Annotated in this window: 54 protein-coding genes and 1 pseudogene; 21 read left to right on the top strand and 34 right to left on the bottom strand. The window is 70.5% G+C overall.

All coding sequences use genetic code 11. The features are described 5' to 3' along the window. Positions 1-164: 164 nt before the first annotated feature. The 5 genes from ACWDVB_RS34910 to ACWDVB_RS34890 all read right to left on the bottom strand — a co-directional run bounded on the left by ACWDVB_RS34910 (position 165) and on the right by ACWDVB_RS34890 (position 2,986). Positions 165-821 (bottom strand): TetR/AcrR family transcriptional regulator, encoded by a 657-nt coding sequence (locus tag ACWDVB_RS34910; protein WP_451512850.1) that lies wholly within the window; start codon positions 819-821, stop codon positions 165-167. Continuing rightward, positions 818-1,498: a DUF4166 domain-containing protein gene (locus tag ACWDVB_RS34905; RefSeq protein WP_451512849.1), complete on the bottom strand. Its 681-nt coding sequence runs from the start codon at positions 1,496-1,498 to the stop codon at positions 818-820. The genes ACWDVB_RS34910 and ACWDVB_RS34905 overlap by 4 nt, the downstream gene beginning before the upstream one ends. Next, positions 1,495-2,205, bottom strand: a complete 711-nt coding sequence (locus ACWDVB_RS34900; RefSeq protein WP_451512848.1) for a hypothetical protein — start codon at positions 2,203-2,205, stop codon at positions 1,495-1,497. The genes ACWDVB_RS34905 and ACWDVB_RS34900 overlap by 4 nt, the downstream gene beginning before the upstream one ends. 146 nt (positions 2,206-2,351) lie before the next feature. Further along, positions 2,352-2,645 carry an MTH1187 family thiamine-binding protein gene (locus ACWDVB_RS34895; protein ID WP_451512847.1) on the bottom strand — a complete coding sequence of 98 codons (294 nt, stop codon included), beginning with the start codon at positions 2,643-2,645 and terminating at the stop codon, positions 2,352-2,354. Continuing rightward, positions 2,642-2,986 (bottom strand): DUF3817 domain-containing protein, encoded by a 345-nt coding sequence (locus tag ACWDVB_RS34890; RefSeq protein ID WP_451512846.1) that lies wholly within the window; start codon positions 2,984-2,986, stop codon positions 2,642-2,644. The genes ACWDVB_RS34895 and ACWDVB_RS34890 overlap by 4 nt, the downstream gene beginning before the upstream one ends. Positions 2,987-3,164: 178 nt before the next feature. On the opposite strand from ACWDVB_RS34890, the gene ACWDVB_RS34885 reads away from it, so the two are divergent. From ACWDVB_RS34885 to ACWDVB_RS34870, 4 genes are all read left to right on the top strand, one after another. Beyond that, on the top strand, positions 3,165-3,803 hold the full coding sequence (locus tag ACWDVB_RS34885; RefSeq protein ID WP_451512845.1) for an AIM24 family protein: 639 nt from the start codon (positions 3,165-3,167) through the stop codon (positions 3,801-3,803). Position 3,804: 1 nt separating this feature from the next. After that, positions 3,805-4,455, top strand: a complete 651-nt coding sequence (locus ACWDVB_RS34880) for an AIM24 family protein (RefSeq protein ID WP_451512844.1) — start codon at positions 3,805-3,807, stop codon at positions 4,453-4,455. Beyond that, positions 4,452-5,267 carry an AIM24 family protein gene (locus ACWDVB_RS34875; protein WP_451512843.1) on the top strand — a complete coding sequence of 272 codons (816 nt, stop codon included), beginning with the start codon at positions 4,452-4,454 and terminating at the stop codon, positions 5,265-5,267. Before ACWDVB_RS34880 ends, ACWDVB_RS34875 begins: the two co-directional genes overlap by 4 nt. A gap of 119 nt (positions 5,268-5,386) precedes the next feature. After that, a complete protein-coding gene (locus ACWDVB_RS34870) occupies positions 5,387-5,863 on the top strand; it encodes a MarR family winged helix-turn-helix transcriptional regulator (RefSeq protein ID WP_451512842.1) in 477 nt (158 codons plus the stop codon). A gap of 30 nt (positions 5,864-5,893) precedes the next feature. Here the strand turns inward: ACWDVB_RS34870 and ACWDVB_RS34865 are convergent, their stop codons facing one another. Both ACWDVB_RS34865 and ACWDVB_RS34860 read right to left on the bottom strand, forming a co-directional pair. Next, on the bottom strand, positions 5,894-7,327 hold the full coding sequence (locus ACWDVB_RS34865) for an ATP-binding protein (RefSeq protein WP_451512841.1): 1,434 nt from the start codon (positions 7,325-7,327) through the stop codon (positions 5,894-5,896). Next, entirely contained in the window at positions 7,324-7,989 is a 666-nt protein-coding gene (locus ACWDVB_RS34860) for a response regulator transcription factor (protein ID WP_451512840.1), read from the bottom strand. The genes ACWDVB_RS34865 and ACWDVB_RS34860 overlap by 4 nt, the downstream gene beginning before the upstream one ends. 154 nt (positions 7,990-8,143) lie before the next feature. Between ACWDVB_RS34860 and ACWDVB_RS34855 the strand changes: the two genes are divergently transcribed. Continuing rightward, positions 8,144-8,863: a PepSY domain-containing protein gene (locus tag ACWDVB_RS34855; RefSeq protein WP_451512839.1), complete on the top strand. Its 720-nt coding sequence runs from the start codon at positions 8,144-8,146 to the stop codon at positions 8,861-8,863. An 82-nt stretch (positions 8,864-8,945) separates the two neighbouring features. On the opposite strand, the gene meaB is transcribed toward ACWDVB_RS34855, so the two are convergent. Together meaB and ACWDVB_RS34845 are read right to left on the bottom strand one after the other, a co-directional pair. Continuing rightward, on the bottom strand, positions 8,946-9,902 hold the full coding sequence (gene meaB / locus ACWDVB_RS34850; protein WP_451512838.1) for a methylmalonyl Co-A mutase-associated GTPase MeaB: 957 nt from the start codon (positions 9,900-9,902) through the stop codon (positions 8,946-8,948). A gap of 79 nt (positions 9,903-9,981) precedes the next feature. Then, positions 9,982-11,184: an acetyl-CoA C-acetyltransferase gene (locus ACWDVB_RS34845; protein ID WP_451512837.1), complete on the bottom strand. Its 1,203-nt coding sequence runs from the start codon at positions 11,182-11,184 to the stop codon at positions 9,982-9,984. A 136-nt stretch (positions 11,185-11,320) separates the two neighbouring features. Here ACWDVB_RS34845 and mce point away from each other — a divergent pair, with 136 nt between their 5' ends. The 8 genes from mce (at position 11,321) to ACWDVB_RS34805 (ending at position 22,279) form a co-directional block, all read left to right on the top strand. After that, the gene (mce, locus tag ACWDVB_RS34840) at positions 11,321-11,761 is read left to right on the top strand and encodes a methylmalonyl-CoA epimerase (protein ID WP_451512836.1); all 441 of its coding nucleotides are present in this window, start codon (positions 11,321-11,323) and stop codon (positions 11,759-11,761) included. Positions 11,762-12,032: 271 nt separating this feature from the next. Continuing rightward, complete coding sequence (gene scy, locus ACWDVB_RS34835; protein WP_451512835.1) at positions 12,033-16,235, top strand: polarized growth protein Scy; 4,203 nt, start codon at positions 12,033-12,035, stop codon at positions 16,233-16,235. Positions 16,236-16,417: 182 nt separating this feature from the next. Beyond that, on the top strand, positions 16,418-17,353 hold the full coding sequence (locus ACWDVB_RS34830) for a cellulose-binding protein (protein ID WP_451512834.1): 936 nt from the start codon (positions 16,418-16,420) through the stop codon (positions 17,351-17,353). Between the two features lie 73 nt (positions 17,354-17,426). Next, a complete protein-coding gene (locus ACWDVB_RS34825; protein WP_451512833.1) occupies positions 17,427-18,377 on the top strand; it encodes an ABC transporter ATP-binding protein in 951 nt (316 codons plus the stop codon). Further along, the gene (locus tag ACWDVB_RS34820) at positions 18,356-19,126 is read left to right on the top strand and encodes an ABC transporter permease (RefSeq protein WP_451512832.1); all 771 of its coding nucleotides are present in this window, start codon (positions 18,356-18,358) and stop codon (positions 19,124-19,126) included. Before ACWDVB_RS34825 ends, ACWDVB_RS34820 begins: the two co-directional genes overlap by 22 nt. A gap of 65 nt (positions 19,127-19,191) precedes the next feature. Then, positions 19,192-20,028, top strand: a complete 837-nt coding sequence (locus ACWDVB_RS34815; protein ID WP_451512831.1) for a hypothetical protein — start codon at positions 19,192-19,194, stop codon at positions 20,026-20,028. A 110-nt stretch (positions 20,029-20,138) separates the two neighbouring features. Beyond that, a complete protein-coding gene (locus tag ACWDVB_RS34810; RefSeq protein WP_451512830.1) occupies positions 20,139-21,311 on the top strand; it encodes an ABC transporter ATP-binding protein in 1,173 nt (390 codons plus the stop codon). A gap of 125 nt (positions 21,312-21,436) precedes the next feature. Further along, positions 21,437-22,279, top strand: a complete 843-nt coding sequence (locus ACWDVB_RS34805) for an ABC transporter permease (RefSeq protein WP_451512919.1) — start codon at positions 21,437-21,439, stop codon at positions 22,277-22,279. A 33-nt stretch (positions 22,280-22,312) separates the two neighbouring features. On the opposite strand, the gene ACWDVB_RS34800 is transcribed toward ACWDVB_RS34805, so the two are convergent. Beyond that, positions 22,313-22,645, bottom strand: a complete 333-nt coding sequence (locus ACWDVB_RS34800) for an ATP/GTP-binding protein (RefSeq protein ID WP_451512829.1) — start codon at positions 22,643-22,645, stop codon at positions 22,313-22,315. 208 nt (positions 22,646-22,853) lie between these two features. On the opposite strand from ACWDVB_RS34800, the gene ACWDVB_RS34795 reads away from it, so the two are divergent. Continuing rightward, positions 22,854-23,903, top strand: a complete 1,050-nt coding sequence (locus ACWDVB_RS34795) for an LLM class flavin-dependent oxidoreductase (RefSeq protein WP_451512828.1) — start codon at positions 22,854-22,856, stop codon at positions 23,901-23,903. Positions 23,904-23,990: 87 nt separating this feature from the next. Here ACWDVB_RS34795 and ACWDVB_RS34790 read toward each other — a convergent pair whose 3' ends face one another. Beyond that, positions 23,991-24,383: an SCO5389 family protein gene (locus ACWDVB_RS34790; protein ID WP_451512827.1), complete on the bottom strand. Its 393-nt coding sequence runs from the start codon at positions 24,381-24,383 to the stop codon at positions 23,991-23,993. A gap of 253 nt (positions 24,384-24,636) precedes the next feature. On the opposite strand from ACWDVB_RS34790, the gene nucS reads away from it, so the two are divergent. Further along, complete coding sequence (gene nucS / locus ACWDVB_RS34785; RefSeq protein ID WP_451512826.1) at positions 24,637-25,308, top strand: endonuclease NucS; 672 nt, start codon at positions 24,637-24,639, stop codon at positions 25,306-25,308. Positions 25,309-25,359: 51 nt separating this feature from the next. Here nucS and ACWDVB_RS34780 read toward each other — a convergent pair whose 3' ends face one another. The 4 genes from ACWDVB_RS34780 to ACWDVB_RS34765 all read right to left on the bottom strand — a co-directional run bounded on the left by ACWDVB_RS34780 (position 25,360) and on the right by ACWDVB_RS34765 (position 30,190). Continuing rightward, a complete protein-coding gene (locus ACWDVB_RS34780) occupies positions 25,360-27,825 on the bottom strand; it encodes an ATP-binding protein (RefSeq protein ID WP_451512825.1) in 2,466 nt (821 codons plus the stop codon). A 208-nt stretch (positions 27,826-28,033) separates the two neighbouring features. Continuing rightward, positions 28,034-28,357 carry an STAS domain-containing protein gene (locus ACWDVB_RS34775; RefSeq protein WP_030792181.1) on the bottom strand — a complete coding sequence of 108 codons (324 nt, stop codon included), beginning with the start codon at positions 28,355-28,357 and terminating at the stop codon, positions 28,034-28,036. A gap of 195 nt (positions 28,358-28,552) precedes the next feature. Continuing rightward, the gene (locus tag ACWDVB_RS34770; protein ID WP_451512824.1) at positions 28,553-29,401 is read right to left on the bottom strand and encodes a 3-hydroxyacyl-CoA dehydrogenase family protein; all 849 of its coding nucleotides are present in this window, start codon (positions 29,399-29,401) and stop codon (positions 28,553-28,555) included. Positions 29,402-29,548: 147 nt separating this feature from the next. Continuing rightward, positions 29,549-30,190 carry a TetR/AcrR family transcriptional regulator gene (locus ACWDVB_RS34765; protein WP_451512823.1) on the bottom strand — a complete coding sequence of 214 codons (642 nt, stop codon included), beginning with the start codon at positions 30,188-30,190 and terminating at the stop codon, positions 29,549-29,551. Positions 30,191-30,342: 152 nt separating this feature from the next. Here ACWDVB_RS34765 and ACWDVB_RS34760 point away from each other — a divergent pair. From ACWDVB_RS34760 to ACWDVB_RS34750, 3 genes and pseudogenes are all read left to right on the top strand, one after another. After that, a pseudogene (locus ACWDVB_RS34760) lies at positions 30,343-31,044 on the top strand (ATP-binding cassette domain-containing protein); the annotation flags it as partial. Between the two features lie 18 nt (positions 31,045-31,062). Further along, positions 31,063-31,818 (top strand): ABC transporter permease, encoded by a 756-nt coding sequence (locus ACWDVB_RS34755; RefSeq protein ID WP_451512821.1) that lies wholly within the window; start codon positions 31,063-31,065, stop codon positions 31,816-31,818. Between the two features lie 13 nt (positions 31,819-31,831). Beyond that, positions 31,832-32,404, top strand: coding sequence for a cob(I)yrinic acid a,c-diamide adenosyltransferase (locus ACWDVB_RS34750; protein ID WP_451512820.1), 573 nt, complete (start codon positions 31,832-31,834; stop codon positions 32,402-32,404). On the opposite strand, the gene ACWDVB_RS34745 is transcribed toward ACWDVB_RS34750, so the two are convergent. Continuing rightward, positions 32,401-32,955 (bottom strand): hypothetical protein, encoded by a 555-nt coding sequence (locus ACWDVB_RS34745; RefSeq protein WP_451512819.1) that lies wholly within the window; start codon positions 32,953-32,955, stop codon positions 32,401-32,403. The two genes, ACWDVB_RS34750 and ACWDVB_RS34745, sit on opposite strands and share 4 nt — an antisense overlap. 154 nt (positions 32,956-33,109) lie before the next feature. Here ACWDVB_RS34745 and ACWDVB_RS34740 point away from each other — a divergent pair, with 154 nt between their 5' ends. The 3 genes from ACWDVB_RS34740 to ACWDVB_RS34730 all read left to right on the top strand — a co-directional run bounded on the left by ACWDVB_RS34740 (position 33,110) and on the right by ACWDVB_RS34730 (position 37,005). Further along, entirely contained in the window at positions 33,110-34,300 is a 1,191-nt protein-coding gene (locus tag ACWDVB_RS34740; protein ID WP_451512818.1) for a sensor histidine kinase, read from the top strand. Beyond that, complete coding sequence (locus ACWDVB_RS34735; protein ID WP_451512817.1) at positions 34,297-34,947, top strand: response regulator; 651 nt, start codon at positions 34,297-34,299, stop codon at positions 34,945-34,947. The genes ACWDVB_RS34740 and ACWDVB_RS34735 overlap by 4 nt, the downstream gene beginning before the upstream one ends. Positions 34,948-35,211: 264 nt before the next feature. Further along, the gene (locus tag ACWDVB_RS34730; RefSeq protein WP_451512918.1) at positions 35,212-37,005 is read left to right on the top strand and encodes a glycosyl hydrolase family 18 protein; all 1,794 of its coding nucleotides are present in this window, start codon (positions 35,212-35,214) and stop codon (positions 37,003-37,005) included. Positions 37,006-37,137: 132 nt separating this feature from the next. Here ACWDVB_RS34730 and ACWDVB_RS34725 read toward each other — a convergent pair whose 3' ends face one another. From ACWDVB_RS34725 to ACWDVB_RS34640, 18 genes are all read right to left on the bottom strand, one after another. Further along, on the bottom strand, positions 37,138-37,587 hold the full coding sequence (locus ACWDVB_RS34725) for a DUF2550 domain-containing protein (RefSeq protein WP_451512816.1): 450 nt from the start codon (positions 37,585-37,587) through the stop codon (positions 37,138-37,140). Positions 37,588-37,731: 144 nt separating this feature from the next. Beyond that, a complete protein-coding gene (locus tag ACWDVB_RS34720; RefSeq protein ID WP_451512815.1) occupies positions 37,732-38,106 on the bottom strand; it encodes a F0F1 ATP synthase subunit epsilon in 375 nt (124 codons plus the stop codon). 133 nt (positions 38,107-38,239) lie between these two features. Further along, positions 38,240-39,682 carry a F0F1 ATP synthase subunit beta gene (atpD, locus tag ACWDVB_RS34715; RefSeq protein WP_451512814.1) on the bottom strand — a complete coding sequence of 481 codons (1,443 nt, stop codon included), beginning with the start codon at positions 39,680-39,682 and terminating at the stop codon, positions 38,240-38,242. Next, positions 39,682-40,599 (bottom strand): F0F1 ATP synthase subunit gamma, encoded by a 918-nt coding sequence (locus ACWDVB_RS34710; RefSeq protein ID WP_451512813.1) that lies wholly within the window; start codon positions 40,597-40,599, stop codon positions 39,682-39,684. The genes atpD and ACWDVB_RS34710 overlap by 1 nt, the downstream gene beginning before the upstream one ends. Before the next feature lie 21 nt (positions 40,600-40,620). Next, complete coding sequence (gene atpA / locus ACWDVB_RS34705) at positions 40,621-42,210, bottom strand: F0F1 ATP synthase subunit alpha (protein WP_451512812.1); 1,590 nt, start codon at positions 42,208-42,210, stop codon at positions 40,621-40,623. Positions 42,211-42,321: 111 nt separating this feature from the next. After that, a complete protein-coding gene (locus ACWDVB_RS34700; protein ID WP_451512811.1) occupies positions 42,322-43,146 on the bottom strand; it encodes a F0F1 ATP synthase subunit delta in 825 nt (274 codons plus the stop codon). After that, complete coding sequence (locus tag ACWDVB_RS34695; RefSeq protein WP_451512810.1) at positions 43,143-43,697, bottom strand: F0F1 ATP synthase subunit B; 555 nt, start codon at positions 43,695-43,697, stop codon at positions 43,143-43,145. Before ACWDVB_RS34695 ends, ACWDVB_RS34700 begins: the two co-directional genes overlap by 4 nt. A gap of 41 nt (positions 43,698-43,738) precedes the next feature. Then, positions 43,739-43,987: an ATP synthase F0 subunit C gene (atpE, locus tag ACWDVB_RS34690; protein WP_205036302.1), complete on the bottom strand. Its 249-nt coding sequence runs from the start codon at positions 43,985-43,987 to the stop codon at positions 43,739-43,741. A gap of 74 nt (positions 43,988-44,061) precedes the next feature. Further along, positions 44,062-44,871, bottom strand: a complete 810-nt coding sequence (gene atpB / locus ACWDVB_RS34685) for a F0F1 ATP synthase subunit A (RefSeq protein WP_451512917.1) — start codon at positions 44,869-44,871, stop codon at positions 44,062-44,064. Between the two features lie 222 nt (positions 44,872-45,093). Further along, positions 45,094-45,507, bottom strand: a complete 414-nt coding sequence (locus tag ACWDVB_RS34680) for a hypothetical protein (protein ID WP_451512809.1) — start codon at positions 45,505-45,507, stop codon at positions 45,094-45,096. Positions 45,508-45,699: 192 nt separating this feature from the next. Then, the gene (locus ACWDVB_RS34675) at positions 45,700-47,016 is read right to left on the bottom strand and encodes an MraY family glycosyltransferase (protein WP_451512808.1); all 1,317 of its coding nucleotides are present in this window, start codon (positions 47,014-47,016) and stop codon (positions 45,700-45,702) included. Positions 47,017-47,146: 130 nt separating this feature from the next. Next, entirely contained in the window at positions 47,147-48,409 is a 1,263-nt protein-coding gene (locus ACWDVB_RS34670) for a serine hydroxymethyltransferase (protein WP_451512807.1), read from the bottom strand. A gap of 76 nt (positions 48,410-48,485) precedes the next feature. Beyond that, positions 48,486-49,139 carry an arsenate reductase/protein-tyrosine-phosphatase family protein gene (locus ACWDVB_RS34665; protein WP_451512806.1) on the bottom strand — a complete coding sequence of 218 codons (654 nt, stop codon included), beginning with the start codon at positions 49,137-49,139 and terminating at the stop codon, positions 48,486-48,488. After that, positions 49,136-49,783, bottom strand: coding sequence for an L-threonylcarbamoyladenylate synthase (locus tag ACWDVB_RS34660; protein ID WP_451512805.1), 648 nt, complete (start codon positions 49,781-49,783; stop codon positions 49,136-49,138). Before ACWDVB_RS34660 ends, ACWDVB_RS34665 begins: the two co-directional genes overlap by 4 nt. A 46-nt stretch (positions 49,784-49,829) precedes the next feature. Beyond that, complete coding sequence (gene prmC, locus ACWDVB_RS34655) at positions 49,830-50,675, bottom strand: peptide chain release factor N(5)-glutamine methyltransferase (RefSeq protein ID WP_451512804.1); 846 nt, start codon at positions 50,673-50,675, stop codon at positions 49,830-49,832. Between the two features lie 51 nt (positions 50,676-50,726). Continuing rightward, positions 50,727-51,803 (bottom strand): peptide chain release factor 1, encoded by a 1,077-nt coding sequence (gene prfA / locus ACWDVB_RS34650; RefSeq protein WP_451512803.1) that lies wholly within the window; start codon positions 51,801-51,803, stop codon positions 50,727-50,729. Between the two features lie 134 nt (positions 51,804-51,937). Continuing rightward, complete coding sequence (gene rpmE, locus ACWDVB_RS34645) at positions 51,938-52,159, bottom strand: 50S ribosomal protein L31 (protein WP_098244794.1); 222 nt, start codon at positions 52,157-52,159, stop codon at positions 51,938-51,940. A 157-nt stretch (positions 52,160-52,316) separates the two neighbouring features. Further along, positions 52,317-53,429 (bottom strand): LCP family protein, encoded by a 1,113-nt coding sequence (locus ACWDVB_RS34640; RefSeq protein WP_451512802.1) that lies wholly within the window; start codon positions 53,427-53,429, stop codon positions 52,317-52,319. Positions 53,430-53,631: the final 202 nt, after the last annotated feature.

Below are 53,631 nucleotides of genomic sequence, written 5' to 3'. Positions count from 1 at the left end.
CCCCTCCGGTCTCGCCGGCGGCTGCGGACCGGCGGGGCGGGCGGGCTGCCCCTGCTCCTACGTCACCATGCCCATCGCCGGGCAAACGGGTGGGTGGGTGGGGAACATCCGCCGCGAAGCGGCGGGCTTGGAGCTTCTACGGAAGGGGCAGGCACCGCCGGTCATCAGGGGCGGGAAGACCGGCGGAGCCGGTGGCGGACGGCGCGTTGGGCTAGGGGGCCGAGGTCCTCGACGGCAGTCACCAGGAGGGACAACTGCTCCAGAGCAGTGAGGGCCCGCTCCGTACCCGCGGGGTCGACCCCTTCGTACAGCTCCATCCCGACGAAGGACGCCGCCACCGCCCGCGCAAGCCCCACCGCATCGGTGAACTCCCCCAGCGGCGAGTCGGAAAGAACCCGCACCAGGACCTTCTCGATCTCCTCGACCCAGAGCGCGAGCCCCGCCGCCGTGGCCACCGCCAGCCGAGGCTGCGTCTGCGCCCCCGCGAGCAACTGCCCAAGGACCGCGACGTGCCCGGCGGCACGCTCCTCCTCGTGCATCTCCCGCCCGAAGGCGAGCAGTTCGGAGAGGGAGCCGATCTCGGAGAGACGGTCCCGATACAGGGCCACCCGCTGCTCCGTCCCGTACCGGCACGCCGCCGCGAGAAGGTCGTCCACAGAGCCGAAGTGGTAGAAGACGAGCGCCTGGTTGACCCCGGCGGCCGCCGCGATGGTGCGCGCCGACGTCTTGGCGATGCCCTGCTCCGTGAGCGTCCGCAGCGCTCCTTCGAGGAGTTTGTCGCGGGTCTCCTGCCCCTTGGCGGGGTCCTTGGCCGCGCTCACGCCCGCGCCTCCTCGCGGACGGGCCGCAGCCCGGCCCGCACCCCGCGCGCACGGACATCCGTGTACGTCGCCGTGAAGGACCCCTCGTACCCGAAGAGCGGCCCGAAGCGCCGATTGACGACGCGGACCTGGATACGGAAGCGCCCGGCGGCCTCGTCGTAGGACTCCCGCACCTCGGCGTCGCCGCCGATCAGCGACGGAACGCGGCAGTCCACCGGCCCCTCCCGGAACCGGTGCTCTCCGGAGCGGATCACGAGCGAGCCGTCGGGCTCGGCCCGGAAGTGCAGGTCGCTGGCGAGGTGCTGATGCGTGCCGAGGTAGTCGAGCACGCGGTCGCCCTTGGGGCTCAGGACCATCTGGGCGTCGAAGCGGCGGGGCCCGCCGGGCAGGTCGAAGGTGCGCACGAAGCTCACCGTCTCACGGCCGTACGTGTCGACGTACGGCACGTTCTCGATCACGAAGGGGACGTCGCGGCCCTGGCGCGGGACGAGGATGTTGCGGGTGCCGCCGACGGCGAGGAACGGCTTCACGAAGCCCCGGCCGTGCCAGATCCGGTCCATGACGCCCCGCCCGGTGCATGCCTCGCCGCGCTCCAGGCCGACGGAGAAGCGGCGGCGCAGCTGCGGGTGGAGCCGGTGGAAGTCGGCGCCCAGCACGGTTTCGAAGATCGACGTCATGAGCGCGGTTCCTCGACGACGGCGAGGGTGGACAGGATGCGCGGGGCACGCGCGCGTACCGGTGGGGTACGCAGACAGCGGCGGGCCGCCGGGGTGGTCGGCAGCGGCGGCAGGATCACCGCGAGCGCGGCGGCCGCGAGGGCCGTCATGGGGGCGAGGACGACCGCCGCCGCCACACAGAGAACGCGGAGGACGACGTCGGCGACGGCGTTCAGGAGGGCGCGCTCGGGGGTGATGCCGCGCTCCAGCCAGAGCCTGAGCCGGTCGAAGGACCAAGCCGTCGCCCAGCCCATGAGGGGGCGGAAGCACACGCGGTCGGCGAGCGCGCCGAGGCGGCCCCAGCGCGGGCGGTAGTCGTACCCGGTGAGGAAGCGGACGCCGTCACCGTCCGGCGCCGGTACGTAGCGCCAGTAGCCGCTGCCTTCTTCGAGGAGGGAGAGCGGGTGCGGTGAGGCGAAGCGCAGGGCTGACGTCCGGGTGCCGTCGGGGCGCCGCTTCTCACCCGCGCTGACTCCGGTGCCGGCGATCGTGAGGAAGGGCAGTACGCGCGTGGCGTACCGGAAGGGCTGCGGCTCGCCCTCCTCGCACGGCAGGTAGGCGATCTCGGTGAAGCGCAGGTCCCAGCGCTGGTGGTGGGCGGGCTCCTGAGTGCGCGACCAGAGGTCGTCGAGATCGGCGCGTATCCGTGCCTCGATGTACAAGCTCACGGTAAACTCCCACGTCAGCGGCTTTTGAGCGACTGCTCAAATGGAAGGTACCGGTGTTTGAGCGGTCGCTCAAGTCGGTGGCGACAGAGAAGCCCCCGCCAGGAGGCGGGGGCTTCTCGAAGTCGCGGCGCGAAGGCCGGCGGGCGCTACTCGGAGAGGTGGCGCTCCACCGTCTCCACCTTGGAGGTGAGACCGTCCGTCACGCCGGGGCGGATGTCGGCCTTCATGACGACGGAGACGCGCGGCGCCCGCGCCTCCACCACGGCGACGGCCCGCTTGACGACGTCCATCACCTCGTCCCACTCGCCCTCGACGGAGGTGAACATGGCGTCGGTCTTGTTCGGCAGCCCCGACTCGCGCACGACACGGACGGCGTCGGCCACGTACTCGCCGACGTCCTCACCGACGCCGAGCGGGGTCACGGAGAAGGCGACGATCATGCGTTCACGATCCCTTCCTTGCAGGCGCGCGACGCGATCACCGCGGACTCGGCCTCCCGCTTGAGCTTGCGCTCGGCGAAGAACCCGCCGGTCGGCAGGACGGAGAGGACGAAGTACAGGACGCCGGTCTTCAGGTCCCACTTCGTGCGGTTCCAGGCGTCCAGCCAGAACAGCACGTACAGGACGAAGAGCAAGCCGTGGATCATACCCATCGCCGGCACGGCGTTGAACTCCGTGGTCCGCTTGAGTACCGAGCAGACGAGCAGCAGCAGGAAGGAGACGGCCTCGGGGGCCGAGACCAGGCGGAGGCGGCGGAGTGCGGAAGCGGTCTTGATGTCCACGGGTCACCTTCGGTGAGGGGCGGGGCAGGGCGGGGCGGGAAAGAGGCGCACGCTCGGCGGCGTCGATCTTGTGAACACACGCACAAGCGACCCCCATTGTGACATCGGGGTGGCCTCCGGGTTCGCTCAGGGCCCTTCACCCTGTTCTGGGTGGGTACGCGGCGGCTACCGTCGATTCGTGGCTACGTTCCGGCTCCAAGGGAGCAGAGTGCTCGCCGTCGACATGACCGGCGACGCCGTGAAGGCGAAGAACGGCTCGATGGTCGCCTATGACGGCCAGATGGCCTTCAAAAAGATGTCCGGTGGCGGCGAGGGCATCCGCGGCATGGTGACCCGCCGCGTCACCGGCGAGCAGATGACGGTGATGGAGGCGAAGGGGCACGGCACCTGCTGGTTCGCCGACCGCGCCACCGAGATCAACCTCGTGGAGCTGCGCGGCGAGAAGCTGTATGTGGAGGCGGGCAATCTGCTCTGCACCGACGCGGGGCTGCGCACCGGCACCAGCTTCACGGGGCTGCGCGGCGCGACGCAGGGGAACGGACTGTTCACGACGACCGTCGAGGGGACGGGACAGGCGGCGATCGTCTCCGACGGACCCGCGGTGGTGCTGCGCGTATCGCAGCAGTACCCCCTGACGGTCGACCCGGGGGCGTACATAGCCCATCAGGGGAACGTCCGCCAGAGCTTCCAGTCCGGCGTCACCTTCCGCACCTTCATGGGCGAGGGCGGCGGCGAGGCCTTCCAGATCCGCTTCGAGGGCGACGGCCTCGTCTACGTACAGCCCAGTGAGCGCACCACGATCGCGGGGGACGTCTGACATGCCCTTCCGGGAGATCAACTCGAAGATGGTCGAGGCGACGGTGGAGCCGGGCGCCAAGGTCTTCAGCCAGCGCGGCGCCATGCTCGCCTACAAGGGAGATGTCTCCTTCACGCCCAACCTCCAGGGCGGCCAGGGCGGACTGGCCTCCATGATCGGACGCCGGGTCGCGGGCGAGGCGACACCCCTGATGACCGTGGAGGGCAGCGGCACGGTCCTGTTCGGGCACGGCGGTCACCACATCCAGGTGATCGGCCTCTCCGGAGACACCCTGTACGTGGAGGCGGACCGGCTCCTCGCCTTCGACGGCACGCTCCAGCAGGGCACGATGTTCATGGGCTCCCAGGGCGGCGTCATGGGCATGGTGCGCGGGCAGGTCACCGGCCAGGGCCTGTTCACCACGACCCTGAAGGGACACGGCACGGTCGCCGTCATGGCGCACGGCGGCGTCATCGAGCTCCCGATCACTCCGCGGCGCCCGGTCCACGTCGACCCGCAGGCGTATGTCGCGCACCACGGCGACGTGCGCAACAGACTCTCCACGGCGCTCGGCTGGCGCGACATGGTGGGCCGCGGCTCCGGAGAGGCGTTCCAGCTGGAGCTGTCGGGAAGCGGCGCGGTGTATGTCCAGGCTTCGGAGGAGAAGCTGTGAATCCCAATGTCCCGACTGTCTCGACCCCGGCGGGCGCGCCCGCGGTCTTCGACCCCACGACGCTGCCGAGCGACGACAACGTCAACGCGTACACCTTCTGCGTGGAGCTCAAGGGAAGCCAGTGGTTCCTGCAGAAGGGCAAGATGATCGCCTACTACGGGCGGATCGACTTCAACGGCATCGGGCACGGCCGTCTCGACCGTCTGGTCCGGACCAGTTTTCATTCGCCGCTGCACGCAAGTGACTGGGTCGTGGCGGACGGCCAGGGCAAGATGCTCCTCGCCGACCGGGCCTTCGACGTCAATTCGTATGACCTGGATGAGGGCAACCTGACCATTCGCTCGGGCAACCTCCTCGCTTTTCAGCCAACTCTCGCGCTGAAGCAATCGATCGTTCCGGGCTTTCTGACGCTGATCGGAACCGGCAAGTTCGTGGCCGCGTCGAACGGCCCGGTGGTGTTCATGGAGCCGCCGATCCGGGTCGATCCACAGGCGCTCGTGGGCTGGGCCGACTGCCCTTCACCGTGTCATCACTACGACCACGGTTACCTCACGGGCGTGATCGGGGGCGTGCGGGCACTGACCGGCATCGGGGGCACCTCGGGAGAGGAGCACCAGTTCGAGTTCGTGGGCGCCGGCACGGTGCTGCTCCAGTCGACCGAGGCGCTCATATCCGAGCGGGCGGCGGGAGGGGTGCCGGACCAGGCCGGGGTGCCGGGCGGGCGGAGCGCTCCCACTCCACCAGGGCACCAGTCCGGCGCACCGCGTCTTCCCGGACAACTGGGGGACCTCCAGCGTCGCTTCGGGCTGTGAGCGGTAGTCTGCGGAGTGTGACGGCGAACGCCTGTGCCCCTCCCCGTGACCGGGGGATGCGAGGTGCGTCACATCCCACCATTCGTTCACCTTTCAACTTCTTAGGTAGAATCGATTCCATGGAGACCGAGACGGCCCCGCAGTGGCTGACCGACGAGGAACAGTGCGCTTGGCGCACCCACGTGGAGGTCAACAGGATGCTGACATATCAGCTCGAAAAGGACCTTCAGCCGTTCAACCTGACCATGAACGACTACGACATTCTCGTGCATCTCTCAGAATCGGAAGACTTGCGGATGCGCATGAGTGATCTCGCCGCCGCGACCCTCCAGTCCAAGAGCCGCCTGTCGCACCAGATCACCCGCATGGAGAACGCGGGCCTGGTACGCCGTGAGAACTGCGAGTCCGACCGGCGCGGCCTCTACACCGTCCTCACCGACGAGGGCATGGACACCATGCAGAAGGTCGCCCCGCACCACGTCGCCTCCGTGCGGCGGCACTTCGTCGACCTCGTCTCCCCCGAGGCGCTCGGCGAACTGCACAAGGCCCTGACCCCGATCGCGGAACATCTGCGCTCCCAGCGCGGCAAGCCCTGACCCGCTCCGCGTGACCGGCCGTGCCGTCCCTCAATCCGCCGACGACTGAGGGGTGGGCAGCCGGAGCTCGAAGAGCGCACCCCCGGACGGCGCCTCCCTGACCCCGAGCGTGCCGCCGTGCCGCGCCGCCACGTCCCGCGCGATCGCGAGGCCCAGACCGGCCCCGCCCTCGTCGCGGGTCCGCGCGTCGTCCAGCCGTACGAACCGCTCGAAGATCCGCTCCCGTTCGCTCGGGGGCACACCGCTTCCGTCATCGGCCACTTCAAGGACCGCCCACGCGCCATCGGCCCGGGTGGTGACCGTGACGCGGGAGCGGGCGTGCCGCTGCGCGTTGTTCACGAGGTTGCCGAGCACCCGCGCCAACTGGCCGCGGGAGCCCGCGACTTCGACGCTCTTCAGATCCATGTGTACGTCGACACGGTCCCGCGTGCGCTGCGAGAGCTCCTCGCGGACGAGGGCCGCCAGGTCGACGCGGGCCTCGCCGGGCTTCTCGCCCGCGTCGAGGCGGGCGAGCAGGAGCAGGTCGGCGGCGAGTTCCTGGAGCCGCACGGTGTCCTCGACGGCACCGTCGACGTCCAGCAACTCCGGGTGCGCGGCGCCGACTTCGAGCTGGGTGCGGAGCGACGCGATGGGGCTGCGCAGCTCGTGCGAGGCGTCCGCCACAAAGCGCCGCTGACGCTCCACCGAGGTCTGCAGGGCGGTCAGCGTCTCGTTCGTGGTGCGGGCGAGGCGGGCGATCTCGTCGTGCGTGTCCGGCTCGGGCACGCGGCGCGCGAGGTCCTCCGACGCGGTGATCGCGGACATCTCCGCGGTGATGGCGGCCACCGGACGCAGCGCGCGGCGCGTCACCAGCCAGGTGACGCCCGCGACGACGCCGAGCAGCAGGGGGAAGCCGATCAGCATGGACGTCAGCGCCGTCGACACGGCGCTGCGTTCGTCGGAGAGCGAGCCGCCGGCGTAGACGGTGAGGTCGCCCTCGGTCTCCGTGCCGACCTCGACGGCGGCGAAGCGGTAGTCGGCGCTCTCGCCGTCGACGGTGGCGGACCCGTCGGTGTACTCGGCGTCGTCGTCGATCTCGCCGGACTCGCCCGGTTCGGCCTTCTCCGTATCCGCGTCGTCCTCGGACGGCTTCGCGGCGGCGGCATCGGGCTTGACCACGTCGATCCCGGTGCCGCTGATCCGCTCCAGGTCCTCGCTGGCCGCGACCAACTTCCCGTTCTCGTCGACCACTTGCACCGGGGCGTCGTCACCGTCCGGCAGGTCGAGATCGCCGTACGACCGGCCCGCCGCGAGCTGCGAGGCGACCTCGCGGGCGGCGGAGTCCGCCCGGCCGTCGGCCTGGCCGGTGAGGTTGGCGCGCAGCGAGAGCAGCACGGCGGCGCCCGCCGCGACCAGCGCGAGCGCCACGACCAGGCTCGCGCCGAGCGTGGCGCGGGCGCGCACGGAACCGAAGAAGCGCCTCATCGCGGGGCCTCCAGACGGTAACCGGCGCCGCGCACCGTCTTGATGAGGGCCGCGCCCAGCTTGCGGCGCAGCGTGCTCACGTACACCTCGACGATGTTGGGGTCCCCCTCGTACGCGAAGTCCCAGACGTGCTCCAGGATGTCGCCCTTGGAGACGACCTCCCCGGCCCGCAGCACGAGCTGCTCCAGAACCGCGAACTCCTTCGCGGTGAGGTTGACTTCGTCCTCTCCCCGGAAGACGCGGCGCGCGGCCGTGTCGACCTTGAGGTCGCCCAGGGTGTGGACGGGCGAGGGGCCGCCGTTGCCGCGGCGGCGCAGCAGCGCCTTCACGCGGGCCACGAGCACGACGTACGAGAACGGCTTGGTGAGGTAGTCGTCGGCGCCCGTGTCCAAGCCCTCCGCCTCGTCGTACTCGCCGTCCTTCGCGGTGAGCATCAGGATCGGCACGTCGTTGCCCGCGGCGCGCAGCGTCGAGCAGATGCGGTATCCGTTCATGCCCGGCAGCATGATGTCCAGGACGACCAGGTCGTACGTGCCCTCGCTCGCCCGGTGCAGTCCGTCGACGCCGTCGTGGACGACGTCGACGGCGTAGCCCTCGGCGGTCAGGCCCTTGGCGAGCGACAGGGCCAGCCGCTTCTCGTCCTCCACGATCAACAAACGCATGCGTTCAGGGTGGCAGAGCCAACCTGAAGAGTTCTTCAGGCGGCTTCAGCTTCCGTTCAGCATCGTTCAGCCAGATTGGTCCTCGTCGAAAGCGAACAGCAGCGGCCCCCGGGCCGCCGCCACTCTCGCATCACCGTCTCGGGAGGAACTCCTCATGAAGCGCAACATCGTCATCGCCACCGTCGCCGCCGCGGCCCTGATCACGGGAGGCACCGCCACCGCCCTCGCGACCACCGGCGACGACGACAGCGCCGCCAAGCAGTCGAGCGTCCAGGTGAAGGACGACGACCGCACGGATGACGACCGCACGGGTGACGACGACGGCAAGGACGACAGCCGCGACGACCGCGACGACGCCACGGACAGCGACGACGCCGCGGAGAACACCGCCGAGGCCAAGGCCGCCAAGGTGACGGCCGCGGACGCCATCAAGGCGGCCCTCGCGAAGACCCCCGGCACCGCGGTCTCCGCCGAGCTCGACGAGGAGGACGGCGGCCTGGTCTGGGATGTCGACATCCTGAAGGGCAGCACCTGGCACAACGTCGAGGTCGACGCGGGCACCGGCAAGGTGCTCGGCACCTGGATCGACCGGGACGACGACGGTGAGGACGCCGCCGACGCCGCCCGGGTGAACTCCGCGCTCAAGGGTGCCTCCACCAGCGCCGAGGACGCCGCGCGCGCCGCCGCCGGCAAGGGCACGGTGACCTCCGTGGACCTGGACGACGACGGCACGGCGGGCGCCTGGGGCGTGGAGACGACGGGCGCCAAGGGCGCGGAGTCCGAGTGGAACGTCGACCTGAAGACCGGCAAGGTGTCCGCGGACAGCCACGACGACGACCAGGACGACCAGGACGCCGACGGCTCGGACGACTGACACACAGCGTACGTACAACCGCCCCGGGGGCGGCGTCCAGGGACGCCGCCCCCGGGGCATTTCAGCGAAGCGGCGGCCCGGATCACCCCGAAGTAAGCCCCGCTACCAACTCGTCCGCGGCCGCGTAAGGATCAAGCTCCCCCGCGACAATCCGCTCCGCCAGCAGAGAGAGCCGCCGATCCCCGTGCAGGGAGCCGATCCGCTCCCGCAACGCGGTGACCGCGATGGTCTCGACCTCCCGAGAGGCACGGGAGACCCGCCGCTCGGCGAGGACACCCCGCTCCTCCATCCACGCCCGGTGCTTCTCCAGCGCCTCGACGACCTCGTCGATGCCCTCGCCCCGCGCCGCGACCGTCTTCACGATGGGCGGCCGCCAGTCCCCCGGCCCGCGGGACTCCCCGAGGCCGAGCATGTGGTTCAGCTCCCGCGCGGTCGCGTCCGCGCCGTCGCGGTCCGCCTTGTTGACGACGTACACGTCGCCGATCTCCAGGATTCCGGCCTTGGCCGCCTGGATGCCGTCGCCCATGCCGGGGGCGAGCAGCACCACGGAGGTGTCCGCCTGGGAGGCGATGTCGACCTCGGACTGCCCGACGCCGACGGTCTCGACGAGCACCACGTCGCAGCCCGCCGCGTCCAGGACGCGGATCGCCTGCGGGGCGGCCCAGGCGAGCCCGCCGAGGTGGCCGCGCGTGGCCATGGAGCGGATGTAGACGCCGGGGTCGGAGGCGTGGTCCGACATCCGGACCCGGTCGCCGAGGAGTGCGCCCCCGGAGAAGGGCGACGACGGGTCGACGGCCAGTACGCCGACCCGCTTACCGGCCCTGCGGTAGGCGCTCACCAGCGCGGACGTCGATGTCGACTTGCCGACACCAGGGGAACCCGTGAGCCCCACCACGTACGCGTGTCCCGCCAGTGGCGCGAGCGCCGCCATCACTTCGCGCAGCTGCGGCGACGCCCCCTCGACCAGTGAGATCAGCCGGGCCACGGCCCGCGGCCTGCCCTCGCGGGCCTGTGCCACCAGGGAGGGGACGTCCTGCATCAAACAGCTCCGTTCGCTACGTACGGGACACCACAGCCGCAGACCCGTCAGCCCTCGGCCACCTTCAGGATCCCGGGTCTCAGCCCTTGGCCACCTTGAGGATCAACGCGTCGCCCTGGCCGCCGCCCCCGCACAGCGCCGCCGCGCCCACGCCGCCGCCCCGGCGCTTCAGCTCCAGGGCGAGGTGCAGCACGACACGCGCGCCGGACATCCCGATCGGGTGACCCAGCGCGATGGCGCCGCCGTTGACGTTCACCTTTTCCGTGGACACTCCGAGGTCCTTCATTGACTGCACCGCGACGGCGGCGAAGGCCTCGTTGATCTCGATGAGATCCAGGTCCGGGACGTCCAGGCCCTCCTTCTTCAGGGCGTGCCGGATGGCGTTGGACGGCTGGGACTGGAGCGAGTTGTCCGGGCCCGCCACATTGCCGTGGGCGCCGATCTCCGCGAGCCAGTCCAGGCCCAGCTCCTCGGCCTTGGCCTTGGACATGACGACGACCGCCGCCGCGCCGTCGGAGATCTGCGAGGCGGAGCCCGCCGTGATCGTGCCGTCCTTGGCGAAGGCGGGGCGCAGCTTGCCGAGGGACTCGGCGGTGGTCTCGGCGCGGATGCCCTCGTCCTTGGAGAAGAGCACCGGGTCGCCCTTGCGCTGCGGGATCTCGACCGGGGTGATCTCGGCCTCGAACAGGCCGTTCTTCTGCGCGGCGGCGGCTCGCCGGTGCGAGGCGGCGGCGATCTCGTCCTGCTCGGGGCGCGCGATGCCGAGGCGGCTGTTGTGCTTCTCGGTCGACTCGCCCATCGCGACACCCTCGAAGGAGTCGGTCAGACCGTCGTACGCCATCGAGTCGAGCATCTCGATCGCGCCGTACTTGTATCCCTCGCGGGACTTGGGGAGCAGGTGCGGGGCGTTGCTCATCGACTCCTGGCCGCCGGCGACGACGATGTCGAACTCGCCGGCGCGGATCAGCTGGTCGGCGAGGGCGATCGCGTCGAGGCCCGAAAGACACACCTTGTTGACGGTGAGCGCGGGGACGTTCATCGGGATGCCGGCCTTGACGGCGGCCTGGCGCGCCGGGATCTGCCCCGCCCCGGCCTGGAGGACCTGGCCCATGATCACGTACTGGACCTGGTCGCCGCCGATGCCGGCGCGGTCGAGCGCGGCCTTGATCGCGAAGCCGCCCAGGTCCGCACCCGAGAATGACTTCAGGGAGCCGAGGAGGCGGCCCATGGGCGTACGGGCGCCCGCGACGATCACTGAGGTGGTACCGGACGTTCGAGACATGTGCCACGGCCCCTTGGGAGGAGAAGTTAACGAGGGTTTATCTGAATGTACTGAGCGGTACCCCATGCGTCATCGGGCGGCGGGTGTGATCGCGCGCACGTTGCGTAATCACCGCATGAAGCGCTGCACTTGAACCATGCTGACGCGAATCGATCACATCGGGATCGCCTGTTTCGACCTCGACAAGACCGTCGAGTTCTACCGGGAGACGTACGGATTCACGGTCTTCCACTCCGAAGTCAACGAAGAGCAGGGCGTGCGCGAGGCCATGCTCAAGATCAATGAGACCAGTGACGGGGGCGCCTCCTACCTCCAGCTCCTGGAGCCCACGCGGGACGACTCCGCGGTCGGCAAATGGCTGGCCAAGAACGGTGAGGGCGTGCACCACATCGCCTTCGGCACCGCGGACGTGGACGGTGACGCCGCGGCCATCAAGGACAAGGGCGTACGCGTTCTGTACGACGAGCCGAGGATCGGTTCCATGGGGTCGCGCATCACGTTCCTCCACCCCAAGGACTGCCACGGCGTTCTCACGGAACTCGTCACTTCGGCGCCCTCCGAGTCACCGGAGCACTGACCTCCGTATATCTGGGCCGGTAGGGTTAGTGACTGACCGTCCGAAGTCGGGGCGGCAGGCTGCCCGAAAGCTGGGCGGCCACGTACCGGGGTCCGGGTTTCGGGGGACGAGCGTCGGGGCAGCAGCGCATGCTCCGCCGTTGATCTGACACCATTCCCCCGGGGGCCCCGTTCGGCGGATGAACGGGGCTCGTTGGAGAGACTTGCGACCAGGAGTGGGGCCTCCCCTGCTCGAGCGCAGCCGAGAGCTCGGGGAAGGATGGGACCGCGCAGTGCGGGGCTACGAACGCCAAGAGAACTCGCGGGCTGAGACCGACAGTCTTTCGCGGTTCGAGGCCGAGATGGACCGGCTGAAGACCGAGCGGGAGAAAGCCGTCCAGCACGCCGAGGACCTCGGCTACCAGGTCGAGGTGTTGCGCGCCAAGTTGCACGAGGCGCGCCGCAACCTCGCGAACCGTCCTGCCTACGACAGCGCGGACATCGGTTACCAGGCCGAGCAGCTGCTCCGTAACGCGCAGATCCAGGCCGAGCAGCTGCGCGCCGATGCCGAGCGCGAGCTGCGCGACGCCCGCGCGCAGACGCAGCGCATCCTCCAGGAGCACGCCGAGCAGCAGGCCCGGCTCCAGTCCGAGCTGCACGCCGAGGCCGTCTCGCGCCGCCAGCAGCTCGACCAGGAGCTGGCCGAGCGCCGCCAGACCGTCGAGTCGCACGTCAACGAGAACGTGGCGTGGGCCGAGCAGCTCCGCGCCCGTACCGAGCAGCAGGCCCGCCGTCTCCTGGACGAGTCGCGCGCCGAGGCCGAGCAGGCCCTGGCCACCGCCCGCGCCGAGGCCGAGCGCGTCGCCGAGCAGGCCCGCCGGCGCCTGGCGAGCGACGCGGAGGCCGCCCGCGCCGAGGCCGAGGCCATCCTGCGCCGGGCCCGCACGGACGCCGAGCGCCTCCTGAACGCCGCCTCCACGCAGGCGCAGGAGGCCACCGACCACGCCGAGCAGCTGCGCTCCACCACGGCGACCGAGTCCGAGCAGGCCCGCAGGCAGGCCGCCGAGGCGAGCCGGGCCGCCGAGCAGCGCATGACCGAGGCGGACACGGCGCTGCGCGAGGCGCGGGCCGAGGCCGAGAAGGTGCTCGCCGAGGCCAAGGACACCGCGGGCAAGCAGCTCGCGGCCGCCGAGGCCGCGGGCGAGCAGCGCACGCGCACCGCCAAGGAGCAGGTCGCGCGGCTCGTCAGTGAGGCCACCAAGGAGGCCGAGTCCGCCAAGTCCGAGGCGGAGCAGCTGATCGCCGACGCCCGCGCGGAGGCCGAGAAGCTCATCGCGGAAGCCGCCGAGAAGGCGCGCACGATCACCGCCGAGGAGACCGCGAGCCAGCTCGCGAAGGCCGCGCGGACGGCCGAGGAGGTCCTCGACAAGGCCTCGAAGAACGCCAAGGAGACCACGAAGGCCGCCACCGAGGAGGCCGAGCGGATCCGCTCCGAGGCGGAGACCGAGGCGGACCGGCTGCGCGCTCAGGCGCACGACATCGCCGAGGAGCTCAAGGGCGCGGCGAAGGACGACACCAAGGAGTACCGCGCCAAGACCGTCGAGCTCCAGGAGGAGGCGCGCAGGCTGCGCGGCGAGGCCGAGCAGCTGCGGGCCGACGCGGTCTCCGAGGGCGAGCGCATCCGGGGCGAGGCGCGGCGCGAGGCCGTCAAGGAGATCGAGGAGGCGGCCAAGTCCGCCGAGGAGCTGCTTGCCAAGGCGAAGGCCGACGCCGAGGAGCTGCGTACGGCCGCGACCGCCGAGAGCGAGCGGGTCCGCGCCGAGGCGGTCGAGCGCGCCACGAGCCTGCGCACGCAGGCCGAGGAGACGCTGGAGCGCACCCGCGCGGAGGCCGAGCGGCACCGCGAGGAGGCCGCCGAGCAGGCCGAGGCCACCAGGGCCGAGGCCGAGGAGGCCGCTCAGGCGCTGCGCGAGGAGACCGAGCGGGCCATAGCGGCGCGGCAGGCCAACGCCTCCGAGGAGCTGACGCGGCTTCACACGGAGGCCGAGGAGCGTCTGACCGCCGCCGAGCAGGCGCTGACCGACGCCCGCGCCGAGGCCGAGCGCATGCGCAGGGAGGCCACGGACGAGACGGACCGGCTGCGCACCGAGTCGGCCGAGCGGATTCGTACGCTCCAGTCGCAGGCGGAGGCCGAGGCCGAGCGGCTGCGCGATGAGGCCGCCGCCGATGCCTCGCAGGCCCGCGCGGAGGGCGAGTCCCTCGCCGTGCGGCTGCGTTCGGAGGCCGCGGCCGAGGCCGAGCGGCTCAAGACGGAGGCGCAGGAGTCCGCCGACCGGGTGCGCGCGGAGGCCGCCGCCGCCGCCGAGCGCGTCGGCACGGAGGCCGCCGAGGCGCTGGCCGCCGCGCAGGAGGAGGCGGTCCGCCGTCGCCGGGAGGCCGAGGAGACCCTCAGCTCCGCGCGCGCCGAGGCCGACCAGGAGCGCGAGCGGGCCCGCGAGCAGAGCGAGGAGCTCCTCGCGTCCGCCCGTAAGCGCGTCGAGGAGGCGCAGGCCGAGGCCATCCGTCTCGTCGAGGAGGCCGACCGCCGCGCGACCGAGCTGGTCTCGGCCGCCGACCAGCACGCCCAGTCCGTACGCGACTCCGTGGCCGGCCTGCACGAGGCGGCGCAGGAAGAGGTCGCGGGCCTGCGCTCGGCCGCCGAGCACGCCGCGGAGCGCACGCGGACGGAGGCGCAGGAGGAGGCCGACCGCGTCCGCGCCGACGCCCACGCCGAGCGGGAGCGCGCCGCGGAGGACGCCAACCGCACCCGGCGCGAGGCGGCGGAGGCGTCGGAGGCGGCCGAGGCCCTTGCGGAGCGCACGGTTTCGGACGCGATCGCGGAGGCCGAGCGGATGCGCTCGGACGCCTCGGAGCACGCCCAGCGGGTGCGCACGGAGGCCTCCGACACCATCGCGCAGGCCGAGCAGGACGCCGCCCGCACCCGGGCCGACGCCCGCGAGGACGCCAACCGCATCCGCAGCGACGCGGCGGGCCAGGCCGACACGCTGATCGGCGAGGCCCGCAGCGAGGCCGAACGGCTGCAGAACGAGACGATCGCGGAGGCGGACCGCCTCAGGGCCGACTCCACCGCCGAGGCGGAGCGGCTGCGCGCCGAGTCGACCGCCGAGGCCGAGCGCCTCAAGGCCGACTCCACCGCGGAGGCCGAGCGCCTGCGCGCCGAATCGACCGCCGAAGCCGAGCGCCTCAAGGCGGAGTCCACCGCCGAGGCGGAGCAGCTCAAGGCCGACTCCACCGCCGAGGCGGAGCGGCTGCGCGCCGAGTCGACCGCCGAGGCCGAGCGCCTCAAGGCCGACGCGGCGCGGGAGGCCGAGCGGCTGCGCGCCGATTCCACCGCTGAGGCCGAGCGCCTCAAGGCCGAGACGACCGCCGAGGCCGAGCGGGTCCGCGCGGAGTCCGTGGCCAAGGCCGAGAAGCTCATCTCGGACGCTTCCGGCGACGCGGAGCGGCTGCGCGCCGAGGCCGCTGAGGCGGTCAACTCCGCCCAGCAGCACGCCGAGCGGATCCGCAGCGAGTCCGAGCGGGTCAAGGCGGACGCGGCGCGGGAGGCCGAGCGGCTCACCGCCGAGGCGCGCGAGGAGGCCGAGCGCACCCTGGACGAGGCCCGCCAGGCCGCCAACAAGCGCCGTCAGGAAGCCGCCGAGCAGGTCGACACGCTCATCACGGAAGCGGCGGCCGAGGCCGAGAAGCTGACGTCGGACGCCCACCGGAAGGCCCTGAAGGCGACGGCGGACGCCGAGGCGCAGGCCGACACGATGGTCGGCGCGGCCCGCAAGGAGGCCGAGCGCCTGGTCGCCGAGGCGACGGTCGAGGGCAACACCCGGGTGGAGAAGGCCCGCGCGGACGCGGACGAGCTGCTGGTCGGCGCCCGGCGCGACGCGACCGCCATAAGGGAGCGCTCCGAGGAGCAGCGGGACCGTATGACGGCCGAGATCGAGGAGCTGCACGCCCGTGCGCGCCACGAGTCGGCCGAGGCGATGAAGTCGGCGGGCGAGCGCTGCGACGCGCTGGTGAAGGCGGCGGAGGAGCAGCTCGCGCAGGCGCAGGCGAAGGCGAAGGAGCTGCTCTCGGACGCCGACTCCGAGGCGGGCAAGGTCCGTATCGCCGCAGTGAAGAAGGCCGAGGCGCTGCTGAAGGAGGCCGAGACGAAGAAGGCCTCGCTGGTCGCCGAGGCCGAGCGGATCAAGGCCGATGCCGAGGCCGAGGCGGAGCGCACGGTCGAGGAGGGCAAGCGCGAGCTGGAGGTCCTGGTGCGGCGCCGCAAGGACATCAACACGGAGATCTCCCGGGTCCAGGACGTGCTGGAGGCGCTGGAGTCCTTCGAGGCGCCGACGGGCGGTGCGAAGACGCCGTCCAACAGCGGTTCCGGTGCGGCGGGTGTCAAGGCGGGGGCCTCGGCCGGATCTACACGTTCGGGTGGCAAGACGTCAGAGAGCTAGCCAAAAAGGGCCTACCGTGATCCGAGAGGACCTTTGGCCCTGTCACTGGCAAGTCCTCTGACGTCTTGCCACTCAAAAGGGGTGTCATTCTCCAGATCAAACGGCCATCTGCTCGATGACACGCCGCCCGGACCCCTAGGATTCCCTCTATCACCTCACCGGTCCCATTCGACAGGAACCCCATGAGCGACACTTCCCCCTACGGCTTCGAGCTTGTGCGGCGTGGGTACGACCGCGCTCAGGTGGACGAACGTATCTCCAAGCTCGTCTCCGACCGTGACAACGCTCTTGCCCGTATCACTGCTCTGGAAAAGCGCATCGAGGAGCTGCACCTCGAGACGCAGAACGCCCAGGCCCAGGTCGCCGACGCCGAGCCGTCGTACGCCGGGCTCGGGGCGCGCGTCGAGAAGATCCTCCGCCTCGCCGAGGAGGAGGCGAAGGACCTGCGCGAGGAGGCCCGTCGCGCGGCCGAACAGCACCGCGAGCTCGCCGAGTCGGCCGCCCAGCAGGTGCGCAACGACGCCGAGTCGTTCGCCTCCGAGCGCAAGGCCAAGGCCGAGGACGAGGGCGTCCGGATCGTCGAGAAGGCCAAGGGCGAGGCGAGCGCGCTGCGGGCCGAGGCCCAGAAGGACGCGCAGTCCAAGCGTGAGGAGGCGGACGCCCTCTTCGAGGAGACGCGCGCCAAGGCCGCCCAGGCCGCCGCCGACTTCGAGACGAATCTCGCCAAGCGGCGCGACCAGTCCGAGCGTGACCTGGCGTCCCGTCAGGCCAAGGCGGAGAAGCGCCTCGCGGAGATCGAGCACCGGGCGGAGCAGCTGCGTCTGGAAGCGGAGAAGCTGCGGACCGACGCTGAGCGTCGCGCTCGCCAGACGGTGGAGACGGCTCAGCGTCAGGCCGAGGACATCGTCGCCGACGCGAACGCCAAGGCGGACCGCATCCGCTCGGAGTCCGAGCGGGAGCTGGCGGCGCTCACGAACCGGCGTGACTCCATCAACGCGCAGCTCACCAATGTGCGGGAGATGCTGGCGACGCTCACCGGCGCGGCGGTCGCTGCCGCCGGGACGCCCGCGGAGGACGAGCCGATCTCTCGTGGGGTGCCTGCCCAGCAGACTCGCTGAGGGTGTGGGTCCAGGCAAAGCCCCCTGCCGCCGCTAAGTGGCAGGGGGCTTTGTCGCGTTTTAGCGTTGCCGCATGATCGAGCTCTCGGGGCTGACCAAGCGGTACGGCGAGAAGGTGGCCGTCAACAACCTGACCTTCGCCGTCCACCCCGGCACCGTCACCGGCTTCCTCGGTCCGAACGGCGCGGGGAAGTCCACCACGATGCGCATGATGCTCGGGCTCGACAACCCGTCGGCCGGCGACGTGCGCATCGACGGCAAGCACTACTCCCAGCTGAAGAACCCCCTGAGGTGCATCGGCGCCCTCCTCGACGCCAAGGCCATGCACGGCGGGCGCAGCGCCTTCAACCACCTGCTCTGCCTCGCGCAGAGCAACGGCATCCCGCGCGGCCGCGTCACCGAGGTCCTCGACACCGTCGGTCTCACCGCCGTCGCGAAGAAGAAGGCCAAGGGCTTCTCGCTCGGCATGGGCCAGCGCCTCGGCATCGCGGGCGCGCTGCTCGGCGACCCCGAGATCCTGATGTTCGACGAGCCGGTCAACGGCCTCGACCCCGAGGGCATCCACTGGATCAGGAACCTCATGAAATCCCTCGCCTCACAAGGGCGTACGGTCTTCGTCTCCTCGCACCTGATGAGCGAGATGGCTCTCACCGCCGACCATCTCGTCGTCATCGGCCAGGGCCGCCTCCTCGCCGACACGTCGATGTCCGACTTCATCCGGCAGAACTCACGGTCGTACGTCCGACTGCGCTCCCCGGAGCGCCAGCGCCTCGTGGATGTCCTGCGGCAGGCGGGCGTCACCGCCGCCGAGGCTCGGGACGGCGCCCTCGAAGTGGACGGCGTCGCATCCGAACAGCTCGGTGAACTCGCCGCGCGCCACCAGCTCGTACTCCATGAGCTGAGCCCCCAGCAGGCCTCTCTGGAAGAGGCGTTCATGCGGCTCACCGCGGAGTCGGTCGAGTACCACGCGCACTCCGACCACGCCGGAAGGGGGCCTGAGGGATGGCCGCGGCACAGGTACTGAGGTCGGAGTGGACCAAGATCCGCTCGGTCTCCTCGACCGTGTGGACGCTCGGCCTCGCCGTCGTCCTCACGATCGCGCTCGGGGCGCTGATCAGCATCCTGTCGAAGAACGACTACGACGGCCTGGACGCCAGGGACAAGCTGACCTTCGACCCGACCTACATCAGCTTCTCCGGGATGTCCCTCGGCCAGCTCGCGATGATCGTCTTCGGGGTGCTGGTCGTCTCCAACGAGTACAGCACCGGGATGATCCGCACCTCGCTCGCGGCGGTCCCGCAGCGCGGCACGTTCCTCTTCGGCAAGCTCCTCGTGGCCACGCTGCTCGCCTTCGTCGTGAGTCTGGCGACCAGCTTCATCGCGTTCTTCGTGGGGCAGGCCATGCTCGGCCCGTACAAGGCGGAGATCGGTGACCCGGGCGTGCTGAGGGCCGTCATCGGCGGCGCGCTCTACATGACGCTCATCGCGATGTTCTCGATGGGAGTGGCGGCGATGCTGCGCAGCCCGATGCTGTCGCTGGGCATCCTGATGCCGTTCTTCTTCCTGATCTCCAGCATCCTCGGCAACGTATCGGCCACGGAGAAGATCGGCCGCTACCTGCCCGACCAGGCCGGCAGCGAGATCATGCAGGTCAAGACGCCGTTCGACGACGACACCCCGTACGGGCCCTGGGGCGGGCTCGCGATCATGGTGGTGTGGGTGGTCGCGGCGCTGCTCGGTGGGTACGTACTGCTGAAGAAGCGGGACGCGTAGGCGCGCGTGTGGAGACGTGAGTGCGTAGACGTGAGTGCTGTGGAGGGGCGAGTGCGGAGGGACATGTGACGGCGTGGGACCGCGGGCTCGCCGCGCTCGGACTGGACGGCGTGCCCGCGCTGCGGCCCCTCACCTATCCCGGTCTCCCCGTCGCCGCGCCCGCCCTGCTGACCGGGACCGAGCTGCTGCCGCTCGACGTGAGGCCGGGCGGCGCACTCGGCGGGTGGTCCGTCGGCGGAGAGCTGCCGCTCGACGAAGCCCTCGCCCGGCTCGGGCAGTCGCCCCTCGGCCGCCGCAGCCCCGTCATCGCCGTCGGCTCGAACGCCTCCGCCGGGCAGATCGCCCACAAGCTGGCCCGGCACGGCGTCCCGGCGGCCGTGCCCATGGTCCCCGTACGGGTCCGCGGCATCGGCATCGGCTGCGCGGCGCACATCGGCCGCGCCGGATACGTGGCGGCCGCCCCCTACCCGGACCCGGTGGCCGAGGCCACGCTGGTCGTCTCCTGGCTGGACGCGCCGCAGCTCGCCGCCGTCGACGCCACGGAGCTGCCCAACTACCGGCGGGCCCTGCTGCCGGGCGAGGCGTACGGGATGACCCTGCCGTCCGGTGAGCCGCTCGGCGAGGCGTCCCTGTACGTCAGCGTGCGCGGCGTTCTCGCCGACCCGGCGACCGGACTGCCCCGGCCGGGCCGCGGCGACCAGGCGGCGCTCCTCGGCGCCCTGCTCGACGCCTCTCCGCGGCTGCGCGCGCTGCTCGGGCCCGACCCGGCGGTCTGGGTGCGTCGGGCGGCCGCCGACGCCGCGCTGCGGGCCCTGGGCACGCGCCTGTTCGTGGAGGAGGGCTGGGTGCTCCCCTGGACGGACCTCCCGGCCCCGCCCCCGCTCCCGCCGCCGCCCCCGTGAGCCCGGCAGCTTTACTCGCTCTTGGCTGGAACCGTCAGCTCCCCGTTATCCTCCTAACCCTTACGGGGGCGTGTGCCCCGACGTCCTGAACCATTCGATGGGTGCGGAGAATGATCGAGGCAGTCGGCCTGACGAAGCGCTATGGCGCCAAGACAGCCGTGTACAACCTTTCCTTCCAGGTGCGGCCCGGTACCGTCACCGGCTTCCTCGGGCCCAACGGCTCCGGCAAGTCGACGACGATGCGCATGATCCTCGGGCTCGACACCCCCACCACGGGGCAGGTGACGATCGGCGGTTACCCCTACCGCAAGCTCCCCAACGCCCCGCGTCAGGTCGGCGCCCTGCTCGACGCCAAGGCCGTGCACGGCGGCCGGCACGCCCGCAACCACCTGCTCTGCCTCGCGCAGCTCTCCGGCATCCCGGCCCGCAGGGTCGACGAGGTGCTCGGTGTCGTGGGTCTCCAGGAGGTGGCGAAGAAGCGCTCCAAGGGCTTCTCGCTCGGCATGGGCCAGCGCCTCGGCATCGCGGCGGCGCTCCTCGGCGACCCGCAGGTGCTGCTCTTCGACGAGCCGGTCAACGGCCTCGACCCCGAGGGCATCCTCTGGGTCCGCAACCTGATGAAGTCGCTCGCGGCCGAGGGGCGCACGGTCTTCGTGTCGTCCCACCTGATGAGCGAGATGGCGCTCACCGCCGAGCACCTGATCGTGATCGGCCGCGGCCAGCTGCTCGCCGACATGAGCGTGAGGGACTTCATCTCGGCGAACTCCGCCGACTTCGCGCGCGTACGCACGCCGGAGAGCGAGCCCCAGCAGCGCGAGAAGCTGACGGCCGCGCTGACCGAGGCGGGCGGCCAGGTGATGCCCGAGCAGGACGGCGCGCTGCGCGTGCTCGGGCTGCCGCTGCCCCGCATCAGCGACCTCGCGCACGGCGCGGACGTCCGCCTGTGGGAGCTCTCGCCGCACCAGGCCTCGCTGGAGGAGGCGTACATGCGGATGACGCAGGGCGCCGTCGACTACCGCTCCACGGTCGACCAGCGCGCGGGCCTCCAGGAGCCGGTGCAGCCGATGCAGCCCGGCGCCATGCCCCCCGGCCTGCCGCCGCAGGGCCGGCCTCCGGTGCCCGGCCAGGGCCAGCACGGCTGGTACGCGCCGCCGCCGCCCCAGCAGGGCGGCCAGCCCTTCGCGATGCCGCAGCAGCAGCCGCAGCCGCCGGCCTCCCCCGCTCATGCCCCCGCGCCCGACATGACCAAGCGCGCCAACGACAACGAGGATGCCCCCCGATGACCACGCCTCCGACTCCGCAGCAGCAGCCGCAGGCGCAGCAGCAGGCCCCGCAGCCTCAGCACCAGCACGCGTACGCCCAGGCCGGCGCCCCCGCGCAGGGTGCCCCGGTGCCGCAGGGTGCCCCGATGGCTCCCCCGCCCGCCGCCCCGGCGCCGCCCTCCGCCTGGCAGCAGGCGATGAACAACGCCTACACCTCGCCGATCCCGGTCAGGAAGACCCACCTCGGCAACGCCCTCGCCTCCGAGTGGACGAAGATAAAGTCGGTCCGCTCCACGATGTGGACCCTGGGCATCTTCCTCGCCCTGGTCATCGGCATCGGCCTGCTCGCCGCCGCGAACACCACCCCCGAGAACTACTCGGACATGCCGTACACGGTCCCGGCCTTCTTCGGCCTCATGCTGGGCCAGATCTGCCTGATCACGCTCGGCGTCCTGGTGACCTCGTCGGAGTACGGCACGGGCATGATCCGTACGACGTTCACGGCCTCCCCGCAGCGCCACCGCGTGCTGGCCGCGAAGGTCATCGTCTTCTTCGTCACGGCCTTCGTCGTCTCCGCGGGCTCCATCCTGCTGGTGGGCCTCGCGGCCTCGTCCATGAACAGCGGTCCCGAGTCGGGCGACCTGCCTTGGATGGGCACCGTCTTCAAGGGCGGCCTGTACGTCTCGCTGCTCGGTGTGCTCGCGCTGGCCGCCGGCTCCATGCTGCGGCACTCCGCGGGCGCCATCACCGCCATGCTCGGCGTGGTCCTCGTACCGGCGATCCTGCCCGCGTTCCTGATGATCTGGGACAGCACGCGGTCGCTCGCCGAGAAGATGTCGGACTACAACGCCATCAACTCGCTCGCGAAGATCTTCGGCGCGGACGGCATCGACGGCTCCGGCGGCACGTCCCAGCTGGTCGTCCTCGTCGTCGTGACGGTGGTCGCGCTCGGCGGCGCCTTCGCCCTCCTGGAGAAGCGCGACGTATAGCCGTACGCGACGTCTGAGCCGTACCGGGGCTGACTAGTACCTCGGCGCGTTACGGGACCGCTGCACCCTTGTGGTGCGGCGGTCCTTCGCGTTCCAGCAGGCCTTGTGCCAGTGTCTGCGCTCGTCCACCCCGGAGTGCTCCGGCCAGGCCACCAGGTGCGCGAGCGACGAGGGGATCTCCTGGTCGCAGCCGGGGCAGCGGTACCGCTTGCCCTCCGCGCTCGCGCCCGCGACATGGCGTACGCTCCACCGCTCGTCCCGCCAGGTCTCGACGCTCTGGAAACCGCCGTAGCGGCCGGGCGGCTCCGCACCCGCGGACGCCCTCGACTCTGCGGCGCCCTTGGGGCGGTTGCGACGCGGGGACACAGAACACCTCTCGGCTGTACGGCGATCAGGGGGGTGACCAGCCTACGCGCCGCGTCGAGGGGTACCCGCCCCGCGCGGATCCCACAGCTCCCCCCGCAACGCACGGAAAATCCAACAATCCTCACGCCAAGCCGTGCCTTTGGCACGTGTCACGCGTTGGTGCCCGTGGGGGGAGTGCCTGCGTCGGCGCCAAGGAGGCAGGAGTTCGATGCGTGTAGGTAGTTTTGTTCCGGCCGGTCAATTCCCCGGACAGGGGCAGGGGGAGGCTCTGCACCGAGCGGTGCGGTCCGCCGAGGTGGCCGAGGAGGCGGGGCTCGACTCGGTCTGGCTCGCCGAACACCACTTCGTGCCGTACGGCACATGTCCCTCGGCGGTGACCCTGGCGGCGCTGCTCCTCGGACGGACCCGGCGGATCCGGATCGGCACGGCCGTGAGCGTCCTGCCGACCGTGCACCCCGTCGCGCTCGGCGAGCAGGCGGCCCTGCTCCACATCACGTCCGGCGGCCGCTTCTCGTTGGGCGTCGGCCGGGGCGGCCCCTGGGTGGACCTGGAGGTCTTCGGCGTGGGCCTGGAAGCCTACGAGAAAGGGTTCCCCGACTCCCTCGACCTGCTGCTCAGGTGGCTGCGCGAGCCCCGGGTCGAGAGCTCGGGCGAGCGGTTCGCGTTCCGCGAGGTCGCCGTCGTACCGCGTCCGCAGGAGGCGCTGAGCGGGCAGGAGGACAGCGAGCAGGAGGACAGCGGCCCCGAAGTGGTCCTCGCCTGCACCTCGCCGTCCAGCGTGCGGCTCGCCGCGCAGCGCGGGCTGCCCATGCTGCTCGGGATGCACGCGGGCGACGACGAGAAGGCCGAAATGGTGGCCTTGTGGAATCGGCACGCCCGTACCGCCGGGCATACGCCGGAGGAAATCGCCACGGCTTCGCACGTCTCCGCCGGCGTCGTGCAGATCGCGGACCGGCGTCTTGCGGCGGCCGAGGTGTTACAGAAAGCGATGCCGGGCTGGCTCAAGCAGGGTCTGGACGCCCATGTGACGGTCGACGGCCGCAGCCGCACCATGCGGGACCCGCTGGTGTACACCGAACTGCTCTGCGGTCTGCACCCCGTGGGCACCCCGCAGATGTGCGCGGACCGCCTCGCCGCCACGTCGGAGCGCACGGGCATCACGCGCTTCGCGCTGCTCGTCGAGGGCTCCGGCGACCTCGCGGCCACGGAGGAGAACGTGCGGAGGCTGGGGGCAGAGGTACTGCCCCAGCTGCGCTGAGGGCCGGTGCGGCCCCAGCCGGGCTGAGACGGAAGCTGCCGCTCCGGACTGACACACCTCCCGCGTACGGAGCGGCAGCAGCAAGCGTCAGCAGTCCCGCAGTTCGGGAGACTGGTTGAGCAGCTGGCCCCGGATCGAGGTGAAGCGGGCGAGCCTGTCGTCCACCGAAGAGTCCAGCGGGAACACCGCCACGCGGTGGCAGTTCTGGAATGCCAGACGCACCCCGAAGTGCCGCTGCAGAGTGCCGCGAATCGCGTCACTCGCGAGCGCGCGCAGCAGCTGTCCACGTGCCTGCTCGTCCGGCGGCGGCGTCTGGTTGTCGGCGAACTCTCCGCCGTCGACCTTCAGCTGGGCCACCAAGGAGCTGATCATCTCCCATGCGTAAGGCAGGGAGGTCCGGACGCAGTCGACGAATGCTGCTTCGTCCACCTCGCCTCGCTCGGCCTGTTCCAACAGTGCCGGTGAGACGTCGAGCGACATGGGTTCTCCTCTCACACCCCCGCCGAGCGAGGGCTTACGGACAGGGATGGAGTCCGCATACGCAGCGTGCACGGATGACGACCTCCCGCTTCTACGGTAGGCAACAGCGCGTGACCGCACCAGGAGATTGGGCGCATAACCGGCCAGGATCGAACGGGTTCATCGGCGGACAAGTCGTGCGGCCCCCGCGGTGTCCGGGTCCCCGGGTGGGCGAATCGCGTGCACCGCCCCGAGTCGAGTAGCGTTGCGCCCCATGCGTCTCGTCATTGCCCGATGCTCCGTGGACTACGCGGGCCGGCTCACCGCCCATCTCCCGTCGGCGCCCCGTCTGATCCTCGTGAAGGCGGACGGCAGCGTCTCGATCCACGCGGACGACAGGGCCTACAAGCCCCTCAACTGGATGTCCCCGCCCTGCACCTTGAAGGAGGGATCAGGGGACGACGCCGGTGTGTGGACCGTCGTGAACAAGGCGGGCGAGAAGCTCATCATCACGATGGAGGAAGTCCTGCACGACTCCTCGCACGAGCTGGGCGTGGACCCGGGGCTCATCAAGGACGGTGTGGAAGCGCATCTCCAGGAGCTCCTCGCCGACCGGATCGAGACACTGGGTGAGGGTTACTCGCTCATCCGCCGCGAGTACATGACGGCGATCGGCCCGGTCGACATCCTCTGCCGGGACGCCGACGGGCAGACGGTCGCCGTGGAGATCAAGCGGCGCGGCGAGATCGACGGCGTGGAGCAACTGACCCGCTACCTGGAGCTGTTGAACCGCGACCCGCACCTGGCGCCCGTCAGGGGCGTCTTCGCCGCCCAGGAGATCAAGCCGCAGGCCCGCGTCCTGGCCACGGACCGCGGCATCGGCTGCACCGTCCTGGACTACAACGCGCTGCGCGGCATCGAGGACGACAAGCTGCGGCTGTTCTGAGAGACATCACACGTACGTCGTGAGGGGCCGGGTCCGTCGGGACCCGGCCCCTCATGACGTGCTCGCCGAGTCCGAGGTGTCGGCGGAGGTGTCGGCCGAGGACGGCGCGGCGTCGCTCGTGGGCGGGGAGGGCGGCGGGTCGTCGGTCGTCGGCGGGTCCGTCGGCTCGTCCGTGGTGGGCGGGTCCGTCGGCTTGTCCGTCGGTTTGTCGGTGGGCTTGTCCGTGGGCTTGTCGGTCGGCTTGTCCGTGGGCTTGCCGGTGGGCTTGTCCGTCGGTTTGTCCGTGGGCTTGTCGGTCGGCTTGTCCGACGGCTCGCCGCTGTCGCTCGGCTTGCCCGAGGGCTCGCCGGTGGCGGAGGGCTTCGGGTCGTCCGAGGTGCCGATGACGCCGTCCTCGCCGGGGTCGTCGGGGCGGTTCGTGGAGCCCGTCCGCGGCTCGTCCGCGGTCAGGCCGCCGCCGTCGCCGTCCTTCTCGGCCGACTGCTCCGTCTTGACCCGGTCGCCCTCGGGGCGGTCGCCGTCGGACGTGGCGCCGAGCGTGACGACGGTGCCGAGGACGGCGGCGAGCAGGGCTCCCGCGCCCGCGGCGACGAGGTTGCGCCGGGTGCCGCTGAGGATGGAGCGGCGGCTCGGCGCGCCTCCCGCGCCGACGGCGGGCGTGACCCTGCTCGTGACGAGGGTGTCCGGCTCGGCGGCCGGTCCGGGCAGCGCGAAGGCCGCCGGGACGCCGCCGGGGGGCGACGCCGACTCCTCGTACCGCGCGTCGGGGACCTCTTCGCCCGCGGCCGTACGCCCGCCGGGCAGCGCGCCGCCCGAGCGGTCGGCGACCAGGGCGAGGGCCCTGCGCCCGGAGATCATGCCGCGCTTGTCGGCGAGGGCGCCGCGCAGCCCTATGGAGGCCTCCAGCTCGGCGCGGGCCCGGTCGAGCTGTCCGCCGCAGAGCGCGAGGACGCCCAACTCGTGGTGGAAGTACGCCTCTTCGCCGACCTCCCCGGCGTTGCGTGCCGCTTCCTGGCCGGAGCGCAGGGCGCGTTCCCAGGCGCCCCAGTGCAGCCCGCCCGCGAAGGCGGGCGCGGCGGTGCGGGCCAGCAGCACCGCGGCGCCGCTCTCCGGGCCGACGAGGGCGGCCAGGGCGGCCTGCACGGCGTCCGCCTCGGCGGCGACCCGCTCCGGGGTGACGGAGGGGTGCCCGGCCCACCAGGTGTAGTGCCGGGCGGTGGTCCTGGCGTGCTCGGCGGCCTCGTCGGCGTATCCGGCGCCCTCCAGTTGCGTACGCACTCCGGCGGCGAGGCGGTAGCGGGCGCCGACGGCGGTGACCAGGGCGCAGCCGACCAGTTCGGCGAGGGCCGCGTCGGCGTGGGTGTCGCCGACCAGGGCGGGCAGGTGCGCCTGGTGCGGCAGCTCGCCGCCGAGCGCGACGGCGAACTTCAGGGTGGCGCGGGCGGAGGGGCTGAGCCGCGAGGCGAGCAGGGCGGCGGGCGCGGCTCCGTCGGCGAGCGAGGGCAGCGGGATCTCGGATCCGGCGTCGGGTCCGGTGTCGAAGGGCGCGTCGACCGGGGTGTCGGCGAAGTAGCCGTGCTCCTCGAAGGCGTGCGGGTCGGCGCGGAGCTGGTCGCGCTGGCGGAGCAGGGCGCCGGCCTGGACGAAGCGCAGCGGCAGGCCCTCGGACTCGAACCACAGGTCGCCCGCCCAGTTGGCCTCCTCGTCGTCGAGGACGCGGCCGACGGCGCGCTCCAGGAGCTCAAGGCCGCCGCCGCGGCCGAGGCCGCCGAGGAAGACCTCTTCGAGGTGGGAGTCGGCGGACGGGGCGGCGACGTCGGGTGTCGTGGAGAGGAGGAAGGCGCACTCGGGTGTCGCGTCGAGCAGCTCGTCGAGGCCCGCGCCGCCGAACTCCAGGTCGTCGAGGACGACGACGGCGCCGATGTCGTGGACGAGTTCGAGCAGCAGGGCGCGCTCGGGGCGGTGCAGCGGCGCGTCGTAGACGATGGCGAAGAGGTCGTGGAGCAGTTCCACGGGCGTCTTGCGGTAGCCGGAGAGCCGGACGACGCCGTCGGGGGCGAGGTCCGCGCAGTCGTCGGCGACGGCGTTGAGTAGCGCCGTGCGGCCCGATCCCGCGGGTCCGGTGAGCCGCACCGAGCGGCCGCGCGCGAGGAGCCGTACGAGGCGCTCACGCTCCTCCTGGCGCTCCAGGAGCGGCAGCCTGGGCTGTGCGGGACCCGGCGGCACGGGCGGCAGCGCGGCGCGGCGCAGCTCCGCGCGCTCGGCGGCGCTGCGTTTGGTGGGCGTGTCCGGCCGCTCTCCGGGAGGGCAGGGCTCTATCTCGCTGCCGTCGATGGGGTTGACGGTGAGCAGGAAGTCGCCCGAGACGAGCTGGACGGTGCGGGCGAGCGCCGGTGCGGGCTGCCCGAAGTCGGGCGTCAGAGGATCGCGCGGTCGCTGCGGTCGCGCCGAGCCGTCGTGATCGTCGCCACTGTGGTCGTGGCCGTGGTCTTCAGGTCCCCGGTTCATCGGGTCCATGGTCTCAGCCCCCCAGATGCGTCGTGTGCAGAGCCCCCTCCGGCCTTCGTGCACACTGCGCTGTCGCTTCTGGTCCGGTGCCCCCGCGCGGGTCCGTCCATCGGTGGGCGACCGAACCCTAGACCTTCGCTCAGTATCTACGAGAGGGCGGGGTACCGCCCCGCCCGAGACGTCACAGTCTCGTGAGGATTGTGAGTGGGGTGCGGGTTCAGGCTCTGGGGAGCGATTCGACGCCGATGCCGCCTTCGATGGCGAGGATGCGGTGCAGTCTCGTCGCGACGAGCAGGCGCTGCATCTGGGGCGGCACATGGCGCAGGACGAGCCTGCGTCCGCACCGTCCGGCGCGGCGGTGCGCGCCCATGATGACGCCGAGTCCCGTGGCGTCCCACGAGTCGAGTTCGGACAGGTCGAGCACCAGGTCGCCGGCTCCGTCGTCGACGGCCGAGTGCAGGACCGTACGGGCGTCCGCCGCGCTACGTACGTCGAGGCGCCCCCCGACGACCAGCTGGGCCTGGTCGCCCCTGATGTGCATATGCGCTCCCCAAGAGTGCTGAGTCTGCTGTGACGTCTGATCCGTAAGCCGTCTGCGTATGTCACTGCAACTGACTGCCGCATGGGACAGGAAGTTGCCGTCTGTAAGCGAACCGATACCGAATTCACTCCGAGGGGTGACCCTGGAGGCGACCAATCGTCAGACGAGGCGTCAGACGGCGTACGTCAGTGCCGTTCAGTGCTTGTAGAAGCCCTGCCCGCTCTTGCGGCCGATGTCACCGGCGTCAACCATCCGGCGCATCAGCTCCGGCGGCGCGAACTTCTCGTCCTGGGACTCCGTGTAGATGTTGCTGGTCGCGTGCAGCAGGATGTCGACGCCGGTGAGGTCGGCGGTCGCGAGCGGGCCCATGGCGTGGCCGAAGCCGAGCTTGCAGGCGGTGTCGATGTCCTCGGCGGTGGCGACGCCCGACTCGTAGAGCTTGGCGGCCTCGACGACGAGCGCCGAGATCAGCCGGGTCGTCACGAAGCCGGCGACATCGCGGTTGACGACCACGCAGGTCTTGCCGACGGACTCGGCGAACTCCCTGGCGCGGGCGAGCGTTTCGTCGCTGGTCTTGTAGCCGCGCACCAGCTCGCACAGCTGCATCATCGGCACCGGCGAGAAGAAGTGGGCGCCCACGACGCGCTCCGGGCGCTCCGTCACGGCCGCGATCTTGGTGATCGGGATGGCGGAGGTGTTGGAGGCGAGCACCGCGTCGTCGCGCACGAGCTTGTCGAGCGTGCGGAAGATCTCGTGCTTGACCTCCAGCTTCTCGAAGACGGCCTCGACGACGATGTCCGCGTCGGCGACGGCGTCCAGGTCGGTGGTGGTCGTGATGCGTCCGAGCGCGGCCTCGGCGTCGCCGGCCGCGAGCTTGCCCTTGCTCACGAACTTGTCGTACGAGGCCTTGATCCCGTCGGTGCCCCGGGTCAGGGCCTCGTCGGTGACGTCGCGCAGGACGACGTCCCAGCCCGCCTGGGCGGAGACCTGAGCGATACCGGACCCCATGAGTCCGGCTCCGATGACGGCGAGCTTGCGTGCCACTGTTCCGACTCCCCTACCGCTTATCACGCTTGGCTTACACGCTGTTCACGTATGCCTCTGCGGCGGACATTAGCGGTCGTGAGCCCGCCTGTGGCGGCGAAGAGATGCGCGTCACGTCTCAAATGACGGACATCACACCGGTACGCGTCACCGGGCGTCCCGCACCGCGTAGTTGAGGACATTCTCGCTGAGCAGCTCCTCCACCTCGTCGAGCAGCACGAGGGCTTCGCGGGAGACCTCGGCGGGGTCGCGGCACTTGGACATCTCATCGCCGATCCACGCCATGAGCGTGCCGTGGACCCAGGAGAGCTGACCCGCGATCAGCCCGGGCAGCGGGTCGCCCTCGGCGGCGCCGGTCTCCTCGGCGAGGGTCTTCGCGAGTCGGTCCAGGGCCTCCTGCTGGAGCGCCCAGAGCCGGGAGCGCAGGGCGTGCGCCTCGGTGATGACCTTCATGAAGTCGGCCCAGCCAGGGAAGAGCCCGATGCCCGGCGAAACGCCCTCCACGTCGGCGCGCAGCTCGCGCAGGACGGCGGCGGCGGCGGACTCCCCCTCGCGGCGGCCGCGTACGTAGCGGGAGAGCCGGTCCACGACGTCCTCGCCCCGGTCGAGGAAGAGGTCCTCCTTGGCCGGGAAGTAGTTGTAGACCGTGTTCACGGACACGTCGGCGGCGTCCGCGATCTCCGCGATGGTCACCGTGACGAAGCCGTGCTCCAGGAAGAGCCCCGTCGCGATGTCGGAGATCCGCTGCTTCGTCTGTCGCTTCTTGCGCTCCCTGAGCCCCTCAGCCATGCCCCCATCCTAGGGTCCATTGAAATTTGGTGTGATTGCAAAATTGCATGGACTCTGTTTTTGTGGTCGCCATGGCAATCATCAGCACCGCCGGGCTCGCCCGGACCTTCCAGACCAGGAGCGGGCCCGTGGAGGCCGTGCGCGGCATCGACCTGACCGTCCGGCCGGGCGAGATCCTCGGCTTCCTCGGGCCGAACGGCGCGGGCAAGACCACCACGCTGCGCATGCTGACCACGCTGCTGCCGCCCACCGGCGGCGCCGCCACCGTCGCGGGCTGCGACCTGGCCGAGGACCCCGCCGGCGTACGGCGCAAGATCGGTTACGTCGCCCAGTCCGGCGGCGTCGACCTGAGCATCTCCGTACGCGAGGAGCTGACCACCCAGGGCCGCCTCTACCGCCTGACGAAGGCACAGGCCGAGACGCGGGCCGAGGAGTTGGCGCGTGACCTGGGCCTGACCGACCTCATGGAGCGTCCCTGCGCCGCGCTCTCCGGCGGCCAGCGGCGGCGCCTCGACATCGCCCTCGGGCTCACGCACAGTCCCGAGGTGCTCTTCCTCGACGAGCCGACCACCGGGCTCGACCCGGGCAGCCGCGCCGACCTGTGGGCGCTGGTGCGGCGGCTGCGCGACGAGCACGGCACGACCGTCTTCCTCACCACGCACTACCTCGACGAGGCCGACGCGCTCTCCGACCGCCTGGTCGTCGTCGACAAGGGCGTCGTGGTCGCCGAGGGCACGCCGGGCGCGCTCAAGCTCCAGTACGGCGGCTCCATCGACGCCACCCTCCAGGACACTTTCCTCGCCATCACGGGACGCGACATCGCGCCCAAGGACACGGCCCCCGTCGCCGTCTGACACCCCAGGACCTCTTCGATGCCCGCACTGCTCTCCGACACCGCGCTGATCTTCGGGCGGTACGCCCGGCAGACCCTGCGCTCCAAGTTCCAGATCCTCTTCGGCGTCCTGACGCCCCTGCTCTACCTGCTCTTCTTCGGGCCGCTCCTCACCGACCTGCCGCTCGGCTCCCGGGGCGACTCCTGGCAGGTGCTCGTGCCGGGGCTGCTGCTCCAACTCGGGCTGTTCGGGGCCACCTTCAGCGGCTTCGCGCTCATCATCGAGAAGCAGTTCGGCGTGGTGGAGCGGATGCGGGTGACGCCCGTCAGCCGCCTCGCCCTGCTGCTCGGCCGGGTCCTGCGCGACGCCGCGCTCTTCGTCTTCCAGGCGGTGCTGCTGGTCCTCGCCGCGCTGGCGATGGGGCTCAGGGCGCCGCTGGGCGGCATCCTCATCGGGTTCGCGTTCGTGGCGCTGCTGACCGCCGGGCTGGCATCGCTCTCGTACGCGCTGGCCATGAAGGTCGCCAAGGCGCACGAGTTCGGGCCCGCGGTGAACGCCATCAGCATGCCCTCGATGCTGCTCTCCGGCCTGATGCTGCCGATGGCGCTCGCGCCGACCTGGCTGGACGTGCTCTCGCGCTTCATGCCGTTCCGCTATCTGGTCGACGCGGTGCGGGCCGGATACGTGGGCGACTACGCGACGGCGACCATGCTGTACGGCGTCCTGATGGCGCTCGCCTTCGTGCTGTTGTCCGTGACGGTGGGCACACGAGTCTTCAAGAAGGCCGGGGCGTAACTACGCTGGCCGCATGGTCAATCTGACGCGCATCTACACCAGGACCGGCGACCAGGGGACGACGGCCCTCGGGGACATGAGCCGCACGGCGAAGACCGACCCGCGGATCGCCGCGTACGCCGACACCAACGAGGCCAACGCGGCCATCGGCGCGGCCATCGCCCTCGGTGCCCTCGACGAAGGGGTCGTGAAGGTCCTCGTCCGGGTCCAGAACGACCTCTTCGACGTGGGCGCCGACCTCTCCACGCCGGTCGTCGAGGATCCGAAGTACCCGCCCCTGCGCGTCGAGCAGTCGTACATCGACAAGCTGGAGGCGGACTGCGACCGCTTCCTCGAAGAGCTGGAGAAGCTGCGCAGCTTCATCCTGCCGGGCGGCACGCCCGGCGCGGCTCTGCTCCACCAGGCCTGCACGGTGGTGCGGCGGGCCGAGCGGTCCACGTGGGCGGCGTTCGAGGCGCACGGCGACACGATGAACCCGCTGACGGCCACCTACCTCAACCGCCTCTCCGACCTCCTGTTCATCCTGGCCCGTACGGCCAACAAGGAGGTCGGGGACGTGCTGTGGGTGCCGGGCGGCGAGCGTTAGCCGTCGGACCGCGGGGCGGGGGCCGGGACCCGCTTCGGGAAGAGCGTGTAGCTGAGCGCGATCAGGCCGTGGATGCCCGCCGCCCGCCAGGCGATGTGCATCCACGACTCCAGCGACGAGGTGCGGCCCGGGTCGTCGACGTACCACATGGCGAGCAGCAGCAGCCCCGTCGCGACGGCCGCCGCGACGGCGGTGCCGACCCAGATCTTGGCCTCGTGGAGGGCGCGGGGCCTGCCGTAGCGCGGCGGGCGCGGCACCGGCGTGCCGTTGAAGCGGTGCGCCGCGTGGCCGTCGAGCCACTTCACCGTGCGGTGGCCGTGGCCCACGGTGTAGCCGATGTACACCGCGGCGAGGCCGTGCTTCGCGCTCGGGTCGGCGCCGTTCTTCAGGTCGACGGCGGTCACGACGAGCAGCAGGACCTCCAGCAGCGGCTCGCACAGCAGGATCGCCATGCCGAGGCGTGGCTTGCGCAGCAGGTAGCGGGCTGCGAGGCCCGCGGCCAGCAGCACCCAGAAGCCGACCTCGCAGATGATGATCAGCGTGACGATCACGGCTTGCTCCTCTCGGTCACCTCTCCAGGCTGCCGTCGGGCCGGGCGCGGATCATCGTCGTCAGTGACGAAGCGGGACTGCATCCTTCGATGTAGCGGGCGGTTCCTCCCCCAGGATCAGGCGTGGCGACACCTCGCCGTGTTGGATGGAGGGCATGGCCCCGTCCCTCCCCCGCCCGCAGCGCGTCGACGTGCAGATCGCGGTGATCAGCCTGCTCAGCGGGCTCGCGCTGTGGTCGCTCGGGCTGCACATGCAGACGGACCGGCTGCTCGGCGCCGACTGGTCGCTGATCCCGCTCTTCGCCCTCGCGGTGCTCGAACTGCTGCGCAGCAGCATGCCCCGGACCGCCCTCGTCCTCGCGATGTGCGCGCTGGTGTTCGACCAGTTCACGATGGGCAACCTCGCCTCGGTGATGATGTTCACGGACATCATGTACGCGGCCGTCGTCTACGGCACCCCGGCCGCCGCCCGCCGCATCCCGCTGTCCACGGGCGCCATCACGGTCGCGGTGACGCTCGGCTTCCTCGCGTGGTGGCGCGAGCCCGACGCCGTGCTCGTCGGTGTCCTGACCGGCATCGTGTCGTTCGGGCCCGCCGCCACCGGCGTCCTGGTGCGCAACCACCGCGAGGCCGCCGCCGCGGCCAGGCTGCGGGCCGAGCAGACCGCGCTGCTCGCCGAGATGGACCGCGTCCAGGCCGTCACGGCCGAGCGCGCCAGGATGGCCCGCGAACTCCACGACATGGTCGCCAACCACCTCTCGGCGATCGCCATCCACTCCACGGCCGCGCTCTCCCTGGACGACCCCCAGACCAGCAAGGACGCGCTCGCCGTCATCCGTGAGAACAGCGTCGAGGGGCTCGCCGAGATGCGCCGCCTCATCGGCATCCTGCGCGACGACAGCGGCGACCTGGAACCGGCCGCCGCCCCCACCCTCGACGGCCTCACCGCCCTGATCGACGGCGCCCGCACGAACGGCCTCGACGTCACACTCGACGACGCCCGCGCCCCGCGGGGCCCGAAGCTGCCCGCGCCGGTCGAGCTCGCCGCGTACCGCATCGTCCAGGAGTCCCTGACCAACGCCCTCAAGCACGCGTCCCCCGGCCGCGTCTCCGTGACCCTCACCCAGGAGCCGCGCGCGCTGACGGTCCACGTCGCCAGCCCGTACGACGATCCGTCCGGGCCTCGCGCCCCCGGCTCGGGAGCCGGCCTCGTCGGCATGCGCGAGCGCACCGAACTGCTCGGCGGCACCTTCCGCTCGGGCCCCGAGAGCAGCCCCGACGGCAAGGTCTGGACCGTCTCCGTGACCCTGCCCGTCGACCCCGCGGACGAAGGAGCCAAGGAATGATCCGGGTGCTAGTCGCCGAAGACCAGTCAGCCGTACGCGCGGGACTCGTCCTGATCCTGCGCAGCGCGTCCGACATCGAGGTGGTCGGCGAGGCGGCGGACGGCGAGCAGGCCGTGGCGCTCGCCCGCGAGCTGCGCCCCGATCTGGTCCTGATGGACATCCAGATGCCGCGCCTGGACGGAGTGTCGGCAACGCGCCAGGTCGTCGCCGAGGGACTTGCGGACGTCCTGGTTCTCACCACCTTCGATCTCGACGCGTACGTCTTCGGGGCGCTGCGCGCGGGCGCCTCCGGATTCCTCCTGAAGAACACCGAGGCGAAGGACCTCCTCGAAGGCGTCCGTACGGTCGCGCGCGGCGAGGGCCTGATCGCCCCGGCCGTCACCCGCCGCCTGATCGCCGAGTTCGCCGCCCCGCCGAAGGCCGTACGCAGGGAGAACGCACCGGACCCGGCCGTCCTGGACAGCCTCACGCGCCGCGAGCGCGAGGTGCTCTCGTGCATCGGCGAGGGCCTGTCGAACGCGGAGATCGCGAGCCGCCTCTCCATGGCGGAGGCCACGGTGAAGACGCATGTGAGCCGGCTGCTCGGGAAACTGGAGCTGCGCAGCCGGGTCCAGGCGGCGGTTCTGGCCCAGGAGTTGGGCGCCTGATATCCGTCTGATCGCTGCCTGATCACTCCGGACCGGCACAATCCGGCCATTGGTTCAGACCTCTTGACCGCTGGTCCAGACCTTTCTATTCTCACCGCACTGCGGTGAGCACTCCCCCACGTGTCCACGTGCTCACGGGCGGCGCAGGGTCCCACCCGCAACCCCCGGATCTCACCCGAGGAGCACCTCGTGCGCTTCACACAGAGCACCACACGCCCGAGAGTCAGAATCAGACACAGAGCCGTGGCCGGACTGACCACGCTGATGCTGCCGCTCGCCACCCTGGTCGCCCTCGGCACTCCCGCCGAGGCGGCCCCCGACGCCGCTCCCGAGGCCACCGCCACCTACGCCAAGACCCAGGACTGGGGCAACGGCTTCGAGGGCAAGTGGACCATCAAGAACACCGGCACCACCACGCTCAGCTCGTGGAACGTCCAGTGGGACTTCCCCGCCGACACCAAGGTGACCTCCGCCTGGGACGCCACCGTCACCAACTCCGGCACCCGCTGGACCGGTAAGAACCTCGGCTGGAACGGGACGCTGGCCCCCGGCGCCTCGGTCTCCTTCGGCTTCAACGGCACGGGCCCCGGCGCCCCGGCCAAGTGCACGCTGAACGGCGGCAGTTGCGACGGCGGCAGCGTCCCCGGCGACAACCCGCCGAGCGCCCCCGGCACCCCGACCGCCTCCGGCATCACCAACACCTCGGCGAAGCTCGACTGGAAGGCCGCCACCGACGACAAGGGCGTCAAGAACTACGACGTCCTGCGCGACGGCGCCAAGGTCGGCACGGTGACCGGCACCTCGTACACCGACAACGGTCTGACCGCGGGCACCGACTACTCGTACACCGTCCAGGCCCGCGACACCGCCGACCAGACGGGCCCCGCGAGCGGCGCCGTCAAGGTCCGCACCACGGGCGGCGGCGACCCGGGCCCCGGCCCCGGTGACAAGATCAAGATGGGCTACTTCGCCGAGTGGGGCGTCTACGGACGCAACTACCACGCGAAGAACATCGCGACCTCCGGCTCCGGCGGCAAGATCACGCACATCAACTACAGCTTCGGGAACGTCCAGAACGGCAAGTGCACCATGGGCGACTCCTACGCGGCGATCGACAAGGCCTACACCGCCGACCAGAGCGTCGACGGCGTCGCCGACACCTGGGACCAGCCGCTGCGCGGCAACTTCAACCAGCTGCGCAAGCTCAAGGCCAAGTACCCGAACATCAAGATCCTCTGGTCCTTCGGCGGCTGGACCTGGTCCGGCGGCTTCACCGACGCCATGAAGAACCCGGCGGCCTTCGCCAAGTCCTGCCACGACCTGGTCGAGGACCCGCGCTGGGCCGACGTTTTCGACGGCGTCGACCTGGACTGGGAGTACCCCAACGCCTGCGGTCTCTCCTGTGACACCTCAGGACCGGCCGTCTTCAAGAACATGATGCAGGCGTTCCGCAACGAGTTCGGTGCCAAGAACCTCGTCACCGCGGCCATCACCGCCGACGGCTCCAACGGTGGCAAGATCGACGCCGCCGACTACGGCGGCGCGGCGCAGTACTCCGACTGGTACAACGTGATGACGTACGACTTCTTCGGCGCGTGGGCGGCCAAGGGCCCGACGGCCCCGCACTCCCCGCTCACCTCCTACGCCGGCATCCCGCAGGAAGGCTTCAACTCCGCAGCGGCGATATCCAAGCTCAAGGCCCAGGGCGTGCCCTCCGCCAAGCTCCTGCTCGGCATCGGCTTCTACGGCCGCGGCTGGACCGGCGTCACCCAGAAGGAGCCGGGCGGCACGGCCACCGGCGCGGCGCCCGGCACGTACGAAGCGGGCATCGAGGACTACAAGGTGCTCAAGAACTCCTGCCCCTCGAACGGGACGGTCGCCGGGACCGCGTATGCCCACTGCGGTACGAACTGGTGGTCGTACGACACCCCGGAGACTGTGCGCTCCAAGATGGCCTGGGCCAAGCAGCAGGGCCTCGGCGGTGCGTTCTTCTGGGAGTTCAGTGGGGACACGGCCAACGGTGAGTTGGTGAGCGCGATCAACGACGGCCTGAAGTAAGTCCGGCCGTCCCGCATAGACGAAGCCGGGGAGATGGGATCGCCCCCCATCTCCCCGGCTTCTCGATGTCCTCATCTGCGGGCCGGTTGTGGCTGGTCGCGCAGCTCCCCGCGCCCCTTACGGGGCGCTCTCCTACGCCACATTCACACGTTGCCCCGGAGGCGCCGCCTCCAGCCACGCCAGGAAACCCGTCAGCGCGTCCTCGCTCATCGCCAGCTCCAGGCGGACCCCGCGGTGCAGGCAGCCGAGGACGGTGGCGTCGGAGAGCAGGGCCAGCTCCTCCTCGCCGTCCGGTGCGCGGCGGTCGACGACCTCGATGGCCGAGCGCTCAAGGACGCGGCGCGGCCGGGGGGCGTAGGAGAAGACGCGGTACCACTCGACCCGGTCGCCGTTGTAGCGGGCGACCCCGTACCCCCAGCCCTTGCCGGAGGTGTCGCCCTTCTCGGGCGCGTCCCAGCGCAGGGAGCAGTCGAACGTCCCGCCGGAGCGCTGGATCAGCCGGCGCCGCAGTCCGAAGACGAAGAGCCCCACCAGAACCAGCGCGATCAAAGCAAGTCCGCACACGAGCAGAGTGAGGATCATCGGCACCGACCTCCTCGCCTCTACTGTCGGTCGACCGACCGACAACGGACCAACACATTGCACCCGCATTGCCTCAGCCGCGACCCGGTCCGGATTGTTCCCGGACCTGGCCGCGGCTGAGTCACGTTACGCCGCGCGCTGGGGTCAGCGCGCCGCCACCGCACGCAGTCGGACGTCGGCGCGCCGCTCGGCGGAGGCGTCGGCCTCCGACTGAGCGCGCTCCAGCGCCCGCTCCGCACGCTGGACGTCGATCTCGTCGGACAGCTCCGCGATCTCGGCCAGCAGCGACAGCTTGTCGTCCCCGAAGGAGATGAATCCTCCGTGGACAGCGGCGACGACCGTGCCGCCGTCGCTCGTACGAATGGTCACCGGGCCCGACTCCAGCACACCGAGCAGCGGCTGGTGACCGGGCATGACGCCGATGTCGCCGGACGTGGTGCGCGCGACGACCAGGGTGGCCTCGCCGGACCAGACGCTGCGGTCCGCGGCGACCAGCTCGACATGCAGCTCAGCAGCCAAGGGTGGCTCCTCGGGTCACCACCCGGCGGCTTCGCCGGGTGTTGGGTCAAATTCTAGTGGGCGTACGGAGAAGGGCGGGACACGGGCCCCACGCGGGGTGGCCCCGCCCCTCTCCGCAGATGAGCTACGGGGCTCAGGAGACGCCGAGCTCCTTGGCGTTCTTCTTGAGGTCCTCAAGACCACCACACATGAAGAAGGCCTGCTCGGGGAAGTGGTCGTACTCGCCGTCGCAGATCGAGTTGAAGGCCGCGATCGACTCCTCGAGGGAGACGTCGGAGCCGTCCACGCCGGTGAACTGCTTGGCGGCGTGGGTGTTCTGCGACAGGAAGCGCTCCACGCGACGGGCACGGGCGACGACGAGCTTGTCCTCCTCGCTGAGCTCGTCGATGCCGAGGATCGCGATGATGTCCTGGAGGTCCTTGTACTTCTGCAGGATCCCCTTCACACGCATGGCGCACTCGTAGTGGTCCTGCGCGATGTAGCGCGGGTCCAGGATGCGGGACGTGGAGTCCAGCGGGTCCACGGCCGGGTAGATGCCCTTCTCGGAGATCGGACGGGAGAGAACCGTCGTCGCGTCGAGGTGGGCGAACGTGGTGGCCGGGGCCGGGTCGGTCAGGTCGTCCGCGGGGACGTAGATCGCCTGCATCGAGGTGATCGAGTGACCGCGGGTCGAGGTGATGCGCTCCTGGAGGAGACCCATCTCGTCGGCCAGGTTCGGCTGGTAGCCCACCGCGGAGGGCATGCGGCCGAGCAGGGTCGAGACCTCGGAACCGGCCTGCGTGAAGCGGAAGATGTTGTCGATGAAGAACAGCACGTCCTGCTTCTGCACATCGCGGAAGTACTCCGCCATGGTCAGACCGGCCAGGGCGACACGCAGACGCGTGCCCGGCGGCTCGTCCATCTGGCCGAAGACCAGCGCGGTCTTGTCGAGAACGCCGGCCTCCTCCATCTCGACCATGAGGTCGTTGCCCTCACGGGTGCGCTCGCCGACACCGGCGAAGACGGAGACACCGTCGTGCAGCTTGGCCACACGGACGATCATTTCCTGGATCAGCACGGTCTTGCCGACACCGGCACCACCGAACAGACCGATCTTTCCACCCTTGACGTACGGGGTGAGAAGGTCGACGACCTTCAGGCCGGTCTCGAACATCTCGGTCTTGGACTCGAGCTGGTCGAAGGCCGGGGCCTTGCGGTGGATCGTCCAGCGCTCGGCGTCCGCGATGGTCGACGGGTCGTCGTTCAGGACCTCGCCGAGCGTGTTGAACACACGGCCCTTGGTCACGTCGCCGACCGGCACCGAGATGCCCTTGCCGGTGTCGGTGACGGGCGCCTGGCGGACCAGGCCGTCGGTGGGCTGCATCGAGATGGAGCGGACCACGCCGTCGCCCAGGTGCTGGGCGACCTCGAGGGTCAGCGTCTTGCGGGCGCCTGCGGTCTCGGGGTCGTCGACCTCGACGTGCAGAGCGTTGTAGATCTCCGGCATCGCGTCGACGGGGAACTCCACGTCGACGACCGGGCCGATGACCCGGGCGACGCGGCCCGTGGCAACGGCCGTCTCAACAGTGGTCGTCATTACTTGTCACTCCCCGCGGTCGCGTCGGCCAGCGCTGCTGTGCCGCCGACGATCTCGCTGATTTCCTGGGTGATTTCGGCCTGGCGGGCCGCGTTGGCAAGCCGGGAGAGGCTGTTGATCAGATCCCCGGCGTTGTCGGTCGCCGACTTCATCGCGCGGCGCGTGGCGGCGTGCTTGGAGGCAGCCGACTGGAGCATCGCGTTGTAGATACGGCTCTCGACGTACCGCGGCAGCAGGGCGTCGAGGACGTCCTCCGCCGACGGCTCGAAGTCGTACAGCGGACGGATCTCGCCCTTGTCGGGCTTCTCCTCCGCGACCTCGTCGAGGCTGAGCGGCAGCAGGCGGCCGTCGATGGCCGTCTGCGTCATCATCGAGACGAACTCGGTGTAGACGATGTGGAGCTCGTCCACGCCGCCCTCCGCCGTCTCCTTCTCGATCGCCTCGATCAGCGGCGCCGCGACCTTCTTGGCATCCGCGTACGTGGGCTCGTCGGTGAAGCCCGACCACGACTCCACGACCTTGCGCTCGCGGAAGTTGTAGTGGGCCAGACCACGGCGGCCGACGACGTACGTGTCGACCTCCTTGCCCTCGGCCTCCAGGCGCGCGGTCAGCTGCTCCGCGGCCTTGATGGCGTTCGAGTTGAAGGCGCCGGCCAGACCGCGGTCGCTCGTGAGGAGCAGAACCGCGGTACGGGTCGCCGTCTCCGCCTCGGTCGTCAGCGGGTGCTTGGTGTTGGAGCCAGTGCCGACCGCCGTGACCGCGCGGGTGAGCTCGGTCGCGTACGGCGTGGAGGCCGCCACCTTGCGCTGCGCCTTGACGACGCGCGAGGCGGCGATCATCTCCATCGCCTTGGTGATCTTCTTGGTCGCGGTGACGGATCGGATGCGACGCTTGTAGACCCGGAGCTGAGCTCCCATGAGTCAGGTCCCTTCCTTACGTCACTTGGCCGCGGCCGGAGCGTCCTCGCCGAGAAGCTTCCCGTCCGAGGTCTCGAACTGCTTCTTGAACTCCGCGATGGCGTCGCCGACGGCCTGCAGGGTGTCGTCCGACATCTTGCCGCCCTCCTTGATGGAGGTCATGAGGCCCTGCTCCTTGCGGTGCAGGTACTCCAGGAGCTCCTTCTCGAAGCGGCGGATGTCGTTGACCGGCACCTCGTCCATGCGACCGGTGGTACCGGCCCACACGGACACGACCTGGTCCTCGGTCGCCATCGGCTCGTACTGCGGCTGCTTGAGCAGTTCGACCATGCGCTGGCCGCGCTCGAGCTGCGCCTTCGACGCGGCGTCCAGGTCGGAACCGAAAGCGGCGAACGCCTCCAGCTCACGGAACTGGGCGAGGTCCACGCGGAGGCGGCCGGAAACCTGCTTCATCGCCTTGTGCTGCGCGGAACCACCGACTCGGGAGACGGAGATACCGACGTTCAGCGCGGGGCGCTGACCGGCGTTGAAGAGGTCCGACTCCAGGAAGCACTGGCCGTCGGTGATGGAGATGACGTTGGTCGGGATGAACGCCGACACGTCGTTCGCCTTGGTCTCGACGATCGGCAGACCCGTCATCGAGCCCTTGCCGAGCTCGTCGGAGAGCTTCGCGCAGCGCTCGAGCAGACGCGAGTGCAGGTAGAAGACGTCACCCGGGTAGGCCTCGCGCCCCGGCGGGCGGCGGAGCAGCAGGGACACGGCGCGGTAGGCGTCGGCCTGCTTCGAGAGGTCGTCGAAGATGATGAGGACGTGCTTGCCCTCGTACATCCAGTGCTGGCCGATGGCCGAGCCGGTGTACGGCGCCAGGTACTTGAAGCCGGCCGGGTCGGACGCCGGGGCGGCGACGATGGTCGTGTACTCCAGCGCGCCGGCCTCTTCGAGGGCACCGCGCACGGAGGCGATGGTGGAGCCCTTCTGACCGATGGCGACGTAGATGCAGCGCACCTGCTTGTTCACGTCGCCCGTGCGCCAGTTGTCGCGCTGGTTGATGATCGTGTCGACGGCCAGGGCGGTCTTGCCGGTCTGGCGGTCACCGATGATCAGCTGACGCTGACCACGGCCGATCGGGGTCATCGCGTCGACGGCCTTGTAGCCGGTCTCCATCGGCTCGTGCACCGACTTACGGGCCATGACGCCCGGGGCCTGCAGCTCGAGGGCGCGACGTCCGCTGGTCTCGATCTCGCCGAGGCCGTCGATCGGGGTGCCGAGCGGGTCGACGACGCGGCCGAGGTAGCCCTCGCCCACGGCGACGGAGAGCACCTCACCGGTGCGCTGCACCGGCTGGCCCTCCTCGATACCGCTGAACTCGCCGAGGACGACGGCGCCGATCTCGCGCTCTTCCAGGTTCAGCGCGAGACCGAGGGTTCCGTCCTCGAACTTCAGCAGCTCGTTCGCCATCGCCGAGGGGAGACCCTCGACCTTGGCAATACCGTCGCCGGCGACGGTGACCGTGCCGACCTCCTCGCGCGAGGCCGCGTCCGGCTTGTACGCCTGGACAAAGTTCTCCAGCGCGTCCCGGATCTCCTCCGGCCGGATCGTGAGCTCCGCCATCTGGGTTCCCTGCTCTCCTTGTTGGGCCCGAAGTTTTCTTGGGGGGTCTGGGGTCAGCCCCCAGGAATCCTCTGCACGGCCCAACTAGGGCCGTATTTCGTGCTTGTTGAGTTACTGGCCGGCCACGCGGCGGCCGGCTTCCTCGATGCGGTCCGCGATGCTGCCGTTGATGACCTCGTCGCCCACCTGGACGGTGATCCCGCCGAGGACCTCGGGGTCCACGTCGAGGTTGAGGTGCATCGGGCGTCCGTACACCTTGACCAGGGCGGCGCCGAGACGCTCCTTCTGCTGGTCCGAGAGCGGAACAGCGGAAGTGACGACGGCCACCATGCGGTTGCGTCGGTCCGCGGCCAGCTTGGAGAGGGACTCGAGTCCCTCTTCCAGGCTACGTCCGCGCGGCGCGGTCACAAGACGCTCGACGAGTCGCTCCGTCACGTCCTCGGCGCGACCGCCGAGCAGGCTGCGCAGCAGCTCGCTCTTGGCCGTGCCCGTGGCGGTGCGGTCGGTGAGCGCCGCCCGCAGCTCGGTGCTGGAGCTGACGATCCGGCCGAACCGGAAGAGCTCGTCCTCGACGTTGTCCAGCACGCCGGCCTTCTGCGCGCCGGTCATGTCGGCGAGGTCGGCGAGCTCCTCGAGGGCGTCCACCAGGTAGCGCGACTGCGACCAGCGCGTACGCACCATGCCGGCCACCAGGTCGGCGGTCTCGCCGCCCACCTGGCCGGACAGCAGGCGCCCGGCCAGCTCGGCCTTGGCCTCGCCGGACTGCGCCGGGTCGGTCAGGACCCGACGCAGCGAGACCTCGCGGGCGAACAGCGCGGTGACCGCGGCCAGCTCGTCCGCGAGCTGCTTCGCGTCGACCGACGTGTTGTCGGTCAGCGCGTCCAGACGCTCGCGCGCGGCGGCCAGGGCCTCGCGGCTGGCTCCGTGCGCTGTCATCGAGCCGCCTCGGCCTTCGCGGCGGCCTCATCGAGTCCGTCGAGGAAACGGTCGATCGTGCGGCTCTGCCGGGCGTGGTCCTCAAGGGACTCGCCCACGAGCTTGCCGGCCAGGTCGGTGGCCAGCTGGCCCACGTCCTGACGGAGCGACTGCGCGGCGGCCTTGCGGTCGGCCTCGATCTGCGCGTGGCCGGCGGCGACGATCTCCTCGCGCTGACGCTGGCCCTCGGCCCGCATCTCGGCGATGAGCGTGGCGCCCTGCTCCTGCGCCTCCTGACGCAGACGCGCGGCCTCGTGCCGGGCCTCGGCGAGCTGAGCCTTGTACTGCTCAAGAACGCTCTGGGCCTCGGTCTGAGCGGCGTCGGCCTTTTCGATGCCGCCTTCGATCGCCTCGCGGCGCTCTTCCAGAACCTTGTTGATGTTCGGGAGGAACTTCTTGGCGAAGAAGCCGAAGACGATGACGAACGCGATCAGGCCGATGACGAGCTCGGGGATCTCCGGAATCAGAGGGTTTTGAGGCTCCTCCGACGCCAGCTGTACCAGGGAGATCACATCAGTGCCTTCCGTTGAAGTTTCTCGTCAACGAGACCGGATCAGGAAGGAACCGGGTAAACGAAGCCCATGACCAGACCGATGAGCGCCAGGGCCTCACAGAGCACGAAGCCGAGGATCTGGTTCTGGCGGATGAGGCCGGCGGCCTCGGGCTGACGGGCGAGGGCCTGCGTACCGTTACCGAAGATGATGCCGACGCCGATGCCGGGGCCGATGGCGGCGAGGCCGTAGCCGATCGCACCGAAGTTGCCCTGGACGTTGACCGCGGCGAGGGTCTCGAGAGCGGACATGCCGTAACTTCCTTCTTTTTACGGGCCGGTGGGGGTTGGCCACCGGATGTATCGGGGGGAGAGGCCGGGCGTACTCAGTGGTGCTTGGCGAGCGCGCCCTGGATGTAGCTGGAGGCCAGCAGGATGAAGACGTAGGCCTGCAGCGCCTGGATGAACAGCTCGAAGATCGTCATGATGATGACCATCACGAACGAGACACCCGCGTAGGCGATGCCGATGCCGTTCAGCAGGTACCAGCTCGCGATGGTGAAGATCACCAGCAGCACGTGGCCCGCGAACATGTTGGCGAAGAGCCGCACCGCGTGGGTGAAGGGCCGGATGATCATGTTCGAGAGGAACTCGAAGAACATGACCATCGGGAAGACCGGGCCGAGCGAGCGGTCGTAACCGGTGATGTTCTTCCAGCCACCGATGAAGCCGTGCCTCTTGAAGGTCACGCTCACCCAGAGGATGTAGACGATCGCCGCGAGACCCGCCGGGAGGGCGATGACCGACGTCACCGGGAACTGGGCGAGCGGAACGATCGACCAGATGTTCATGATCCAGATGAAGAAGAACAGCGAGACCATCAGAGGGACGTACTTCTCGCCCTCCTTCTTGCCGAGCGTCTCGTAGACCACTCCACGGCGCACGAAGTCGTAGCCGATCTCACCGATCATCTGGAGCTTGCCAGGGATCAGCTTGGGCTTATTGAAAGCCGCCCAGAAGAAACCGATGACGACGACCGAACTCACCAGCGCCAGCAGCATTGGCTTGTTGAACTCAAAGCCGCCAACGGTGAAAATCGGCTCGAAGAGGAAGGAGTGCAGGCCGGGGGTCGGGAAACCGCACCCTTCAAAAATATGGCAATCGGTCTCGAAGGCGAGCGTCTGGGCGTTACTCACCGCGAGCTCCTTCAACGTGGCGCATGGGTACGGCAACCTCGATGTGTCGGCGCGGCCTACGACCGCGGAGCGGCACTGGACTGGACTTGCGGATTTGGGGGCGGCGGCTGGGATCCGAGCCGTAAGGCTTCACAGGCACGGCCGCCTCCCGCGCCAGCTCTGCCGCAGTTGTGGCGAGACCATAGCAAATGAGCGGAGGCCTTCTTACGCTGGCCCTACAGCTCACGATTGCGGCCGGGCGGTATCCGGCTCCACATAGAGGACCTTGGCCTTCATATGGGCGCGCAACTGCGCCCCGATCCACACCAAAGTGGCGGCGAGCAGCGTAAACGCGAAGCACTTGGAGTTGAAAGCCGATGTACCGCGCAGCGCGGTGAGGACGACCATCAACAGCAGAATCTGCACGGTGTAGACCAGCAGGCCCATCATCTGGAACAGATGCGGGAAGGAACGCGCACTCCGTTGCAGCACCACGAGGCCACCGCCCATGAACAACAGGACGAGAAGCGCACCGAAGGTGGCACCGAGCGCACCCTTGCCACCGGCCACGGCGGCACTGACCGCGACTCCCGCCGCACCCGCGGCAGCGGTGGGCAGGGCACAGAGCAGAAGTGTGCGGGCGTCGTTGGACTGCATGGCGGCAGCTCCTCCGGCGAAATTTGGGGACGTGGCATTGCGATCGTCGAGCGAAGGCCCTAGCCCGGACACGACGAGGCGCACCTCACCAGGGCGGCCGGTCTCGTCGGGGCCGCCCCAATATATCTCGGGTTCTCGTGAACCGTATCACAAACTATTTGATGCAGTCTTTACCTGAAAGTGTGCCGACCATCACACGATCGGTCCGCGGTGCCGGGGCCTCTCGGAGACCGCGGTGCTGCCGTGCGCCTTCCCGGCGCCGGTCAGCTCCCGCACGGGTGCGGCCGGGCCCGCGGGCGTCTCGACGGGGTCGAGGGCGGTCTCCGTGTCGGCGCGCCGCGTCCGGCGGCGGTACCGCGGGGGCACGAACGCCTCGGCCCAGCGCGGGGTGCGCGGCGTGAAGCGCGGCAGCAGCAGGAGTACGAGTCCCAGCGCGCTGAGCGCGACGATGACGAAGAGGATCCACACGCTCGTGGAGTGCACCGAGTACGCGACGGTGCCGAAGGCGATGAGCGCCGACCAGAAGTACATGATCAGCACCGAGCGGCTGTGCGAGTGGCCGATCTCCAGGAGCCTGTGGTGCAGGTGCCCGCGGTCCGCGGCGAACGGCGACTTGCCGTTCCAGGTGCGCCGCACGATCGCGAGGACCAGGTCCGCGAAGGGGATGGCGATGATCGTCAGCGGCATCAGGAGCGGGATGAAGACGGGCAGCATCGCGTGCGTGGCGTCGCGGGTGCCGCCGAAGTTCAGCTTCATCGCGTCCGGGTCGACCTGTCCGGTGACGGAGATGGCGCCCGCCGCGAGGACCAGGCCGATGAGCATCGAGCCGGAGTCGCCCATGAAGATGCGGGCGGGGTGCATGTTGTGCGGCAGGAAGCCCAGGCACATGCCCATGAGGATGGCGGCGAAGAGCGTGGCGGGGGCCGCCGCCTCGATGCCGTAGCCGTACCAGATGCGGTAGGCGTACATGAAGGACGCGGCGGACGCGATGCAGACCATGCCCGCGGCGAGGCCGTCGAGGCCGTCGACGAAGTTGACGGCGTTGATGGTGATGACGACGAGCGCGACCGTCAGCAGCGTGCCCTGCCCGGAGGTCAGCGACACCGTGCCGACACCGGGGACGGGGATCCACAGGATCGTCAGGCCCTGCATCACCATGACGCCCGCGGCGATCATCTGGCCGCCGAGCTTGATCAGGGCGTCGATCTCGAACTTGTCGTCCAGGACACCGATCAGCCAGATCAGCGCCGCTCCGGAGAGCAGCGCGCGCGGCTCGTTGGAGTTCTCGAAGACCGCGTTCAGGTTCGGCAGGTGGTCGGCGACCAGCAGCCCCGCGCAGAGTCCGAAGAACATCGCGATCCCGCCGAGCCGGGGCGTCGGCTCCCGGTGCACGTCGCGAGCGCGGATCTCCGGCATCGCGCCGGCCACGATCGCGAACTTCCGCACCGGCCCGGTCAGCAGATAGGTCACCGCGGCCGTGATGCAGAGCGTCAGCAGGTATTCACGCACGGGCTTCCCCACAGGTATCGCTGGCCATCTCAGCCCCACACCCTAGCTTTGCGCGCATACGGTTGGGGACTTACGGGTAGCGACGATGGTTGCACGAGTGCGCGCACGCCTCCGACGCACCTGCCCCCTCCTAGCCCGGATACGGCGGAAATCTGCCCACCAGTTCGCGTACCTCTTCTCGTACGTTCGATGCCTCGCGGACCGCTTCGACCAGCAGGGCGGCGATCCGCACCAGGTCCGGGCCGGTCATGCCCTGGGTCGTGACGGCGGCGGTGCCGAGGCGCAGGCCGCGGGCCTCGCCATGGGGCAGGGCGCAGGCGTCGAGGACGATCCCGGCGGCCGCGAGCCTGCCGCGGGCGGTGTGCGCCTCCACTCCCAGGGGTGCGGGATCGGCCAGGATCAGGTGCGTGTCGGTGCCGCCGGTGGTGATCGCGAACCCGCCGGCGGCGAGGGCGGCCGCCAGCGTGCGGGCGTTGGCGACGACCTGATGGGCGTAGGCCGTGAAGGCGGGGGTCAGCGCCTCCCCGAACGCGACGGCCTTGGCGGCGATCGTATGCATCTGGGCGCCGCCCTGCGTGAACGGGAAGACGGCCCGGTCGATCCGTTCCGCGAGGTCCGCCCCGCAGAGCAGGAGGCCGCCCCTGGGGCCGCGCAGGACCTTGTGGGTGGTGGCGCAGACGACGTCGGCGTGGGGCACCGGGTTCGGCGCCGCTCCCCCGGCCACCAGGCCCATGGGGTGCGCCGCGTCGGCGATGAGATACGCCCCCACGTCGTCGGCGATCTCACGGAAGGCCGCGTAGTCGATGTGCCGCGGATAGGAGATCGAACCGCAGACGATCGCCTTGGGCCGGTGGGCGCGGGCGAGGGCGTGCACCTGGTCGTAGTCGAGGAGGCCGCTCTCGGCGTCGACGCCGTAGCCGACGAAGTCGAACCAGCGGCCGGAGAAGTTCGCGGGCGAGCCGTGCGTGAGGTGGCCACCGTACGGCAGTCCCATCGCGAGGACCGTGTCGCCGGGCCGCAGCAGCGCGGCGTACGCGGCGAGGACGGCGGAGGACCCGGAGTGCGGCTGCACATTGGCGTGTCCGGCGCCGAAGAGGGCCTTGGCGCGGTCGACGGCGATGCGCTCGGCGACGTCGACCAGCTCGCAGCCGCCGTGGTGGCGCGCGCCGGGGTAGCCCTCCGCGTACTTGTTGGCGAGCGGGGAGCCGAGGGCGGTGAGGACGGCGGGCGAGGTGAAGTTCTCGGCGGCGACCAGCTGGAGCACGTCGGCCTGCCGGGCGGCCTCGGCGATGAGGACCTCGGCCAGCTCGGGGTCCTGTCGGCGCAGCGCGTCGAGATCCGTGTACGACGCCTCGTGGGCGGTGGGTGCGGTGCTGACCGTGCTGAGCGGCATCGTGGGCTCCGGGGCCTGGCGGGGGTGACCTCAGATCCAATGTAGGCCGCCGCCCGCGTACGGGCACGCCGGTCGGCTACATGTGCGCGGGCACCCCGGTCAGGGCCGTCACCACGGGGTCAAGCGCCTGGTTGATCTCGTCGCCCACCGAACGGAAGAACGGCAGGGGCGCGCCGTACGGGTCGTACACCTCGTCGGCCTCCACGGTCGGCGCGAGGAGCCAGCCGCGCAGGGCGGCGGCGGCCCGCACCAGGGCACGGGCGCGCTCCACCACGCCGTTGCCGTCCGGCTCCGGCAGGGTCGTCGGGTCTATGGCCCGCACGAGCCGCGTGAACTCCTTGAGCGTGAACGTGCGCAGGCCCGCCGAGTGGCCCATGGAGATGACCTGCGCCCGGTGGTCGCGGGTGGCGGTCAGGACCAGGTCGGCGCGGATGACGTGGTCGTCGAGGAGCTCGCGCCCCATGAAGCCGGTGGCGTCCGCCCCGAAGTCCGCGAGGACCGTCTCGGCGTTGGTCTCCATGGGGGCGCCCTCGTGGCCCCAGGTGCCCGCGCTCTCCACGGTCAGACCGCCGAAAAAGGGGTCGCCGAGGCGGTCGGCCAGGGCGTGCCGGGTCAGCCGCTCGGTGATCGGCGAGCGGCACACATTGCCGGTGCTGACGTGGAGGATGCGGAAGGTGCCCGCAGAGCCCGGGAAGCCCGCTATGCCACGCCCCGTCTCAGGGGCTGTCAATTCGCCACCTCGAGGTCGGGTACCACCTTGCGCAGCTCGTCCGCGTCGAGGGCGCCGGCGCGGAGCAGGACCGGCACCTTGCCCGTGACGTCGACGATGGACGACGGGACGATCCCGGGGGTCGGGCCGCCGTCCAGGTACACGGAGACGGAGTCGCCGAGCATGTCCTGGGCGGCGTCGCAGTCCTCGGGGGCGGGGTGCCCGGTGAGGTTGGCGGAGGAGACGGCCATGGGGCCGACCTCGGTGAGCAGTTCGATGGCGACGGGGTGCAGCGGCATACGGATGGCGACCGTGCCGCGGGTGTCGCCGAGGTCCCACTGGAGGGACGGCTGCTGCTTGGCGATCAGGGTCAGGGCGCCGGGCCAGAAGGCGTCGACGAGTTCCCAGGCCATCTCGGAGAAGTCGGTGACCAGGCCGTGCAGGGTGTTCGGGGAGCCGATGAGGACGGGTGTGGGCATGTTGCGGCCGCGGCCCTTGGCGTCGAGCAGGTCGGCGCACGCCTCCGGGCTGAAGGCGTCGGCACCGATGCCGTAGACGGTGTCGGTGGGCAGCACCACCAGCTCGCCGCGGCGGACGGCGGACGCGGCCTCGCGCAGACCGGTCGAGCGGTCGGTCGCGTCGTTGGTGTCGTATCGCCGTGCCATTAGCGGGCCTCCTCGTACACGTACTGCTGCCTTGAAGTCTTGGTTGTCACGGCATCGCCTTGCGGGCGGTCGCGAAGCGCGGCCTGTTGTTGAGGTCGGGGTGGTCGGCCGCGTCGGCCCAGCCGCGCGCCTCGGTGAAGATCCACGGGACCTGGCCGCCCTGGGTGTCGGCGTGCTCGATGACGACGACGCCGCCGGGGCGCAGCAGGCGGTGGGCGGTGCGCTCGATGCCGCGGATCAGGTCGAGGCCGTCCTCGCCGGAGAACAGGGCGAGCTCGGGGTCGTAGTCGCGGGCTTCCGGAGCGACGTACTCCCATTCGGTGAGGGGGATGTACGGCGGGTTGGAGACCACGAGGTCGACCTGGCCGTCCAGCTCCGGGAGCGCGTCGCGGGCGTCGCCCTGGGAGAGCTTGACCCTGGACCCCTCGACGTTCTTCCGCGTCCACTTCAGGGCGTCCTCGGACAGCTCCACGGCGTGCACGCGCGAGCGCGGGACCTCCTGGGCCAGGGCGAGCGCGATGGCGCCGGAGCCGGTGCACAGATCGACGATGAGCGGCTCGACGACGTCCATCGCGCGGACCGCGTCTATGGCCCAGCCGACGACCGACTCGGTCTCCGGGCGCGGCACGAAGACGCCGGGGCCGACCTGGAGCTCCAGGTAGCGGAAGTAGGCGCGCCCGGTGATGTGCTGGAGCGGCTCGCGGGCCTCACGGCGCGCGATCGTCTCCCAGTAGCGGGCGTCGAAGTCGGTGTCCTTGACGGAGTGCAGCTCGCCCCGCTTCACGCCGTGCACGAAGGCGGCGAGCTCCTCCGCGTCGTTGCGCGGCGAGGGCACGCCGGCGTCGGCCAGCCGCTGGGTGGCCTGGGCCACTTCCGCGAGCAGCAGGTTCACGCTGGTCCTCCGAGGGGCGTCGTACGAGGGATGGGGGCGTCGTCGGGCTCGTCAGGCCGCCGCGAGCTTGGCCGCGGAGTCCGCGTCGACGCAGGCCTGGATGACCGCGTCGAGTTCGCCGTCGAGCACCTGGTCCAAGTTGTACGCCTTGAAGCCGACGCGGTGGTCCGAGATCCGGTTTTCCGGGTAGTTGTACGTTCGGATCTTCTCGGAGCGGTCCACGGTGCGGACCTGGCTGCGGCGGGCGTCCGCGGCCTTGCTCTCGGCTTCCTCCTGGGCCGCCGCGAGGAGCCTGGAGCGCAGGATACGCATCGCCTGCTCCTTGTTCTGGAGCTGGCTCTTCTCGTTCTGGCAGGAGGCGACGACGCCGGTGGGGACGTGGGTGATGCGCACCGCGGAGTCGGTGGTGTTGACGGACTGGCCGCCCGGCCCGGAGGAGCGGTAGACGTCGATCCGCAGGTCGTTCGCGTGGATCTCGACGTCGATCTCCTCGGCCTCGGGCGTCACCAGGACACCGGCGGCGGAGGTGTGGATGCGCCCCTGGGACTCGGTGGAGGGCACGCGCTGTACGCGGTGCACGCCGCCCTCGTACTTCAGGCGCGCCCAGACGCCCTTGCCGGGCTCGGTGGCACCCTGGCCGCCCTTGGTCTTCACGGCGACCTGGACGTCCTTGTAGCCGCCCAGCTCGGACTCGGTGGCGTCGATGATCTCGGTCTTCCAGCCGACGCGCTCCGCGTACCGCAGGTACATGCGCAGCAGGTCACCGGCGAAGAGGGCGGACTCGTCGCCGCCCGCGCCCGCCTTGACCTCAAGGATGACGTCCTTGTCGTCGTTGGGGTCCCGGGGCACCAGCAGCAGCCGCAGCTTCTCGGTGATCTCCTCGCGCCGGCGCTCCAGGTCCTTGACCTCGGCGGCGAACTCCGGGTCGTCGGCGCCCAGCTCGCGGGCGGTCTCGATGTCGTCCCCGGTCTGCTTCCAGGTGCGGTACGTCGTGACGATCGGGGTCAGCTCGGCGTAGCGCTTGTTGAGCTTGCGCGCGTTGGCCTGGTCGGCGTGGACCGACGGGTCGGCGAGCTTCTTCTCGAGATCGGCGTGTTCGCCGATCAGTTCCTCGACCGCCTCGAACATCGGGGGCTCCTGGTTTTCTGCGCGTGGGTTCTACGCCAACGCGAGGGTTCTACGCGAATTGGCTGCGGGACGGCAAAAGCGCCGGTCCCGGCCACCCCCTCCCGAGGGCGGCCGATGACCGGCGCAGTGGCTCGCTACTTGTTGGCGCCGGCAGCCTTGCCGAAGCGGGCCTCGAAGCGGGCCACACGGCCACCGGTGTCGAGGATCTTCTGCTTGCCCGTGTAGAACGGGTGGCACTCGGAGCAGACCTCGGCGCGGACGGTGCCGCTGGAGATCGTGCTGCGGGTGGTGAACGACGCGCCACAGGTGCAGCTGACCTGGGTCTCGACGTACTCGGGGTGGATGTCGCGCTTCAAGGTGTCTCCTAGTTTCGGGAGGGCGCCGGGTCGTACGCGCGGATTGCTCGTACGTGAACCGGGGCCGACGTACCAGTCTGCCAGGACCGGCCGTATCTCCCAAAACCGGGGGAGGCCGGGATCTATTCCTGGGGCGGTGTTCCTGGGCGGACGCGGCCTAGCCGCCGGTCACCACGGAGCCGGCGGCGCCCTTGTCGCCCGCCGACTTCTCGGTGGCGGACCTGGGGATGGCCTTGTCGGCCTTGAGCGCGTCCCAGACCTGCTGGTCGGCCTCTTCGAGGGGCAGGACGCGGTTGGGGTCGGCGGGGTCGTACTGGATGGGCATCGTGACCATCTTCATGTCGTCCGCGCCGATGCCCTTGAGGCCGTTCGCGAAGCTCGTGAGGCTCTTGACGTCGTTCAGGTCGGTGTCGGTGGTGATGGCGCTGGTCGCGTCGTTCGCCAGGTCGAACAGCTTCTTCGGGTTGCCGAAGACTCCGACGTCCTTGACCTGGTCGAGGAGGGCCTTGATGAAGGCCTGCTGGAGCTGGATGCGGCCCAGGTCGCTGCCGTCGCCGACGCCGTGGCGGGTGCGGACCAGGCCGAGCGCCTGCTCGCCGTCGAGGGTGTGCGTGCCCGCGTCCAGGTCGAGGTGGCTGTCCTTGTCGTGGATGGCCTTCTTGGTGGTGATGTCGACACCGCCGAGGGTGTCGATGAGCTTCTTGAAGCCGGTGAAGTCCACCTCGACGTAGTGGTCCATCCTGATCCCGGACATCTTCTCGACGGTCTTGACGGCGCAGGCGGGGCCCCCGACCTCGTACGCCGTGTTGAACATCTGCCGCTGCGCGCCGGGCTCGGTCTTCCCGTCCTCGGTCTTGCAGTCGGGCCGGGATATCAGGGTGTCGCGGGGTATGGACACCACGCTGGCCTTCTTGTGGCCCTCGTAGACGTGCACGATCATCGCGGTGTCCGAGCGGGCGGCGCCCTCGTCCTTGCCGTACTTGGCGTTGTCGCCGGAGCGCGAGTCGGAGCCGAGGACGAGGATGTCCTGGGAGCCGTTGTCGATGTCCGCGGGCCGGTCCGTGCCGAGCGCGTTGTTGATGTCGACGCCCTTGAGGTTGCCGTTGAGCTTGAAGAACACGAAGCCGAGGCCGGTTCCGCCGAGAACGACCACACCAGCGGCGGTCCAGGCCGTGACGGCGAGCGCCTTCTTGCCCCGGCTTCGCGGCTTGCGGCGGCGGCCGCGCCTGCCGCGCTTCGGCGCGTCGGCGGCCCTGCTCTCGTCAGTCATGCGCCCCTCAGTCCTCGTCGGTCGGTTACCCCCTGCTTTCAGGGTCAGGCGTGGCTTTCCGTCACTTGTCAGACGTGAAATCCGAAAGAAGGGTTGCATGGCACCCTGTGTGCGCCCCGGGTTCCGGCCGCTACGGAGAGTGCGCCCCGCCTCGCACTTTCCGCCCCTCACCTGCACTTTCATCCAGGGCGGCGCTACCGGC

It is taken from the genome of Streptomyces sp. NPDC003379 (assembly GCF_053589195.1).
Note: the sequence above shows the minus strand (reverse complement) of the source record. Positions and strands in the feature narration are given on the sequence as shown.

Coding starts and splice junctions, on each gene's coding strand:
- mce (WP_451512836.1), top strand. CDS start 11,321: ATGCTGACGCGAATCGATCACATCGGGATCGCCTGTTTCGACCTCGAC.
- ACWDVB_RS34880 (WP_451512844.1), top strand. CDS start 3,805: ATGCCCTTCCGGGAGATCAACTCGAAGATGGTCGAGGCGACGGTGGAG.
- ACWDVB_RS34805 (WP_451512919.1), top strand. CDS start 21,437: ATGGCTCCCCCGCCCGCCGCCCCGGCGCCGCCCTCCGCCTGGCAGCAG.
- ACWDVB_RS34845 (WP_451512837.1), bottom strand. CDS start 11,184: ATGTCTCGAACGTCCGGTACCACCTCAGTGATCGTCGCGGGCGCCCGT.
- ACWDVB_RS34725 (WP_451512816.1), bottom strand. CDS start 37,587: ATGATCCTCACTCTGCTCGTGTGCGGACTTGCTTTGATCGCGCTGGTT.
- ACWDVB_RS34640 (WP_451512802.1), bottom strand. CDS start 53,429: ATGACTGACGAGAGCAGGGCCGCCGACGCGCCGAAGCGCGGCAGGCGC.
- ACWDVB_RS34855 (WP_451512839.1), top strand. CDS start 8,144: ATGAAGCGCAACATCGTCATCGCCACCGTCGCCGCCGCGGCCCTGATC.
- ACWDVB_RS34895 (WP_451512847.1), bottom strand. CDS start 2,645: ATGATCGTCGCCTTCTCCGTGACCCCGCTCGGCGTCGGTGAGGACGTC.
- ACWDVB_RS34795 (WP_451512828.1), top strand. CDS start 22,854: ATGCGTGTAGGTAGTTTTGTTCCGGCCGGTCAATTCCCCGGACAGGGG.
- ACWDVB_RS34755 (WP_451512821.1), top strand. CDS start 31,063: ATGCCCGCACTGCTCTCCGACACCGCGCTGATCTTCGGGCGGTACGCC.
- nucS (WP_451512826.1), top strand. CDS start 24,637: ATGCGTCTCGTCATTGCCCGATGCTCCGTGGACTACGCGGGCCGGCTC.
- ACWDVB_RS34700 (WP_451512811.1), bottom strand. CDS start 43,146: ATGACAGCGCACGGAGCCAGCCGCGAGGCCCTGGCCGCCGCGCGCGAG.
- meaB (WP_451512838.1), bottom strand. CDS start 9,902: ATGCAGGACGTCCCCTCCCTGGTGGCACAGGCCCGCGAGGGCAGGCCG.
- ACWDVB_RS34740 (WP_451512818.1), top strand. CDS start 33,110: ATGGCCCCGTCCCTCCCCCGCCCGCAGCGCGTCGACGTGCAGATCGCG.
- ACWDVB_RS34735 (WP_451512817.1), top strand. CDS start 34,297: ATGATCCGGGTGCTAGTCGCCGAAGACCAGTCAGCCGTACGCGCGGGA.
- ACWDVB_RS34825 (WP_451512833.1), top strand. CDS start 17,427: ATGATCGAGCTCTCGGGGCTGACCAAGCGGTACGGCGAGAAGGTGGCC.
- ACWDVB_RS34865 (WP_451512841.1), bottom strand. CDS start 7,327: ATGAGGCGCTTCTTCGGTTCCGTGCGCGCCCGCGCCACGCTCGGCGCG.
- ACWDVB_RS34870 (WP_451512842.1), top strand. CDS start 5,387: ATGGAGACCGAGACGGCCCCGCAGTGGCTGACCGACGAGGAACAGTGC.
- ACWDVB_RS34710 (WP_451512813.1), bottom strand. CDS start 40,599: ATGGGAGCTCAGCTCCGGGTCTACAAGCGTCGCATCCGATCCGTCACC.
- ACWDVB_RS34730 (WP_451512918.1), top strand. CDS start 35,212: ATGCTGCCGCTCGCCACCCTGGTCGCCCTCGGCACTCCCGCCGAGGCG.
- atpE (WP_205036302.1), bottom strand. CDS start 43,987: ATGTCCGCTCTCGAGACCCTCGCCGCGGTCAACGTCCAGGGCAACTTC.
- ACWDVB_RS34860 (WP_451512840.1), bottom strand. CDS start 7,989: ATGCGTTTGTTGATCGTGGAGGACGAGAAGCGGCTGGCCCTGTCGCTC.
- ACWDVB_RS34765 (WP_451512823.1), bottom strand. CDS start 30,190: ATGGCTGAGGGGCTCAGGGAGCGCAAGAAGCGACAGACGAAGCAGCGG.
- ACWDVB_RS34670 (WP_451512807.1), bottom strand. CDS start 48,409: ATGCCGCTCAGCACGGTCAGCACCGCACCCACCGCCCACGAGGCGTCG.
- ACWDVB_RS34820 (WP_451512832.1), top strand. CDS start 18,356: ATGGCCGCGGCACAGGTACTGAGGTCGGAGTGGACCAAGATCCGCTCG.
- atpA (WP_451512812.1), bottom strand. CDS start 42,210: ATGGCGGAGCTCACGATCCGGCCGGAGGAGATCCGGGACGCGCTGGAG.
- ACWDVB_RS34830 (WP_451512834.1), top strand. CDS start 16,418: ATGAGCGACACTTCCCCCTACGGCTTCGAGCTTGTGCGGCGTGGGTAC.
- ACWDVB_RS34660 (WP_451512805.1), bottom strand. CDS start 49,783: ATGGCACGGCGATACGACACCAACGACGCGACCGACCGCTCGACCGGT.
- ACWDVB_RS34750 (WP_451512820.1), top strand. CDS start 31,832: ATGGTCAATCTGACGCGCATCTACACCAGGACCGGCGACCAGGGGACG.
- ACWDVB_RS34810 (WP_451512830.1), top strand. CDS start 20,139: ATGATCGAGGCAGTCGGCCTGACGAAGCGCTATGGCGCCAAGACAGCC.
- ACWDVB_RS34790 (WP_451512827.1), bottom strand. CDS start 24,383: ATGTCGCTCGACGTCTCACCGGCACTGTTGGAACAGGCCGAGCGAGGC.
- ACWDVB_RS34780 (WP_451512825.1), bottom strand. CDS start 27,825: ATGGACCCGATGAACCGGGGACCTGAAGACCACGGCCACGACCACAGT.
- prfA (WP_451512803.1), bottom strand. CDS start 51,803: ATGTTCGAGGCGGTCGAGGAACTGATCGGCGAACACGCCGATCTCGAG.
- ACWDVB_RS34905 (WP_451512849.1), bottom strand. CDS start 1,498: ATGACGTCGATCTTCGAAACCGTGCTGGGCGCCGACTTCCACCGGCTC.
- atpD (WP_451512814.1), bottom strand. CDS start 39,682: ATGACGACCACTGTTGAGACGGCCGTTGCCACGGGCCGCGTCGCCCGG.
- ACWDVB_RS34775 (WP_030792181.1), bottom strand. CDS start 28,357: ATGCACATCAGGGGCGACCAGGCCCAGCTGGTCGTCGGGGGGCGCCTC.
- ACWDVB_RS34680 (WP_451512809.1), bottom strand. CDS start 45,507: ATGCAGTCCAACGACGCCCGCACACTTCTGCTCTGTGCCCTGCCCACC.